Source organism: Bradyrhizobium sp. USDA 4449 (assembly GCF_054056275.1).
Window position 1 is genome coordinate 3,586,779 of the sequence record NZ_JBSRYD010000001.1, and the last position, 57,671, is coordinate 3,644,449.

Sequence of the window (57,671 nt, forward strand, 5' to 3'; positions counted from 1 at the left end):
GGTGCTCGCAAAGACAGCAAGCGCCGGCCTCACAGCTCTGCACTGGTCGGTCGATCCGAGAGATTGGTCCCGCCCTGGGGTCGAGACAATCGTGAATTCAGTCCTAGCGAACGTTCGCCCGGGTGCAATTGTGCTCCTGCATGACGGATATCCTCCCACTGACGAGCGTCTGGGCGCGGATACCACGCTGCGCGATCAGACCACGATGGCGCTGGCTTTTCTAATTCCGGCACTACAACGGCGCGGGTTTGCAATCCGTCCACTCCCTCAACTCCACTGAAAAAACGACACCCAATGGACCTGCTTGCGACGACCAGTGCTGCCGCCGTTTCATCATATGCGCTACTCTCGACTGTCTATAAGAGTCTACAAGCGCTTTATGCCCAACCGGCGATGAGCTCATCGCAACGAGACAACTTGAGACAAGCCGAGGTGTTCCTTCCTACTGTTGACGTCATCGTGCCGTGCTTCAACGAGGATCCAGACACCCTCGCCGAATGTCTGGACTCGATCGCCTGTCAAGACTACGCCGGAAAGATGCAGGTCTATGTGGTCGATGACGGGTCTGCAAACCGCGACGCTGTCGGGCCCGTGCACCAGATGTATGCCAACGATCCGAGATTCAGTATCATTTTGCTGCCAAACAACGTAGGAAAGCGCAAGGCGCAGATAGCTGCAATACGTAGCTCATCCGGTGATCTGGTTCTCAACGTCGACTCCGATACGATCCTTGCTGCTGACGTCGTCACAAAGCTCGTATTGAAGATGCATGATCCGGACATTGGTGCGGCCATGGGTCAGCTGATCGCCAGCAATCGCAACCAGACCTGGCTGACCAAGCTGATCGATATGGAATATTGGCTCGCGTGCAACGAAGAGCGTGCGGCGCAGGCGCGCTTCGGTGCCGTCATGTGCTGCTGCGGCCCATGTGCCATGTATCGGCGATCCGCACTCAACTTGCTACTTGACCAATACGAAGCGCAATTCTTTCGTGGGAAGCCGAGCGACTTCGGCGAGGACCGCCATCTAACGATACTCATGCTGAAGGCGGGGTTTCGCACCGAATACACCCCGGACGCAATAGCAGCTACGGTCGTCCCCCACAGTCTTCGGCCGTATCTACGACAGCAACTGCGCTGGGCGCGCAGTACCTTTCGGGACACGTTTCTTGCGCTGCGCTTGCTGCCAGAGCTCGATGGCTATTTGACGCTAGACGTTGTCGGGCAAAATATCGGCCCAATCCTCCTCGCCATTTCATCACTTGCGGCGCTCGCACAGCTTCTGATCGGCGGCTCGATACCCTGGTGGACGGGATTGACGATTGCAGCGATGACCATGGTCCGGTGCAGCGTCGCAGCGCTGCGTGCGCGCGAATTGCGGTTTATCGCATTCTCTCTTCACACACCCATCAACATCTTTCTCTTACTTCCCTTGAAGGCCTATGCGCTTTGTACATTGAGCAATAGCGATTGGCTATCGCGGAAAGTAAGCAATGTGCCGGTGGATGACGAAACGCAGCGTGTCCTTCACCCGAACGTCGGAAGAGGTGCGGCCAATGCGGGGGGGAGCCCCGCGCCCCTCCATAAGGCGGGTTTGCCGCATCGTCCATCGAGCGTGGTGGCGACGGAGAGTGTTTCCTGTCGCGATCATTCGACGGCCTTCAAATAGGTGCCCGGCTCATGACTCTGGACGCATACCATCACTTGTTAGAGCGAGAGTTTGCCGCCGACGACCCATGGAGCCTCGACAGTAGTTCGTTCGAACAAGCGCGATACGCAGAAATGCTCCGGATGTTGCGTTGCAATGGAGCAGGTGCTTCGTCTGCTCTCGAAGTAGGATGTGCGGCCGGCGCATTCACAGAGATGCTGGCACCGTTATGCGTGCGGCTTACCGTGTTGGATGTCATGCCGCAGGCGATTGAAAGAGCCCGACTGCGGACCAGTAAGTGGTCACATATAACTTGGGTGACCTGCGGCATTCAGCGGTTCTCGACCAATGAGCAGTTTGATCTAATCGTGGTAGCCGAGGTTCTTTATTATCTCAAGGACGTGGCCGAGATGCAGGCGGCGATTCGCAACATGGTGAGAATGCTTGCGCCAGGTGGCACTCTGATTTTCGGGTCTGCACGTGATGAAATATGTCAACGTTGGGGGCATGCTGCTGGTGCGGAAACAGTGATTGCTCTCTTCAACGAGAGCCTATCAGAGCTCGACCGTCTAAACTGCCATAGCGGGTCGGCCAACGAAGACTGCTTGATTGTCCGGTTTCGGAAGCCGGACGGCTCGTCAGAACAATCACACGTCGGTCATTAGGCCAGGAGAGCGTATGCGCATTTGCGGAATCAAGTTGACACATGATGGGGCAATTGCCGTCATCGAGAATGGTCGCCTTCTTTTTTGCATGGAGCAAGAGAAGCGCGGCAACAGTCCACGCTATCAGTCCGTCGACAATCTCGACGCAGTTCTGCACGCGTTGGCGGAGCATGGCCTGGACCCGTGCGATATTGATCAGTTCGTCATTGACGGCTGGGACGGCGAGAAAGAATCGCAGTTCCAAGTCCTAAGCGGAGCGGTGCCGGTCGCGCTGAAAGGGGCGCCATATGTCGAGCGTCATGCTGAGGGCCTTCTCGATTCTGTCGACGGCTTTGGCCTCATGCTCGGAGGCAAAGAGTTTCCATATAAAAGCTACCCGCATGTCACGGGCCATGTCGCGTCAGCATATAGCACCAGTCTCTTTGCAGTCGCGGGAAAGCCTGCGTTCTGTCTGGTTTGGGATGGCTGTATCTTTCCACGTCTTTACTATGTCGAACCTGGCGGGGCGCGGCTCATCGCAGCGTTGTTTCCGATGATTGGACACGCCTATGCTGCCGCGGGCCTTCACTTCGGGCCATACCGGCAGCCGAACCGCTCCAGTTGGGATCTAGGTATTGCCGGCAAGCTGATGGCCTACATCGCGCTTGGCTCGGTCGACGAGAGCATCGTGGACGTGTTTCAGGAGCTTTATGAAACATGCTTGGCTGGCAACACGGAGCAGGCTCGCCGCTACCGTGAAGACATCAACAATGCGGAATCGTCTCTTGCTGCTATGCACGAGTTCTTCGAGGCAAGCGCATTGCGCCTGACGGCTAAGCGAGCGGAGGATGTCCTTGCCTCGTTTCATGTTTTTCTGGAGCGTCTTCTTGTTAGGGAAATGTCGCTGGTTTTGCTCAGATATTCGTCACTCCCCGGAGCGCGAAATCTATGTATCGCCGGAGGTTGCGGTCTCAATATCAAATGGAACAGCGCGCTTCGCGCGAGCGGATTGTTCGATGATGTCTGGGTGCCGCCATTTCCGAATGACAGCGGCTCGGCAATCGGCGCGGCGTGCGGCGCTATGGCAGCGCAAGATGGCTTCGGGCCGTTGGAATGGTCTGTTTACAGTGGTCCGGCGCTGCGGGAGAGCGAGATTCCACCGGACTGGGAAGCGGCGCCCTGCAGCTTGCGTGAACTTGCGTCGATTCTTGCAGACAATAAGCCCGTCATCTTTCTTACCGGGTGTGCCGAGCTTGGACCGCGGGCCCTGGGTGGTAGAAGCATTGTAGCAGCTCCGACGTGCCCGGAAATGAAGGATCATCTCAACGACATAAAACTTCGCGAGCACTTCCGACCGGTGGCGCCGATCTGTCTGGAAGATCGCGCGGCGGAGATCTTTAACCCGGGTACGCCAGATCCTTACATGCTGTTTGATCACCAGACCCGGGCAAATTGGCGCGACAGGATCCCCGCCGTGGTCCATCTTGACGGTTCGGCGCGGCTGCAGACGATCTCGCGCAACTCACCTCATAAAGTTGCCGCGCTTCTCGTCGAGTTTGAGCAGCTCACGGGCATTCCGCTGCTCTGCAACACGAGCGCCAACCTCCACGGACGGGGCTTCTTTCCGGACGCTGCAGCGGCCTGCAAATGGGGGCGTGTCGAGCATGTTTGGTGCGAGGGCATGCTCTGGAGCAAAACGGTCGTCAAGAAGCCATCGTGCACGGAACGGCTTCTGCCAGCCTAAGATGAACATGTCCACTGTGGCAATCGACCTTGCCGGCCTGAAAAAGTCATTTGGCGACAAGCTCATCGTCAATGACCTGTCATTCTCGGTCGCGCGCGGAGAGTGCTTCGGACTGCTTGGGCCAAATGGAGCTGGCAAGAGTACGATCGTACGAATGCTCCTCGGCATGATTTCGCCCGACGTTGGCACGATTACGCTCCTCGATGAGCCTGTGCCTTCGCGCGCTCGTGCGGCGCGTGTGCGGGTCGGCGTAGTGCCGCAGTTCGATAACCTTGAATCGGAATTCACAGTCCGAGAGAATTTGCTGGTGTTTGGCCGCTATTTCGGCATGAGCACTCGCAAGATCGCGGCGGTCGTGCCCTCTCTGCTCGAGTTCGCGCGCCTTGAAACCAAAGCAGACGTGCGCGTCTCCGAGTTGTCTGGCGGCATGAAGCGGCGGCTGACGCTGGCGCGTGCTCTGATTAATGATCCGCATCTACTCGTCATGGACGAGCCGACAACTGGTCTGGACCCCCATGCGCGCCACCTGATCTGGGAGCGCCTACGTGTCCTGCTTGCGCGCGGCAAGACCATCCTCCTGACCACCCACTTCATGGAAGAAGCCGAACGGCTATGCGATCGACTATGCGTGCTTGAGAGTGGCTGCAAAATAGCCGAAGGCAAACCACACGCTTTGATCGACGAGCATATTGGCTGCAACGTGATCGAGATTTATGGCGGTGACGTACATCAACTTCGAGAGCTGATCAGGCCTTATGCGAAACACATCGAAGTCAGCGGCGAGACACTTTTTTGTTACGTGCGCTATCCGGAGCAAGTCCGTGCGCATCTGAGCGGGCGGTCGGACCTTCGCGTTCTGCAGCGCCCCCCGAATCTGGAAGACGTGTTTTTGCGGTTGACCGGGCGCGAGATGGAGAAATAAGCAATGGATGATGCTTATGCGTCGGTAATGCCGGCTAACGCGTACAACTGGATCGCGGTATGGCGTCGAAATTTTTTGGCATGGAGGAAAGTAGCGCTTGCATCGCTGCTCGGCAATCTCGCTGACCCAATAACCAATCTGCTTGGTCTCGGCTTTGGTCTCGGCCTCATCGTGGGACGAGTTGAGGGGACTTCGTACATTGCGTTTTTGGCGGCGGGTATGGTCGCAATCAGCGCGATGACATCCGCAACCTTTGAAACCCTATATGCGGCCTTTGCTCGCATGGATGCCAAGCGTACCTGGGAGGCAATCCTGTTCACGCAGCTCACGCTTGGCGATATCGTTTTAGGAGAGTTGGTGTGGGCGGCAACTAAGTCCGTACTAGCGGGGACAGCAATCGGGATTGTCGCTGCCACGCTTGGCTATGCATCCTGGTCGTCGATTCTCTTTACGATACCAACAATTGCCCTTACGGGCCTCGTCTTCGGCAGCCTTGCAATGGTCGTCATATCTCTTGCCCCAACTTACGACTACTTCGTATTTTACCACTCGCTCCTCCTCACGCCCATGGTGTTTCTGTGTGGCGCGGTCTTTCCGACGAGCCAGCTGCCCGATTCATTTCGTAACTTCGCCGGCGTCTTGCCGCTCTCACATTCGATCGGCCTCATTCGCCCAATGATGCTGGAGCACAGCGTTGGCGACGTTCTGCTGCATGTCAGCGCGCTTTGCTTGTATGCGGTATTGCCCTTCCTCGTATCGACACTATTGTTTCGGCGGCGCCTGCTGCGATGATGTGGGAGCATCGAAATTGATGCCGCGTCACGGTGGGTTCTCCAACAACCCGCGAGACGATGAACATGGCCATGCCCATGCGTACAGGTAGCCGCCAAAGCCATCGAATGCGCAGGTGAGCCAGGTATTCCGACGAAATGGCCGTCGGTGAAGAGAACACGCAAATGTTTAGAGACGCAGTACATCAGGGACAGCGCCGCTATGAAGTTCTACCAACGCAGCTCGCCGGTATCGCGATCACAGGAGCTGACCTTGGGAGAGAAGATGGTCGACCTGTCTGTATCGATATCTGCTGTCCAACCAAGAGGGCAGGAAAAGGCAATCAAGATGGCTAGTGGTTCGATCAATGATCGGTTCGTAGTGTCCCGACGACGCACTGGGCTCGGTGACTGTCTGTGGTCACTGGCGGCGGCCTGGCGGTTTGCAAAGCAGACAAGACGTACCCTGGTAATCGATTGGCGGGGGTCTTGTTATCTTGACGAACCATTCGCCAATGCCTTTCCAGTCTTCTTCGAACCGGTTGAAGACATCGCCGGCGTGCGCGTCATTTGCGACGACGACCTCAATCGACGTTCGTTTCCGGGGCCATTCTTTCCGGCATGGTGGAATAAGCCATCTATCGATTGCGTCTATCGCCCGGACGAGCAGATCTTTCGAGAACGTGACGAACTCGATCAACTGTTCCAAAGCAAGAGAGATAGTGACGCTACCACGGTGGTGTGTGACGCCTGTCTCATGTGGCGTTGCGATCAGGAGGCGGAGCGAGAGATCTTTCGCAGTATCAAGCCGCGACCTGAAATCCGGGCCCGGATTGATGCGATCTACCGCGAGCACTTCGAGCCATACAGCGTAATCGGTATTCATGTCCGTCATGGCAATGGCGAGGATATTATGGGGCATGCTCCTTACTGGGCAGACACGGAGCGCGCGCTGCGGCAGGTTTGCATTGCCATCGATAAGGCCAAGGCTTTACCGCACGCAAAACCTGTGAGAGCGTTCCTGTGTACGGATAGCGCGATCGTCCTTGAGCAGATTTCAAAGGCATTTCCGGATGTTTTTGCGATCCCAAAACAGTTCCAGGCACCCCAGGCCGGCCCATTGCACAACGCCGCACTCGGAGCCGAGGGTGGCTTTTCTGCCCTGACTGAGATGTATCTCCTGGCGCGCTGCGACACAGTGATCAGGTTTCCCCCAACGAGCGCCTTCACGCGCTATGCCCGTCTCTTTGCTCCGCGCGTTATAGAATTCGATTTGAACGATCGGAGCGAGTTGATCCTGATTGAAGACAACGCGCAAGAGCTCGCGGCGCCATGAAGGGCATAACCCGCCTCATAGACCTGATCGCTGCTCTTTGTATCCAGAAGTACTGGCAGTTCTTGTACGTACGGAAATCGTCTGGCCAACGTGATGCTGTTGCCGCGAAATGGGCGCACAGAGCAAAACGGACGGGGGGCCAGACGCCGTTCACTGAGACGTAACATCGCAATAGCGGTCCCAGCTTGTTGCGCAGCGCAAAATAGACGGAACAGTTTGCTTCGCTTCGAGCGGAAAATCCATACGTTGCTCATGGCGGATCAACACATAGGACGCCATTTCGGGGGAACGAGCGCGTATAGGATAACACAGTTGGCTCAGAGCAGGGCCCGACAATTCAAAATTGATCGCCGATAATCTAACGTGCGAGGCTGGTGCGTCAGCTTTGGAGGTGTTCCGAAAGACCCTGCCCCGATATCCGGTGCGATCTTGAGGTCGGAGAGAGGCATCGGCCCGCCGCTTTCGATTGCGCGATCACGAAGGCAAACGCGGCTCGCTGCCTTGTCATGAAGCAGCGAGCGGCCCCGCAAGCTTACGTGCCGGATTGGACATTGCTGTCACAAAGCGTACCCGCCGCTGTCTTGCATCTGCCAAGTATTCCATGCGCGCGACATTAGGACGCAAAACAGGGGGGATTTACGTGCACCGCAATGGCGCAAATCCTGCTACCCGTTCGCTGGCGTAACAGTAGAGGGCGCGCTTGTGAGTCTCGATCTGCCAAATGAAAATCTGATCAGAGACCTGCCGTCCGGAACACAACTGGGTTGCCCCGTTCGGGCCGACAAAGCGCATCCTGATGGCAGACAACAGAAGACGATGTTGCTCACCGGCTCGTCGCGCGGAATTGGGCATGCCACCGCCAAGCTCTTCTCGGACGCGGGCTGGCGCATCATTTCTTGCGCGCGTCAACCTTTTGATGGTGAGCGATGCCCCTGGGAGGCGGGGAACGACGATCATCTTCAGATCGACCTTAGCGATCATCGAATGCTTCCGCGCGCGATCACCGAGATCAGGGGACGCTTGGCCGGTGCGCCTTTGCACGCGTTGGTGAATAACGCCGGTGTCTCGCCGAAAACGCCAACTGGCGATCGGATGACCTCATTGAGTACGTCAACCGAAACATGGATGAGGGTATTTCATCTTAATCTGGTGGCTCCGATCCTGCTGGCGCAGGGTTTGTTTGACGAGCTAAGAGCCGCGTCAGGATCAATCGTGAATGTGACTTCAATCGCAGGCTCGCGCGTGCACCCGTTCGCCGGAAGTGCCTATGCGACGTCGAAAGCGGCGCTTGCGAGCCTCACGCGCGAGCTGGCTCATGATTACGCGCCGTATGGTATCCGCGTGAATGCGATCGCTCCCGGCGAAATCAAGACCAACATGCTGTCCCCAGACACGGAAGCTCGTCTCGTGCCAAGTATCCCGCTGCGCAGAGTGGGGACGCCCGATGAAGTTGCAAAGGTCATCTTCTTTCTGTGCTCGGATGCGGCGAGTTATGTCACGGGGGCCGAGGTGCCGATAAATGGCGGGCAGCACCTGTGAAGCGGCCACCTTGGTGATGTGGCTGAATTAAGCTGCGGCGCGCTCATGTTCTCCGCACCCACAAATCCGCAAAAAGTGAAACGAAGGCGCACCGGAAGTTTACCGTCGTGCCACGAAAAGATGTCACTGTTCTATGTCATCTCGTCAACACTTGGCGCTAGATCGAGAGTGACATGCAAAACTTAGCTCGCCAATCCGAACATGGCTCCATGGAGGATAATCAAAACAACGGAGACCGGCTCATGCTGCATATCCCTGCCTCAAGCGAAAGACCCGCCTCGCAAGCGGAGCCGGTGCGTAACGCCCCAGGGGAGCTGTCGCACGAGAGCGCGTTGAGCGGCCTCTTTGAAATATCCAAAATACTCAACGCTACCTGTCGCCTCGAAGTCACGTTAGCCAACGTCGTTGGCTTACTGCAATCGTTTGTGCAGATGCGGCACGGCATCGTCTCGCTATTTAGCGATGAAGGGCCGGAAATTCGAGTTGGTACCGGCTGGAGCGACGGCGACCAACCTTACCGGGCTTGCCTGCCGCGGAATGCATTGAACCAGATCGTAGCGACAGACAGACCTCTTATCGTCGAGAACGTAGCCGCCGCGCCAGCCTTCAGCGCCGCCGACCGGGAGGTTCTCGGTGCCTCAGACAATATGCCCATCTCGTTCATCGGGGTTCCCATTCACATTGGTGCGAGAGTTGTTGGTACGTTGACGATAGATCGTATCCAGAACGATGGCTCAAGGCTTCGTCTGGAGTACGATGCCTGGCTGCTCGCAATGGTCGCCAACCTGGTGGGGCAAGCAGTGAAGCTACATCGCTTCTTGGCCAGGGATCGCGAAGCGCCGTTAGTGGAGAAAGACCAGGGCGAGAAGCAGAGAGTTGAGCTTGGGTCGCCCAGTCGCGAGCGCAAGAAGCTTCACGCTCACGGGATCATTGGCGACAGCGCCGCGCTAAGCGGACTGCTCGAGAAGATCGCGGTTGTGGCCAAATCGAACAGCACGGTTTTGCTACGTGGCGAATCCGGCACTGGCAAGGAGCTCGTTGCCAAGGCCATTCACGAGTCATCGTCTCGCGCTAAGCGACCGTTCGTTAAACTGAATTGCGCGGCGCTTCCGGAGACGGTCCTCGAATCGGAATTGTTTGGCCATGAGAAAGGTGCCTTTACCGGTGCGATCAGTTCGCGCAAGGGGCGCTTCGAGCTGGCTGATAAAGGGACACTGTTTCTTGACGAGATCGGCGAGATCTCGGCGTCGTTCCAGGCGAAGCTGCTGCGAGTTCTGCAAGAACAGGAGTTCGAGCGCGTCGGCAGCAATCATACGATTAAGGTCGACGTTCGAGTTATCGCCGCGACCAACAAGAACCTGGAAGAAGCCGTGGCAAGGAGCGAGTTCCGTGCTGACCTCTACTATCGCATTAGCGTGGTTCCCTTGTTGTTGCCGCCGCTGCGCGAAAGACGCAGCGATATTCCGCTGCTCGCTAGAGAGTTCCTCAGAAAATTCAATAGCGAGAACGGCCGTACGCTCACCCTCGAGGCCGGTGCGATTGACGTACTGATGAACTGCGCCTTTCCGGGAAATGTCCGCGAGCTCGAAAACTGCATTGAGCGAACGGCGACACTGTGTGACGGATCATCGATTGTGGGAAGTGACTTTGCATGTCGCCGAGGGGAGTGTCTTTCCACCATGCTCTGGAAAAGTACATCCAATGACAAGACGGGACAACTGGCACCCATTCAAGCGATGCCTGCGAAGCCCGTCATTCCGCTAGATCAAACGACCGTTCCGCCGCAATCGGTTAGCGAGCCGACCGCGCTCGCTCCAGCCGGCACAGCTCTCGTTGGTGGTGCGAGGATGGCGGATCGGGAGCGAGTCATTGCGGCGATGGAAAAATCTGGCTGGGTGCAGGCCAAGGCAGCGCGCCTACTCGGACTAACCCCGCGGCAAATCGGCTATGCGCTGAGGAAATACGGGATCGAGATAAAGCGGTTCTGAACGCCCACATCGGCTGAAACTGCGACTACCAAAGCAGATGGGTAAAAACAGCCCAGGTTGGGAAATACACGGCTTCTGAAGAAAGCTGGCAGGCCCGAGGAAGGCGTTGCGCGCCGTGCACACTGGGGGCCTAGCGGCAGTGGTTGTCGGTCCCCTTTTCGCGTCCCCTGGCTGGCGACTCGTACGAAAAAGGACTGTCCGAACCTGACTTGTCTCGGTAGCGGTTTAGAGCGGGCACCACCCAGCTTAAAGCATTGCGACCGCGTGCCGATTTAAAAGAGGCGGTGATGGTACAACACTTGCTGCTCTCGTCGCGGCTATCGCCACTTTGGGAGTACACCGTGCACAATGTCGTCTGCATCAAGCAGGTTCCGGACTCGGCGCAAATCCGTGTTCACCCCGTAACCAATACAATCATGCGTCAGGGAGTACCGACCATCATCAATCCTTATGATCTTTTCGCGCTCGAGGCAGCGCTCGAGCTGCGCGACAGGTCCGGCGGCGAAATAACCGTGCTCGCCATGGGACCACCATCGGCAGAAGAGTCCTTGCGAAAGGCGCTGACTTTTGGTGCCGATCGCGCCATCCTACTCACCGATCGCTGGTTTGCCGGCTCCGACACGCTGGCCACAACGTATGCACTTGCAACCGCAATCCGGAAGATTGGCAAGGAATATGGCCCGACAAACCTCATCTTCACGGGAAAGCAAACCATCGACGGCGATACTGCGCAGGTTGGGCCCGGCATTGCAAAGCGACTGGGCGTAGTGCAGCTGACGTACGTTGCCAAGATCAAATCGTTGGACCTCGCCGCTGGAACAATTGAAGCCGAACGACGCGCCGAGGGCGGTGTTCAGATATTGCAGACCAAATTGCCGTGTCTCGTCACTATGCTCGAGGCGACGAATCAGATTCGGCGCGGCGCGATGACGGATGCATTGCGTGCCGCGCGTGCCCAGATTGTAAAATGGAGCGCGCAAGATGCCGGTATCGAAGACATCTCTAAATGCGGCCTCAAGGGCTCGCCGACGGTCGTCAAGCGTGTGTTCGCCCCCTCCGCCCGGGGTGAGAGGGCGGCGCTGGTTGAGGCTGCCGAGCAACCGGCGCAGGCGTTGATAGAGGCGATTTTCACGCATCAACCGAAGCTCGAAACCGATCTGGCGACACTTGCTCGCGAAGCTCGATCAGTAGCTTCCATGTGAGGAGAGTTAAAGACGATCGAAAGCATCTATCAACGACGCACATGTGTCGAGCGGCGCGCGCGACATGTAGCGGCGCATTCTACCAGTATGCGCAGGCCGAGTTACCGCCAAGATCCAGTTGCTTGGATTGCCGCACTCGTGCACGCGACATCAGCTGCAAGAAGGAGCGCGCAGTAAAATGTCCATGACAAGCGGCGAGCATTTGCGACACTGGTCCGCAGGTGGACCAGAATCAGCCATGATTCTCATTGTTTCACTGCTGACAGCTTTTACTTCGATGCGCAGGAGCAGGGTTAAGCATGCCAGATCTACCATCGCGAACGCCACCACGAAGCGGTTAAGCTCTAGGCAACGCATTGCCAGGCCCTAAACAGTCGGCCGGGACGAACTTGTTTCGTCAAAGGACCGTTCGCTTCTCATCCGCAGAGGTCAAATGACAACTCAAGAATCTCGATCTGTACCGGCGCAGGCTCCGAGGATATCCTGCGAGTATTTGACTGAGCGCGCGCGAGCCGTCTTCGGCCCACATCCATTCGCTGCGCAGATGTCGGAGGATCAGGTCGCCGGACTGCTGCCTGAATACCTTGCGATGTCACAGGCATTCCCGTACCTGCAGGCGGGATCGCAAAGGGAGCTCATATTCGATGCAATGCGTCACAATCGAGATATCACGAGGGATGTCGAACTGACCAGCGTGGTCGGGAATTTCATCTGTTGGGACGAGACCGGCGGCCATGGAAGAATTCTTCAGGGCGGTAAATCAGCGCTACCAGATATTCTGCTGACCGAAAAGTTTCACTCCAACCTATTGAGAAAGGATGCCTCGCAGCTACTCGGCAGAGCAATAGTGCCAAACTACAGTTTCAGGACGAGAAAGTACTTGCATTCTCTCTATGACGGATTGTCCTCGAACGACCCCCTGGTTCGTTGCGCCTACATGGTCGCTTTTGAACTGCATGCTGCGGACATGATCCAGTCGCTATGGACCAGTCTCGTCAGTACCTTTAGAGCGCGGCCGGACGATCTTCAGTATTTTAGCGACCATGTCGGCGGAGAAGATCCCGCTGAGAAGTACCATGGAGAAATGACAGGCCGGCTGATTGCCGAACTCGTGCAGCCTAACCGGAGCGATCGCTTTCTGAATGAATTCGATCAAGCCTATCGGCTCAGCGTCCGGTGGTGCTGCGATCTTCTGGGGATTGTCACACGCACGGGAGATGATCACTTTGAAATCTTGCATCATGGCAGCTGCCATTGCGGCTCTGTCAAGTTTCACGTGAGTGCGCCGCGCGAGCTCTCGGCAGTTCGATGCAATTGCTCAATTTGTCAGATGTCTGGATTTGTCCACTTGCTCGTAACTGGCGACAAGCTCCACATCGAGTGTGGTGAGGAATGCCTCACTATGTATCAGTTCAACAAGAACATCGCCCGCCACACGTTTTGCCGAGTTTGTGGCGTAAAGCCGTTCTATAGGCCTAGATCGAACCCATCCGGGTTCAGCATAAACATCCGATGTTTGGATAGAAAGACGATCGAGCACATCAGAATAACTGAGTTCGACGGCGAGCGTTGGGAGCAAGCATTCACGTCGGTGCACCTGGAGCCCCAATCATGCGTCGAAGACCAAAGGAGTGAGCTTGAATGGCACGCGCGATGACCGATAAATCCCGTCTGCTTTCAGAAGAAGCACTGACAAAGTACCGCATAGAGCTGTTGGTAAAAGGAACGGTCGTAATCGCCCCGCAGATATTGTTTACTCAGGAGGACTTGATCAAGATCGATCAGCTTCAGGCTGAGATTCCGGAAGAGGAAGTGCGGGAGGGAGATGCGGGCGACTTGCACAGCGTCTTTGTCAAGCGCGTTCGGGTAGACCCGCCCGGCCACACGCCGACAAACGTGAGTGGTACAGCTTCAACCCAGATCATGGAGCTACTTGAAAGTAAAGACCGCAGCTTCGCGCTAAGAAAGATCTTCGGAGCATCCTCAGATTACGTGGTTCGCCGATGCCAAATGCATCGCCTGCCGCCGGGTTCATTCGTCGGCGTCCATTTGGATGCGGCGAGTGACCCGGATTTCGAGTACGCGGTGATTGTGCAGTTAGCGAGAGACTTCGACGGCGGTGAATTTGTAGTATATCCAACGGGCTACGAGCAGCACGTATTCCGCCCTCCATTTGGTGCCGTGCTTGTCACAACATGTAGGGTCCGGCACGAGGTAAAGCCGGTCTCAGGCGGGGAACGCAGATCCCTCGTGTACTTCTGTTCAAAACGCGCTGGCGCGAACCGCCGGATCATCGAAAGGTCCACCGCGCGCGTATGAAGTGGCGCGCCAGATATGTTCCTCTGAGAGGGTGGCGAGCGAGCTCTCAGGGGAATTGAAAGATTGCATCTTGTGGTCAGACAGGTCGCCGTAAAGTCTGAGAGACCTCTGGTCGGACGGCGTGGCTGGCAGCGATCTGTAAAAGGACCACCACGCATCATTGGAGCAAGCGCGAGCTCTGCGATCGTGGCGATCTTTTTCGCTGTGCGAAACCAGGGGAGACGTGGGCCTGCGGGAGAACTACCCGGCAGCCAGGCGAAAAATTGAGCGGGTCTCGACGTGAGTTTTATGACCCCAATAGTCGGTGCTGCTGATCGTGCGCGGCCGGCCTGTCAGGTGCAATCACGACGCACTCCACGGTGCCAGCCTCTTCGTCGGCGGCAAGCGGGATCACGCCCTCCTTACGTGTGCGGTCGAATAGAATTCCATCTTTGATAAAACGAGCATGCGCCGCTTGGAAGGACGGTGATCGCACATTTCTTACGGACAAGATAACGTTGCGATGGGAATAGTCGAAGCCTAGTAGTCGGATGGCTATGTTGTGTAACACCGAGCCGCCACCCCAGCGGCCATTCGCTTCATTGAACAGCAACCGGCCATCTTTTGCAAAAATCGCGTCAATGTTGATCAATCCACGATATCCCAGGTCTCTCGCCAGTGCCACAAATCGGTAAGCATGCGCTTGGGCGGTCAACCATTGCTTGTTCTCCAAGTCACTTGGCAGCTCAAGCCCTGTCCAAATCAGAGCTCTCTCGGAGCGATCTGTGCTTTTACGCAGACGAATGTTTCCACTGTTAACAAAGACGATTGATGCATCATCCTGGATTGCATACTCGAGATAGAATAAAGAGCGAGCTAGGTGGTACGATTCCACGACCAGCGTCTTACACGATTCTGTCGTCATCTCGGACCAAAGTGCCTTGGGATCAAAAGATCGCCACGAAATCCACCGGGTATCTCTGGCTCCAGGTAAGGGATCGCTCTTATTGCTGGTCAAGATAACGTTTCCTACTCCACCAGCACCATTATCCAACTTTACGATGACCCTGCCGGTCTCGGATCTTAGGGAGGTGACCGCGTTTGACAGTCCGTTTGGGTCTGTGGCGACTGATCCGTGAGGAAGCGGAAGTGCGACGCTTGTTGCCAATTGACGGAAGTGGCTCTTGCGATTCAACAGATCAGGCCCGCGCTGCAAAGCGAAGTCGTCGCCGGTATTCGGTATGCCTAACCTGGCCGCGAGGCGCGCGACACCTTCGGTAAAGTAGCAGGGAGATAGTCGCCAGCCGGATTGCTGACAAACATGTCTTTTAATCTGCTCGACAACAGCCCTAGACAGCAATGTACAATCATCGAGGATGGTCGGTTGGCGGCTCTCACGTATAACCAGGCGAAGACTCGATGCATCGAAATCAAGCGTCGCTCCGATGAAGGATAGTAGATTTGCCGGGATCTCTACCGGTGAGACTATCAAGTCGCCCTCCTGAGCAAACCACGCTGAACGGTACGCCGAATTGGCCGCCAACGAGAGTTGGGCTTCTGTTAGATGGCCGCCCGACATCTGAGGCGTACCGGCATTCATAATTAGGATCCTCGGCATTCGCGACCTCCGGGCATCTGGACGTGATCAGGATGGGATCGTCATGGCAGTCACCATCAACTGGCCGTGCTGTTGTGAGGCGCTGAGATCAAGGAGCCCCCGCTGTCGCGCTGTCGCCCTAATGGAACGGGAGAGAACGGTGGGTCTGCGATCTGCCGATTGTGTGGCCTGGCAGCTCGCTTCATCAAAAGCGCTGGCCATTGCCTGGCGCGGTGTTCGGAATCCGTCGTGTGAAATGCTACCCCTTTGGCAGAACCTGTTCTCGATGGATGTGATGGGGTGCGAACGGCGGATATTGAAAGAGGGGAAGTTGCCGAGCGATCGCCCACTTCGCTCTACTCGGCGGCGGCCTTGTGCATCTGTCGGTAGTGATAGGCGCACCACGATGAGTTTGTCTTGCCACTCTTTGATGCACGGGCTCCCCACACATATATGGCCACTCCCACATCTCCATCTCTGAAGCCGATGATGCAGCGGCACCGACCTTCCATATGATCAATTAACAGAACCTTCTTGAGGCCGTCCGGGTCTTTCAACTTGTCGTCCCAGCATGCCAGGTAATGTCTTCTGATGCCGCGGGTCAGGCAGGGGCACGCGCGCGGGGCAACCCCGAAGGCTTGTGCCCCATCTGCCGGGCGTTGCGACCGAAGTGGCTCGCCACGTCCGGCATGCGGGCCTAGCGACGCAATCGGAACTCGTTGTCTAGCTCTCCCGACCGCTGGTCCATTGTGGCTGAGGAGCAAGACCGGCGATCGGTCCGCGGATCTAACCAGCTGAGGCATTCGAAGTCGTTCACACCCCAGATTAGGTGCCACCCTCAAAAGCCTACGAGCTAACGTTGCGTCAGATTCAAGCCCGTTTTTTGTCAACCTGTGAGAACGGGGGAGCTCATGCTGGCACCCAAGAGTGCTGCCAGGAGGTCTCGCATGTCGCAAGTATTCAGCGCTGCCTTGAGGAAGTGCTGCCCCGCTATTCAGTCTTGGCAGCACCCCGGCGAATGCGCCGGTGGCGTGACCAACTTACATGGGGCGCTGATTTCTAGCAGAATGAAGAGTTGCTCAGGGGGCGTATGCGGGACTGCCAACGCTCGGTCTGAGGACAAGCGGCGCGAAACGATCGTCGCAGGCGGCACCGCTGAACGAAGGAGCAGCTCGTCGAGACGGCAAATGTTTCTGCGGTGTGCGTAAAGCGCGACGCAGCGTGCCAGAGTTTCTCTGCGTGTATAGAAGGCATCACGGATCTAATCGGCTCTCAGGAAGACACGCCGTTTTGCTTCCAGAAGATGCTCATCCAGCGTCTCGTGCAGCGTACGCCGCAGCTCCGGCGCGATCGAACTGTCTGTGTCGATCAATTGCCGAAACTTTCGAATGATGTGTTCTATCGTTGCAATAGTTCCGAGTGCTTCCATCCTCTGCCAGGGCATCATCAATTGATCTCCTTTGGCGCGTCGCGCGCTTCGTCGCGGGACCTAACCTCGGCAACTGGGGCTCCAACAGCCTCCAGCTCGACCAAGACTTGGCTATCGGGCCGCGCCCCTCGGTGGGAATTGTTTTGACCATTACTTGCCACGACGATGGTCCCTCGAAGTACGGCACAAGGGCCACTCATTCGCCGGCTGCACTATCCCTTGCGTGTCTAAGCGGCACTGTTGGCCACAACGATGCAGCATCACCAGCTCGGTTGTCAGGCGTTTGAAACCGCGATCAAGCGATTGAGACGAGCGGCTGCAGCGCCGCGATCAAGCGATTCTTGTCCAAGCGCCACGCCCTCCCGCAGGCTCGAGGCTCGCCCGGCCACCACCAGTGCCGCCGCCGCGTTCAAAAGTGCAGCATCACGAAAACGACCAGGCATGCCATTAAGCACGTTTTGTAACCCAACGGCGTAAGCCTCGACATCGCGGCTCTCCAGCGCATCGGCGCGGTAGCGGGGGAGCCCGGCGTCTTCGGGCGTCACGTCGAACGTGCGGACCGTACCCGCCTCAAGCGCCGCAACAAAGCTTGTGCTGGTAAGGGATATTTCATCGAGCCCATCCGAGCCGTGTACAACCCACACCGAATCGGCACCAAGGTTCTTCAGGACGTACGCCAAAGGCTGCACCCATTCCGGAGTGAATAGTCCAAGGACCTGCCGCTTGACCCCGGCCGGGTTGGACAGGGCCTCGATCAGATTGAACATCGTGTGGGTTCCAAGAACGCCGCGGATCTGGCTGACGCGCTGCATCGCCGGATACTCGGCTGACGCAAACATAAAGCCGATGTCGGCTTCGCGCACACAACGTGCAATTGCGTCGGGCCCGAGGTCGACCTTTACGCCGAGGCGTGCCAACAGGTCGGCGGTGCCTGATCGCAACGATGCCGTGCGGCTGACATTCTTCGCAACGGGAACGCCGAGGCCGGCGATGATAAAGGAAGCGCACGTCGATACATTGAGCGAACACTTAGCGGTATCGCTCGTGCCACCGATATCGACAGCGTCGCACCGGGTTTCCACCTTGGGCATCAGATTTCGCATTGCGGATGCGGCGCCGGTGACTTCTTCGACCGTCTCGCCGCGGACCCTCATCCCAACTAACAAGCCACCGATTTGGGAGGGAGTTGCGTCACCCGACATCATGCTGTCGAACGCTGAGGTAGCCTCCTCACGCGTCAGGGTAGCGCCGGTGACGACTTTGGCGATGATTGACTTGAGCGGTTCCATCGAACTTTATACGTTCCTTTGTCCAATCTAGGCCCGACCGCCAGCCAAGCGTCTCTGCAAGCGGAGTGCCTTGATGCAGCCGGCGGTCTGTCCGCACTCGCTTTGCCACACTGGTCCTCGAGACGGCCGTCGGATGAACGTGGGCATAGGTGGCGACGCTACAACCTGACGCTACGTGAGGGTCAAGTTCTCTCCCGATGGTGCGTCCATAGGATATCGTGGCGGATCAGAGCACTGCCGCTATGTGTTGCCAGAACAATAGCGTTTGTCTCCGCCCGCTTGCCCGAGACGTTCGATCCGCATCACAAGGCGTCTGGCTTTCGGGGGCGCCGTGGCGGCACCGCTGAGTGGCTTTTGGCGCACTATTCCCGATGCTGAGTAGATTTTGAGGCCGAGGTCAGTTGCTCTGCGAAATCGAGTGACCAACTGTAATCAACCTACGCCGTGCGGCCTTGCCGGAGCGCTAGACGCATGCCTTTGCCGGTGCTGCACGAAGGATTAATTGCGCGCGAAGTGGGACGACCTTTAAGCGCGATTCGAAGGGATCTGCATTTTTCACTTCGATCCGCTCCTTTTCTCGCCGCCATCTCGCCTGGAGATTTCGTAGCGGCAAAAGGGTGTCTTGCTTCGATCTCAGGCAGGCGGTGATAGCGGTGCGATTTGGTATGAGACTACTACAAAGGCGGAGCACGTCCTCCATGCAAGCGTCTTTCTCCTCTGAGGTCGGCGGCCGATCATCCGCGTTGACCGGGGCGAGCATTGCAGCTGTCATTGCAATGCCAACAGCGATGGCGCGGTAGCAGAGGCGGAGGCGCGAAGCCAAGTAAGTTCGTCGTATCTGAATCATGACGTCCCTTCGGGTAAGTTGATCTTCTTCTTGTTCTTGGTGGGTGCCATCACCCGCAAACCGGGAAGGCGGATCTGCTTAGCTAGGTGGTGTCGGTAAGCCTCGACGCTCTAGCATTGCCGTTCTCACTGCATGGAGCTTGGCTGCTGACCGGTCCGGGAGGCGACACCTTCCGACAGAGGCCAAGGAAAGACGGGAAGGACCAGGCGGGTCCCGATGGAACGGGTGATGATTTGAAGCTGCTGGGGGTTGGGCGGGCGGTGCATCCGACGGCGTTAGCAAGACGCATCGCTTGGGTCTGCCTGACATGATCTGAGATACTATGGCGTAGTCTAGTCGCCAGTCCCATAGGTACCGATACGTGCGATCCGGTCCAAAAGTGACTGGAGCAGCAACGGCCTTGGGTAACCTTCGTAGGATGAGGTTGCGCTCTCTAATAAGTGGTCCCAGGCGAGGGTAGGTAATTGAGACGTTCGCTCTCCTGCCATGTCAGCTGTCTTCCGATTGTTAGAGGTGATCCCCACCTGTCCAGGACCGTACAATCTAACGCCACGTTCGATTCAAGTCTCTCTGCGTCGCTGGTTTGAAGCTCTCTGCGCCTGTGCACGATAGGTTTCGTCTGCGATACGCACTCGGCGGCATCTGATTAATAGTTGTGGACTAGCACTGGCTGCTTCGGTAGCCAGACACACGAGCGTCGCCGCTACGTGATGATACGGAGCCTCGGTGTCGCAATTCTTTGATCTACGAATTGCATGCTCTCGGCATGAATCCTAAAAGTAAGCACCAGCCAGGTCATTGGCGAAGCCGCGCGGAAGCAACGCGAAAGAAAGCGGCAGCCCTCGCCGACGGAAAGGCCAAGGACCGGCTGCTGAAGATTGCCTTGGAATACGACAAGTTGGCGCGCCGGGCACAGGTGTGGCAGACGCGCAAGAATGAGGACGATACGCGGCCTGAGCAAGAGCTGTAGAGCGTTGCTACGATCAGAAGGCCCCATCCTGCTGGCGTATCCCGACGCTACCGCTGGGCACATATCGCTCAGCAAGCAAGTCAATACACCTGCACGAGGCGTTCTGGGATGAGCGCGGTGGCCTGATCGTCGCATGCCACACGCTCGTGAGAGCAAGCCAGCCGCCTGCCCAATTCCTGTTTCAGGTCACCTTCGTTCGTCTGGTTACCGAAGCGATCTTCACAAAAAAAGACTACTGAGAATTAATTCTCTCGTCGCATCAGACGAATTGTCCAGAACGCCACCTCTGGGCGACGGTGACCTTCTATCTACTAGGTTTGGCATTTCGTCGCAGCTGGAACGAGGTCTCTGTGTCGCCGATTTGAGGCATCTGGGTTGTCGACATCTCGTTTGCGGCCGCTGGAGCAGCGCAGTCACTATCAAGGCGCAGCGCGGAGTGCGCGGCCGGCGTCAGCTTGCGGCCCTAGCAAGGAGTGGTGCTTGTAGCCGCTCGCTGCTATGGCCGGATTGTCTCAGAAGAAGGCGACGATGACCCAGTAGATACCCGCCCAGAGCAGCGCATTTATGAGCAACGCGGCCAAAAGCCCCCAGTTCCAGCTCTTTCCCACTTGCCGGGAGCGACGATCGGCGCCCAAATGCGTGATCGTTGGGAGTTTTGTTGAGCGCCAATGTGGCATGTCATCTCGCTGACCGCTGTCTAAACCGTAGATGCCAAGCTTTGCATGCCTCCTGTCATCCATAGGTTTGCAGTCCTCTTTCATAGGGAAGTATCAGAAATAATGTTCGTTGCGCGGGGGCATTTGGCCGATCGATTGCCCGTACATCGTCGGTACAAGTCGCGTCTGTGAGCACAGCAAGTGACATGCCACGAGCCAGAACTGTCGTCAGCGCTTTTGATGAGGTGGGTTGGTCACGCGGACCGCTGTGCGATGTCGGACACGCGACACTCCTGTCGGGGACAACACCCGCATTAGCAGCAAATAGTGAGCGCTTCGCGAGCGACATACCGTGGACAACTCGCTAGGAGCTGCATCTTGTCCTGTAAAATCCGTTGATATCCAGTTGCGAACGACGAGATCGACTAAACATTGTTCCTGACGGCTAGCTTACGACGGAGATAGCAGCCGAACGCTGGTTCGGAGAATAGAGATGCGGACGTCTGCGGTTGTCCGCGAGGCGATTTGGCCGCGATAAGGCTGAATCATTTTCACATAAATGGCGCATTGGGACTGTTCAGCCTTGGCGAGGACGTCGCGGAGGATCAAGTACCTTCTCGAGAAGCAGCAATGTTGCGCCGAGCGATCTGCAGCCACTACTGGTGTTGCGAGCATCGTGCGATCTAGATGTCGCAGGCCACAGTAGGGCATGCCATGATGAAGGCTAATTCACTGAAGACGAGGTTAGGCCAAGAGTCGCTGATTTCGTGTGGGCAAGCGGGGCACTGGGTGAACAGTCAACGATTCAATGCTCGCATCGGATGGGCCAATCGCGGATTACATAGGAGCGCGAAATGCAATCGGCCGTTCGACTCGCCGAACGCGCAGATCGCGGGGCGCCCGTCCGCAGGCAACCAGTGGGGACGAGGGCGTCGGTTCGAGCATTAGAGGATTAGTAGGAGGAGAAGGAGTGATGATAGACATCTACGGCTTCTGGGGCTGGTACCCTATACAGTGGTTTTGGAACGTTGGACCGACAATCGAGCAGCTTGACATATTGCGAGACAACGTCATCTACGTTGACTTCAGAGCTATTCGAAAGGCAAAGGAGCAGGCGTGCGAGCCCAGATGATAGACAAGCTGGAGGCGGGCCGCGTGAGACACGGCCCCTTAGCTACTGCTCCAGGATCAGGCCCTGGCGGTCTTTTCTTCGTGCAGGGGCCTTGCGGGTGTGAACTCAAGATCAGTGCATTTGTCCGTCCCGGCTGGGAACATGTCGCAGTTTCAACCCCGCGGCGTTGTCCGAACTGGGACGAGATGTGCTTTGTCAAAGACCTGTTTTGGCATGAAGAAGAGTGCGTTATGCAACTGCATCCTCCACATTCGCAGTATGTGAATAACAGCCGATATTGCCTTCACTTGTGGAGACCCACCTATAGAGACATTCCGATGCCGTCTCCGAGCTATGTAGGCGTCGTTGGGCTAAGTCCTGGGGACGCGGCAGCGTTATTCGCGCGGATGAGCGCGACAGCGTGATGGGAGCGCAAGGTGAGACCGGGGTGGTGCGGAAGCACCGATTTGGTGCCCATGAGTAAGCCGGACATCCGGGTTATATGTCTGTACCGATCGCCTTGTGCAGTGAGCACGGGGCTGTGGCCGCAGAATTAACTTCTACGGTGCAGGAGCAGCTAACAACAAGTTCCGACAGAATGACTGCCGTTGCGCAGACGGTGATGAACTTGGCCAACAGCAACGCCCACGCTTAGTCGGGCCGACCGGCGCGCAACTGGCCGATCCTACGGCAAGAGTGTGGCCGCGCCGCAACGCGGCAGTGGTGAGATCGCGAATTGATAGGCGTCATTGGCGAAGGCCGCTGCCCAGGAAGTGCGCCCGCATTCCACAACTAGGGGTGTCGTAGCTGTGAAAGGTTGTTAACTCGTCGGCCGCAAGCCTGCGGCTGCATCCGAGCTCATGTCGGAGGTGTTGAATCACGGACTCGCTGTTGGAGAGGCCAGCTTCTCCGGTGGTCAGCTCGCCGTCAGCTTGCAGCAATATCATTTGTACGTGGGCTGCAAGCAGCGCGCGTTCTCTCTGAGAAGCAGGCGAACCGGCATGTACAATCGGGTTAGTGGCCAATATACGCAGCTCAATCAAGCTGAGGAACCGAGTAGGTCCGCCAACGGTAGTGAATTCACGCAAACGCTCACCGATTTGGCTCGTCAGGAGAGTCTGTCATCTGGGGAATTGTCTGACCGAATGGGACTCTGCTGCAGCAAGCCGCATAGCTTGGATGCAATCACTGAGAGTCCAGGCACTTCGCCCCGTAGCCTATCCTCTCTGTCCTCCCGATCCGATTCATCCCCTGCAACGGGCTCTGTCCGTCCTCTGTTCGAATACAGGACTGCTGAATTGCCCGGGGCCAATGTCAGCGGAATCTGCGTTGGATTGGCAGCGGAGTGGCTCCTCAATCTCCCAAGCAGTCCCTCATCCCGCATGAGGGCTCTGCGTCCGGGTGCTGAAAATCATCGCTCAGCGGCGATGCGGCAGCAGCGGTATGAAGAGCTAAAGACACTTGTGCGAAGGGAGAATGCTGAAGGGTCAAATGACTTCCGGGCGAAGAGTTCAATGTTGCGGGAAGCAGGTCTAGAACCCTCCACCGCAGAGACGCGATATAGGTTTGGTACATCCTCGCAGATTGCCCCGATCGTCGACGAGCTCGCCCACGAAGCGTCAGTCTACTTCGTGACCTTACGTTTCGCCGCAGGTGGCGGACACACAATTGCAACCTCGACGTCCAATGGAACGACGACGCTCTTTGATCCTAACTATGGGGAATTTACTATTCGGTCAGAGCAGATGCGCGCGCTCTTCAAAAGCCTGGCCGATCGTTACAGCAGCTTGAACGGACATGATATATCCACCGTGGTAACACAGAGAATAACGTGAGCGGGCGCAGGTTGCAACGGAGCTTGCAGGATACCGCGCGCGGAGCCTAGTCGGTCAATGCGAGACACACCGCCTACTAGGTGCACTCGTCACTATTTTTGGGATGCTCGGTCGTGCTCTCGACTGAAGCTCTCAAGTAGGGCGAAGGACGACGAATGTTCAGCGATATAGGTTGGACGATCATTCAGGTTTGCGAGCCCGACATCTTACGTCAAAAAGCCTGGATGGCATGCGCTTGCACTCAGGAAGGACATTTCTGGCAGGATTACCGATACCCTGCGCTCAATCGCGCTACAGCATACGGTCAGCGACTAGGCATCCACGGTGGCGCAGAAGCTGCAGTTCGTGCGATTTGGAGTCATTGTCGGCCGTTGCTATGCTGATTTCCCAACCAAATAGCTGCTGCTTATGGCGTTGGCATGCCGTCGAACAAAAATCAATCCTCGATCGCTGCGTGCTTCGCAGTAGTCCGCGCCGTGCCCTCGTTGCCGCTCTTGATGTCGCCCTCGGTGAACAGGTCATCCGCGGGCTGGCCTGTGACAATCATGTGCGTTCCAAACTGCTCAATTGAGGTGGCGCGGAGCTGGACGACAAAGTCGTTTTAGAAGTTAAACGCCGAAGAATGCGACGAGATCTGCTGAGTTAAGGAGCCGGAATTCTCTTCGCGCGATCGAGCGTAAGCGGGTTATTAAGCTGATCCGGAAGACCGTCGCCCACCAGGGTGGATTTGGTCCTGGTCTAACGCTGGAAGCAGCGCGGGCGGACTCGACGATGGTCGGGCTGGATGGATTAGACGCTGTCTCTGCCACGCCCGCACTACTGGTGAAGTTAGCAGAAACGTGACTCGGCGCTGAAATCCCCACGCATACTCGGGGCTAGCGCTGTCCCTACCACGCGCCGCTAACTTCAACATTGATTTACACCGACAAGCTTTCGAAAAGCTGACGAACTGACGCAGTGCATTAAGCCAGAGCGGCTTGTGGAGGTCCGTGCCCACCTGTCTTGAAAGCAGACATGGCCTAACGTACGACTGTTGTTTCCTTTGAGAGCTTCTGGCCACGTATATGCCACGTGACAGCGAGAAGGGGCAGCAGGATGCAAATATACCCAGCCCGTCGATGATGCGAGCGCGCGGTCAAGTGTCGCCTTGCGGGGGGACCACCACACGAAAGGACGTCCGACACGCGCTAGTCGTCAGACATACTGCACCAACTTGAGGTAATCGTCTGTGAGTACGGGAGAGCGAATAGAGCAAGCCGCTTCGTCAAGAAAAGCAGCTAGTCTCCGATTGGCCCGACTGCAGGCTTCGACAGTTTGTCGTGCCGGCGCGCGAGTGCGGAGAGATGCTAGTTCAGAACCGACCATGTCGGATGCAGCCGCGGCACAATCTGAGGCTGAGAAGCAGCCAGCGGACATGACGGCTTTTGCCAGTCCCAATGTGGTGAGCCAACCTGCATAAATCAGGACGGCACCGTCAGTCTCATTGAGGCCAGAGAGCTCGTCGATCGCAGCAGCATGGATCGATGCCGCCCCAACCGACCGAAACAGGTCCGCTATTTCGTGGCGCGTGGCCTTGGAGAGGAGGCAGCGGCCGAGATGTGATAGGAGCGCCTCAGTCGGGCCTTCGAAGATGCGGAGGATGCGAGCGTCCCGGTAGATTTTAGCCAAAGGCGTTCCCTCATCATAACCGCGGCCGCCCAGCAGTTGAACGCATTGATCGGCGACAAGGCCGCACCACTCTGAGGCCAAAACCTTCGTTGCCGACGCAAGGTGGACGTTCGGCGCGCCGTGCAGTGAAAGAAGCTGGCAGGATGCTGCCAGCATCGCCTTCACCACTTCCCGCCGCAGCACCATCTGTCCAAATAGCTGCTCGATGTAACTGTTCTCGATCATGCGCACTTTACCAAGCCGGCGATGGGTTGCATAAGAGGCCGCAATCTGGATGGCACGCTCTAGGGCCCCAAGACCCATAGCAGCTACACCGATACGGCCGCGGTTCATACTCGATGTCGCCGCTCCCCAGCCGTCTTGATCGCCGGAAAGCACGTAGGAGCGCGGCAATTCAACATCCTGGAACTCCAGTGTATTCTGAATGATGCCACGTAGACCGAGGGTTCTATGCTCGTGGGTCACCTTGAGGCCTGGAGCCTGCCTGTCAACGAGTACAGCAACCAACCGACCTCTGGCATCGTTCTGTCCTGACGCGCGCGCAAAGCAAACGATCCAGCGAGCCCAATCAGCGAGGCCGATCCAGATTTTGCGGCCAGAGATACGAACTGTATCGTCCTGGACGAAAGCCGAAGCCTTTATATGTCTCGGGGCAGACCCAGCTCCAGGTTCCGTCAAAGCGAAAGCGCAGAGATCGCCGCGTGTTGCTCCCCGAATGATAGCGCCTCGTTCGGGGATGTGCGGGGCCGCTTCGATGCAAGGCAAGGCTAGAAAATTATGGATAACGAGGGTCGATGCAGCGGAGACATCGAACGATGCCGTGACGGAGATGAGATCGATGGCCTCGTGCAAGGGGAGAGCTAATCCACCCAGCTCTCTTGGTGCGGTGAGCCCGAACAGTCCATGCCTTGCCAAAATGCTGTGTAGGGTCGGAGGGAATGCTCGGCGGTCATCCGCGTCTGCGAAATTCAACTGACTGAGGTCAGCAGCCAAACTGGAGTATAGTGCGGTTGCACGACTCTCAGCTGAGCGTTCCTGCTTCGCCTCGAATTGAGCGTAAACTTGGTTGTACATGGGCATAAAGCCACGATGATCCCAATCATGTTTCGTGCCAATTCATCCCAGCGGCTAGCTCCGCTACACATTGGTATAGTGTGGATGCAAGCAAGTATAGGCTTGTTGGCCGAGGCCACAATTCCTGACTGCCGTCGTAGCCGGCGAGCTCCTATGCGGAGTACCATGCCGTTCCCATCATCACATGGAAACCCAAGAAATTGAATGCGAAGCAAGCAGCACGAACTTTAGTGGGCGTTTAAGTCTAAGCGCGTCGTGACCCGACCTTCGCAGCAGGGAAGCTGAGGGGGAGCCGGTCCGAGATGACTACATGAATAGCGTCAATCATCACTCCTCCGGGATACTTTGGTGACTATGAGAACGAGCATTGTCAGGGTTCAGACAACCGCGTTGGCCACAAGATTTAGGTGCGAAACGTCACGACGGAATTTTATCGCTTTCGGCTACGTGACACGGAAAAGGTTGGTAGGTCGGTCGAAAGCTGACGGCCGAGCCTGGTCCTGCCGCCGAGCACTTGGAAAAACCGATGGGCAGCGGATGACAAGGGCCTAAGGATAATCCATGCAAAAACCCTGGCATTTGCCAGGGTTTCGCGAGTCATGGAGAAATTGAGAACCTGGATCAAAAATCCATGCCGCCCATACCGGGGCCAGCAGGAATTGCTGGACCAGGCGTAGCCCTCTTCGGCAACTCGGCAACCATCGCTTCCGTCGTGATCAGCAGCCCCGCCACGGAGGAGGCGTTCTGAACTGCGATGCGCACGACCTTGGCGGGGTCAATGATACCTTTGGAGAGGAGATTGCTGTACTCTCCTGTCTGTGCATCGAAGCCGAAGGAGTACTGCTCATTATCGAGCACCTTGCCGACCACGATCGATCCGTCTTCGCCGGCATTAATTGCGATCTGGCGTGCCGGCCAGGACAGTGCTTTGCGTACGATCTCAACGCCGGTCTTCTGGTCGTCGTTCTGGGTTTGCAGGCCCTTCAGCTGCTCGGAGGCACGGAGCAGGGCGACGCCGCCGCCGGGGACGATACCTTCCTCGACAGCCGCGCGGGTCGCATGCATCGCGTCATCAACGCGATCCTTGCGCTCCTTCACCTCGACCTCGCTCGCACCGCCGACGCGGATCACCGCGACGCCGCCAGCGAGCTTGGCGAGACGCTCCTGGAGCTTCTCACGGTCGTAGTCCGAGGTGGTTTCCTCGATCTGCGCCTTGATCTGGGCCACGCGCGCCTCGATGTCGGCCTTCTTGCCGGCGCCGTTGACGATCGTGGTGTTCTCCTTGTCGATCATCACCTTCTTGGCGCGACCGAGCATGTTGAGCGTGACGTTCTCGAGCTTGATGCCGAGATCTTCCGAGATCGCCTGGCCGCCGGTCAGGATCGCGATGTCCTGCAGCATGGCCTTGCGGCGATCGCCGAAGCCCGGAGCCTTGACGGCCGCGACCTTGAGGCCGCCGCGCAGGCGGTTCACGACCAGGGTCGCGAGCGCCTCGCCTTCGACGTCCTCGGCGACGATGACCAGCGGCTTGCCGGTCTGCACCACGGCCTCGAGCAGCGGCAGCAGCTCGTTGAGCGAGGAGAGCTTCTTCTCGTTGATGAGGATGTAGGCGTCGTCCATCTCAACGCGCATCTTGTCGGCGTTGGTGACGAAGTAGGGCGAGATGTAGCCGCGGTCGAACTGCATGCCCTCGACGACGTCGAGCTCGGTCTCGAGCGACTTGGCTTCCTCGACAGTGATGACACCCTCGTTGCCCACCTTCTTCACGGCGTCGGCGAGAAACTTGCCGATCTCGACATCACCATTGGCAGAAATCGTTCCGACCTGGGCGATCTCGTCGTTCGAGGTCACGTTCTTGGAGTTCTTCTGGAGGTCCGCCACCACAGCCTCGACCGCGAGATCGATACCACGCTTGAGGTCCATCGGGTTCATGCCGGCGGCAACCGACTTGGCGCCTTCACGCACGATTGCGGCGGCAAGGACGGTCGCGGTAGTGGTGCCGTCGCCGGCAGCATCCGCAGCTTTCGAAGCGACTTCGCGCACCATCTGCGCGCCCATGTTCTCGAACTTGTCCTCGAGTTCGATGTCTTTTGCAACCGCAACGCCGTCCTTGGTAATACGCGGCGCGCCGAACGACTTGTCGAGTACGACATTGCGCCCCTTTGGACCAAGTGTGACCTGCACGGCATTGGCGAGAATGTCGACGCCGCGCAGCATACGATCTCGCGCATCTACTCCGAACTTGATTTCTTTCGCTGTCATAGAGAATTCCCTCGATTCCAATTGGTTCAGCGCCCCCAGGGGCCTCCTCAGAAGGAGGTGAGCTGCGCAAGTCCAGAATTAGGCGGCCTTCTGCTTGGAGAACACTTCGGTGAGGACGCCCATCACGTCGCTCTCCTTCATGATCAGTAGATCCTGGCCGTCGATCTTGACTTCAGTGCCTGCCCATTTGCCAAACAGCACCCGGTCACCGACTTCGATATCGATCGGAATTAGCTTGCCGCTCTCATCTCGGCCGCCTGGGCCAACTGCAATAACTTTGCCTTGCGACGGCTTTTCTTTGGCTGTGTCCGGAATGATGATACCGCCAGCGGTTTTCTCATCGGCGTCGATGCGTTTAAGCACGACGCGATCGTGAAGTGGTCGAAAATTCATTGAAGTCTCCTGAACGTTTGAACAAGTTGAAGTTGGACACAATGTGACCAGCCTCACTACAGCAAGAGTCGGACCATAATCAGTGTGGCGATCTAGCCTTCCAATTCTGCTGGATCACTGCGGGGCTGCGGGTGACTTTGTCGAGAAGCAAACGCGCTGACCGGCACAGTCCGCTCGGCCGTTGCGAAAGTGACATCGCGCTTCTTCCAAAATCCGTATTCTGGCCCGGCCTGTCGCGCGCCATGGAAAACTGCCCCCTCATATTGCCTCAGATGACAATGTTACCGAAGCGCACCCTGGTGTTTTTCTGGATCGGCTGCCGCGAGTCGGAGCAAGCTGCTCGCGAAGCGCGCCCTACAGAGCGCCGTAGCGAGCGAGCGGCTTGCGGTGCTTCGGCGAAAGAACCTGTCAGGATTTAAATACTAAGGCACGAAGCTTGGCCCGATAGTGTGATCTCTGTGCTGCTGATGAGCTGTCGAGCGGCCTTTGATCGCCAATTCTTGACCAATCGCTGCACCGTGCGCCGCTGATGGCCGCTGAACCGACCGGGCGCATGCGCTTCCAGCCGGGAGAGAAGATCGACCGCGGACAAGTGCGGAGCCGCGGCGAGCCATTCCTCGATGATGGGAATGTAGGGGTCGAGCATCGATGGCCGACGTGGCACAGGCTTGCGCCGCACATAGCGACGACGATGAATGCCCCGCTGCTCACCCTGTTTCCAACCGTCGCCGAGCTCTCGGGCAAAGGCCGCTAAGTCGCTATGCCCCTGCGCGACAGTCATCGCTGGCTTTCCAGCCCGTTGATCGACGCGCTTACCCAGCTCATTCTGAGCGTCCCGCATTTGTGCCAGCAATGCCACCGGATCAAGCGTCCGGTAAATCTCCCGCAGCCGACCTTTGAATGCCTCATTGAGCCTCGGGTGGACCAATGCTCTTTCGTACGGCGTAGCGGGAGGAAGATAGCGCTTGATCATCTTGGCACCTTCGCGGTGCTTCTCCTTCAGCTTAAACGAGGGCTGGAAGAAATTGATGTGCAGCCGTGCCGCAGCAAACAGGCGAGCTAATGAGCGAGCGGCATCAATGCCTTCAAACCGCCCGTAGCCCACCAGGCGGCGAACGATAGCTCCGTTCTTTTGTTCAACGAATGCCTGATCGTTCTTCTTGTAGGCCCTGGAACGAGTGACTTCGACATCGTGAGAACGGCACCACGACACGACCGTGTCGTTCATGAAGGCGCTGTCGTTATCAAAATCTAGCCCCCGAATGGGCCAGGGAAATAGGTTCTGCGCCCGCTCGAGAGCTTCGATCACAAGAGCTGCTTCACGCACGACGAGCGGAAAGCATTCGGTCCACCCCGTTGCGATATCCACCATTGTTAGCGTCTGAATGAACGCGCCAGATACGGACATGCCGCCGTGCGCAACCAGATCCGCTTCGCAGTACCCCGGCGGAGGTGATCCCCAGTCATTGAATGTACGCACCGGGACTTGCCGCCGTACGGCACTAGAAAAGCCCGCCCGCCGTCGGCGCCCTCCGGCTGCTGCGATCTTTACGTCGCTCAGCAGGCGATCGATCGTCGCCGCGCTCACCTTCAAAACCTTCGACCTCTCATCGGCAGAAAGCTTCAATCTGCCGTGCCGTTCAAGTGCCGGAAGCAAAAACGGGATCATCGCGACGAGCCGCTTACTGCAGAGCCGGTCAGAGGCGTCCCAGAGCACAATCAGTGCAACGCGAATGGAAGCTCCGTAACTGCGGCCCCGTCGCCGCGGCACGGCCGATCCCGATGCCCCGTCCACCGACAGTGCTCGGATCGCGTGCTTACGATGCCATCCCGTAAGGGCACACAGCTCGTCCAGGATCCGTGCCTTCTCGAGCCGTCCGCTCGCCCGATAACGCTCCACCAGCGCTGATGTGATCTCGCGCTTTGCGCGCATGCTGATCTTCCCTGCCATACCCGCCACCGAACTGATTCGGCAGCTCCGCCCCAGACACGACAGGAAAGTTGTCCGGTAACATTTTTAGTGAGGCAATGCGCCCCTCGGCGTCATGAGGAATTGCCCCCTCCTTGGATAGCCGAGGAGAGAGTGAATGAAAGAGGAACGAATCGCGGAAAGCTCGTCGTGGATTGATCCACGGGGGCAGGTGATGAAGACGCCGGATGACGTGGCGGAGATGTTGCGCCTGAGGGCGTGCGGGTGGGGTCTGAAGCGGATTGCGCGGCAGCTGGGCTGCAGTCATCACACGGTGAAGGACTACGTGGCGGCGGGCGGGGTGAAGCCGTTCAAGTCGCCTGAGCGGCCGAAGCGTCTCGACGGCCTTGAGGGTTGGCTGCGCGAGAGGCTCATTCGGCATCGCGGCAATGCCGACGTGGTGCGCCAGGACTTGTTGGCCGAGCAAGGCGTGGCAGTCAGCCGGCGGACGCTGCAACGCGCCGTGCAGCCCTATCGTCAGGCGCTGAAGGCGGAGGCGTTGGCGACGACGCGGTTCGAGACGCCGCCAGGCCGGCAGCTGCAGATCGACTTCGGCGAGCGTCTGGTCGAGATCGGAGGGGCGAGAGTCAAGGCATTCGTGTTCGTGGCAACGCTTGGGCATTCGCGGCGGCTGCATGTGCGTGCGTTCCGGGCCGAGAGGCAAGAGCATTGGTTCGCCGGCTCGAGAGCACATTCACGACCTTCAGCGGTGTGCCGGAGGAAGTGCTGATGGATAATCCCCGGGCGCTTGTCGTGCGCCACGACGCCGTGAGCCGGTCGGTCCAATTTAACGACAAGCTCATCGCGTTCGCGAAGCATTGGGGCTTCCGTCCTCGCGCCTGCGCGCCGTATCGGGCGCGGACGAAGGGCAAGACGGAGAATGGCGTCGGTTACGTGAAGAAGAACGCGATCGCGGGGCATTCCTTCGCGAGCTGGGAGGCATTCGAGGCGCATCTGGCCGGATGGGAGCGTGAGGTGGCGAACGTGCGTATCCACGGCACGACCGGGGAGGCGCCGATTGCTCGCTTTGCGCGTGACGAGGCACATCGGTTGAAGCCGCTTAGCGGGCAACCGTCGTTCGGATCGTTGCGTGAACTGACCCGCGTCGTCGGGCACGATTGCGCCGTCGAGATCGACACGAACAGCTACTCAGTGCCGTGGCGCCTGATTGGCGAGCCCGTGGCGGTAACGATCGCGGCCGGGGAAGTGCGGATCCGCCATGGATTGCACCAAGTTGCGATCCACAAGCAATCGGATGGACGCCGGCTGCGGATCATCGACACCGCTCATCTCGATGGTGTTGCTGGTCGCAATGGCGCGGTCCGCCGGGCTGAGATCGCGGCGGCGGTGCTGGCGCCGTCCTCACCCCCCTCGTTGTTGCGCCCTCTTGCCGAATACGAAGCCGTGGTCGGAGGAAGCTTCTGATGGCACGGGCAAAGAAGATAATGGAAGCAACGGCCGATCCGCTCGATGCCATGCTGGCGCGACTGCAGCTCTCCGGTATCCGCGATCAGCTCGACACCCTGCTCGACGAGGCGGCGCGCGCGAACCTGTCGGCGCGTGAGACGCTGATCCTGCTGTGCGAGCGCGAGATCGCACGCAAGGACCATCGCCGCATAGAGATGGCGCTGAAGCTCGCACACTTCCCGGCGGTGAAGGAGCTTGCTGGCTTCGACTTCGAGGCGCAGCCATCAATCGATCCAAAGCAGATCCGTGATCTTGCCGCATCACGTTGGATAGCCAACGGAGAAAACGTGCTGCTGCTCGGGCCGCCCGAGTCCGATTCATACTGCCCACCTCGCTATGCCATTATAGTTCAAGCTCTCTTTGGCGGAGATCGCCAGACGACGGGCGCCGGAAGCGCCGCGCCTGCGCGGCGTTCCTGACCTCGGGGTGCTCCAGATCAGGCGCCTTGATCACCCAGGGTGCGCCCTTGCACAGCTGGTGCGCGGGCAAGCTTCGCTCCGCGATCAGGCGGCGAACCGTCGATGGGCTGACCTTCAACGCAGCGGCGGCTTCGTCCAGAGTGATTTCTCCTCTCTCCATGCGTTCGCCTTCCCGGTAGGGTGCAATAGCTTGCTGGTTGCGCAAGTGACGAACGCGGGCGCGGGTCCAGCTGTTACCGTGCCCCGTCGACTTGCCCGCTCGGTTGAGGACCGCCGCGATCGTGCCGTCGGGCATCTGGCGTGCCAGAACACGCACGAGATCAATGACATCTGCGGATGTGCTCCAGCGGTGTTGGCCCGTGCGGTTCTTTCTGGTCTCTAGCGCTGTGTGATCGCCGCCCTGCCAGTGGATCACAAGCTCAATTGCCGCATCGCCGACGCGTACAACGATTTCGTGGATTAAGGTTCGGATGATCCGCTTGCGCGTGGCAGGCGTCGCCCCAGGACTGTTCCAGGCCCGCTCCAAATCGGAGCCAAGCGCAAGCAACCGGTCGCGATCCGCCTCGCTCAGAGGACTCTCCGGCTTGGCCAACAGTGCACCGCGCTCTTCCTCGAGCGCGCGGACGGCCAGCAGGCGTTCATTCCAACGTCGCTCCAGCTCGCCGGCGACCAGGCGATTGTCGGGATCGACAGCCTCATATCGCCGACGAGCCCGAGTGGCCTCATAGCGCGCTTGCTCAAGAGAAAGTTCAAGTTGATGCAGCTTCTCGGCGTGCTCCCGGCCGCGGTCCTCCATGGCAGACAACGCAGCCTGGACTCCGAGCGGTTGCAGGCGCGCGATGACTTCGACGCTGATTGCGGCATCCACACGCAGGTCGCCGAATGAGATGCATGGCTCTCCGCCATGATTGATCTGGCTACCGCGGCAATGATAGCGCCCGACGTTACTGTGCGTGCCGCTGTAGGCAACGTGAAGTTTACGACCGCAGTGACCGCAACGAAGGAGCCCTGCAAGAAGGGCCTCACCGCAGCGGACCGAGCCACGACTCATGAAGCTCTTCCCATTGGCGTTATCGGTGATCAAGCGCTGATTCCTCTCGAACTCCGCCCATGTAATGTAGCCCTCATGGTGGTCCTTGATCAAAACCTCCCAGTTGCTGCGCTCCCGGCGGAAACCCCGCACGATTCTCTTGCGGCCGGCCTCGATCGTCACCCGACTGCCAGAACGCCCGAAGGTGTAGGCGCCAGCATAGATCGGATTGGTAAGGATGTGGCGGATCGTGTTGTAGACGGGTAACTTCCACTCGACGTGACGTCCCTCGGGGCCACTGCTGACTGCAGGCAAGGCGATTCGCTCTTGCCGTAACCATAGGTGAACCTGGCGCAGCGTCTGCATCTCGGCGAACTTGGCGAACACGAGTGCGAGCGCCTCCTGAATGCGTCGATCAGGATCCTTCTCGATCTGATCGTGGGAGACTTTGATATAGCCGATGGCAACGTTGAGGAAGAGCTCACCCCTGCGCGCCTTTTGCTTCAAGGCCTCAAGCGAGCGCTGCCGAAAGATCGACAGCTCCATCTCGCTCATTGTGCCCTTCATGCCGAGCAGAAGGCGATCATTGGGATGGCGCGGATCGTAGACGCCATCCTCATCGACGATCAGCGTTCCAACGAGCCCGCAGAACTCCAGGAGCGTATGCCAATCCCTGCCGTTGCGGGCCAGCCGAGAGGCCTCAATCGAGACCACAGCGCCAACTCGCCCTTCGCAAATCGCAGCGAGCAGCTTCTCGAACCCAGGACGCGCGGTGCCGCTACCAGAGCGACCGAGATCATCATCGATCACGATCACCTCGCTCCAGCCCAGCTGGCGCGCACGGTCGGCCAAGCCGTACTGGCGGCGCTGGCTCTCTTTGTTGTTGATAACCTGGTCGGCCGTCGACTGACGAATGTAGATGACGGCCTGGCGAGCAAGGTGCTCAGGCGTGATCTTGCTCACCGCTGTCCTCCCCGCTCACGTTGCATGTCTCGGCCGCGCTGTCGGTGAACGCTTCGGCCAGAAGCTCCTTTAAGAGCTCCAGCATCTGCTGGTGGGCTTCGATCGGAATGCTGCTGTATGTTGGAGGGCTCTCGAAAAGATCCCCCTGACGACGTGATGCGTCCGCCATGTCCGCCTCCTCGCGAATGGGATGATTCCCTGGAAGAGGAGGCTAAGACCGCATCGACGAGAACGCGCACCTCCAGCAGACGATCCACCGGAAGCCGCGGATCAGCTATCAGTCGGAAGGAAGCGGCGGCGGGAGCCGCCATCCATGCCGGCAGAAGCGTTAACGTGGCATCAGGCTGTCTGATAACAAGATGCGTCTCATCGCCAAGCCGCTTGCAGGCGACAACAACGACTGACGCTCCGCATCGCGGATGAAACGGGTAGAGGATCTCAATCTCGGATCCTAGACACCCGGCATTATGACGCTGGTTCGCCAGGCGTAGGTAAGACGCACTTGTCGATCGCGCTCGGGCGAGAGGCGATCCTGGCCGGATACACGGTGCAGTTCACCACGGCGACGACGCTGGTCGCTGGCCTTGCCAAGGCGCACGGCGAGCGACGCCTGGACGAGAAACTTCTCGCGCTGTCGAAGCCAAAGCTGCTCATCGTCGACGAACTCGGCTACTTGCCTCTTGAACCTGACGCGGCCCATCTGTTCTTCCAACTGGTCAGCCGGCGATACGAAACTGGCGCGATGCTGATCACGTCGAACCGCAGCGTTGCCGAATGGGGTACGGTGTTCGCCGATCCCGTGGTCGCCACCGCGATCCTTGACCGGCTCCTGCATCACAGCCACGTGCTGACGATCCGCGGCGACAGCTACCGACTTCGCGCCAAGCGCAAAAGCGGCCTCATCAAGACGCCGACCGCCGGTGACGGCCCTCCGGTCGGCTCCGCCTCCCTCCGGCCCGTCACCGGCGGAAACAACCTTCAACCGAGATCATAATCCGATGGTGGGGGCAGTTCTTCGTGACGCAAAGGGGCGCATTGCCTCACTAAAAATGTTACCGGACAACTTTCCTGTCGTGTCTGGGGCGGAGCTGCCGAATCAGTTCGGTGGCGGGTATGGCAGGGAAGATCAGCATGCGCGCAAAGCGCGAGATCACATCAGCGCTGGTGGAGCGTTATCGGGCGAGCGGACGGCTCGAGAAGGCACGGATCCTGGACGAGCTGTGTGCCCTTACGGGATGGCATCGTAAGCACGCGATCCGAGCACTGTCGGTGGACGGGGCATCGGGATCGGCCGTGCCGCGGCGACGGGGCCGCAGTTACGGAGCTTCCATTCGCGTTGCACTGATTGTGCTCTGGGACGCCTCTGACCGGCTCTGCAGTAAGCGGCTCGTCGCGATGATCCCGTTTTTGCTTCCGGCACTTGAACGGCACGGCAGATTGAAGCTTTCTGCCGATGAGAGGTCGAAGGTTTTGAAGGTGAGCGCGGCGACGATCGATCGCCTGCTGAGCGACGTAAAGATCGCAGCAGCCGGAGGGCGCCGACGGCGGGCGGGCTTTTCTAGTGCCGTACGGCGGCAAGTCCCGGTGCGTACATTCAATGACTGGGGATCACCTCCGCCGGGGTACTGCGAAGCGGATCTGGTTGCGCACGGCGGCATGTCCGTATCTGGCGCGTTCATTCAGACGCTAACAATGGTGGATATCGCAACGGGGTGGACCGAATGCTTTCCGCTCGTCGTGCGTGAAGCAGCTCTTGTGATCGAAGCTCTCGAGCGGGCGCAGAACCTATTTCCCTGGCCCATTCGGGGGCTAGATTTTGATAACGACAGCGCCTTCATGAACGACACGGTCGTGTCGTGGTGCCGTTCTCACGATGTCGAAGTCACTCGTTCCAGGGCCTACAAGAAGAACGATCAGGCATTCGTTGAACAAAAGAACGGAGCTATCGTTCGCCGCCTGGTGGGCTACGGGCGGTTTGAAGGCATTGATGCCGCTCGCTCATTAGCTCGCCTGTTTGCTGCGGCACGGCTGCACATCAATTTCTTCCAGCCCTCGTTTAAGCTGAAGGAGAAGCACCGCGAAGGTGCCAAGATGATCAAGCGCTATCTTCCTCCCGCTACGCCGTACGAAAGAGCATTGGTCCACCCGAGGCTCAATGAGGCATTCAAAGGTCGGCTGCGGGAGATTTACCGGACGCTTGATCCGGTGGCATTGCTGGCACAAATGCGGGACGCTCAGAATGAGCTGGGTAAGCGCGTCGATCAACGGGCTGGAAAGCCAGCGATGACTGTCGCGCAGGGGCATAGCGACTTAGCGGCCTTTGCCCGAGAGCTCGGCGACGGTTGGAAACAGGGTGAGCAGCGGGGCATTCATCGTCGTCGCTATGTGCGGCGCAAGCCTGTGCCACGTCGGCCATCGATGCTCGACCCCTACATTCCCATCATCGAGGAATGGCTCGCCGCGGCTCCGCACTTGTCCGCGGTCGATCTTCTCTCCCGGCTGGAAGCGCATGCGCCCGGTCGGTTCAGCGGCCATCAGCGGCGCACGGTGCAGCGATTGGTCAAGAATTGGCGATCAAAGGCCGCTCGACAGCTCATCAGCAGCACAGAGATCACACTATCGGGCCAAGCTTCGTGCCTTAGTATTTAAATCCTGACAGGTTCTTTCGCCGAAGCACCGCAAGCCGCTCGCTCGCTACGGCGCTCTGTAGGGCGCGCTTCGCGAGCAGCTTGCTCCGACTCGCGGCAGCCGATCCAGAAAAACACCAGGGTGCGCTTCGGTAACATTGTCATCTGAGGCAATATGAGGGGGCAGTTCCGGAAGGCGTTTGACACGGCCACTTCAACATTCCCCGGACGCGCATTGACCGATCAAAACGCCGCGGGTTTCGATGCCCGTTTCAGGGGTGAACTCGGCTATCTGGCGACCCCATTTAGCCGCGGTGGCCCCGCGAAGCCTGCGGTACAGAAGCCTTATCAAAGAGGGGGCTCGCCGAATCTGCGCGGTTCATCGATTGCGAAATAAGCATGTAACGATCTCGAACAATAGGACGCGAGTTCCTGTAGAGAGTGGCTGGCTGATGAGCACGTTGCAATCAACTAAGTGCGTGTGGCGATGTAGCCGTGTCGCGAGCCTGTTCAGTTGATTCCTGCGCATTCGTGATCGACCGCTCGTGAGGAAACTTGTAGGATCGCTTGCGTACCGCAACGCGTGCCTCGGTTTTAACAGGGTGCGTTCCTGGCAAATCAGTGCGAGCAAAGGCCGCCGGACAATTGCAAAAAGCTAAGGCGACGATATGCCCCGCTGGGCCGCGTTTTACGGGATGGCTTCGAGAGCGGCTTCGCTAGGCGCACGATATGCTTCCGATATGATGTCGATGGCACGCAAACAGCTGCCGTGCAGCAGGGAGATCGGCGGACATATGAAGCTTATACCTTGATATACGTTGTGCAGCGGCTTTTGGCGTGTGATGGCAAGCTTCAAAGTCGAACTTCGCCTGATCTCCGCGCACCATGGAAAAGCAGCTGTGTCGTCCGTAGAAGTACATCAGCACATCGTCTCCCTTCTGGAAAAGCCGAATCCCATCATTCTGGATATCGGCTGCAACGATGGGACTGACACGCAAAAGTTTCTCGAGTTGTGTCCGCAACCCGAGCTCTACTGCTTTGAGCCGGATCCCCGAGCGATCGCTCGCTTCAAGACGAAGCTGGGATCCTCCCTTGGTAGGGTGAAGCTGTTTGAAATAGCGATTAGTGATCGAAACGGGACAATCGACTTCCACCCAAGCAATGCCGATGGGGATGCGAGGGATTGGGACCTATCCGGCTCAATACGCCGTCCAAAGAACCATCTTACTGAGTATGAATGGGTGCGCTTTGATCATCCTGTATCGGTTGAAACGCGTCGGCTGGATGACTGGTGCAGCGAAGCAAAGCTGGACGAAGTTGACTTCATCTGGATGGACGTTCAAGGAGCCGAGGCCGACGTTATCGCAGGCGGCATGCGGACCTTGAGCAAGACGCGCTTCATTTACACCGAATATAGTGACCGCGAGCTCTACGAAGGGCAGTTGACCCTGCAAGCCATTCTCAACTTGTTGCCATCATTTGAAGTGGCGGCTCACTACCCTCGCGCTGTGGAAGGTGATGTACTGCTCAAGAATGTGCGTGCGTAGCAGCTGCTCAGATCTGCTCTCGTGTTGTGTGGCTTGCCTTACGTGACGCGCTTCATGGGTAGCCCGGTTGTATTTCACTTCCGAGCAGGGCGCGGCCAGCGCTCTGGAGCGTTCCTTCATTCAACGCTGCGTGCTGGGCAACGACGAAGCTGTCGCACATGGCGCGCGCGAGAGTTCCTGCGGTATAGAGCGCCTCAGTTCCAGCAAGACCGCTTGCAAGCCTGCAGACCTCAGCCCCCTGCCGCGCAGCGTTCGTCGCGGCGAGCCGCATTAGCATTGTGGCGCCCAGAGTTACCTCACCCGTAAGCGCTTGCTTCCACAGCTCCTCCGTGGCCTTGTAAAAAAAACGAACGAGCGGAGCGTAGCATCGCTTCGGCTTTGGCGATTTCAAGCTGGACGTAGCCACGCTCAGCCATCACGGGCGCTCCAGTGATCGAGACGCGGCTTCCTGCCATGGTGGTCACCTCGTCCAAGGCAGAGCGCGCAATGCCGATTCCCACAATCGCGTGCGCCTGGGCAGCGAAAGCCACAGAGGGATAGCGATAAATCGGGCCATCAAGTGTCGGTGGACCGCCGCGGATCAACGTCCATTCCTCTGGCACTATGACATTGCTGACAACAATGTCGTGGCTTCCCGTGCCTTGCAACCCGATGACATCCCAATTGGGCCGGATTGTTACCTTCTCGGCCGGCATCACGGCTACGCGCGGGAGGTCACCAGTCGGATCGTCATCTACAGTGATACCAAGTCCTATCAGATCCGCTCCCGGCGAGCCGCTCGCGAATGGCCACACGCCGTTCACGACAAATCCACCGGTGCATCGCTTGGCTTGCTGGAGCGGGAAAAGCGCACCCGCCAATGCGACGTCGGGTCCATTGGCGTACACATTTCGAAGCGTGTCGTCCGGAAGAGCAGCGAGGTAGCGAGCTCCATCCCCAAAGCTGGCGACCCAGCCCGCAGATCCGTCGACTTCGGAGATCCGCTCGATCAGGCGGCTAAAGTCCGCGGGCGTCCGCTCCTCGCCGCCGAAACGCTTGGCGACCATGGCCCGGTAGACGCCGATACGTCTGAAGCCGTCGATGCTCTCTTTTGGAATATCTTCTGAGCGCGGCCAAACTCGTTGCGACGCTCACGGATCTCAACGAGTAGGGAGGACAGATCAGCCCAGGTCGAAGCGGTGGCATGGGTTTCGGCAGGCATCGTTTCTGTTGGAGCGTTCATAAATTGTCCTCCGTGTCTTGAGCGGATCACCATTGCGCGTTACTCATGTGGCTTGTGCGTGTGGCGAGGCCAGGTGGATGATAGCGGCTACACGGTAATCCGAAGCTGTCGCAGTTGATCTGGAATGCAGGGGATTGCACCCGGTGGCTTCCCAACCTAAGGGACCGGGGAGTTTCACAAGGATGTAGCTGTTGCAGCTGGCCTTGACGCTGGGTTGCCGAGCAATCGATAAGCGGCGGTGACAAGAGCCGTCCTTGCCGTCCTGGGGCCTGCGCCATTCAATGGGGGCATGCGGTGTCATGTCTGCTCCAATGGACGCGTCGTCACATTCGGGACATGCCGAGCCGTACCAGGTGCGGAACTTCTGATTTGCGTTCGGGACGGCGTCCGAGCCTACGGCTTCTTTTCCATTTTCCCACCAATCGACGTGCCATTAAGCATGTCTGCCGCCCTCGTCTTAGTCATGCGAGATCACTGCGCCGTGCCGGCGCAATGCGCGTGGTTCGTGTTTGCTTTCAGACGAAAATGTCATTCAGTCAACAATCCGCAAGAAAAGACGACCTTGGCGGATCTCGACCGCTGACCGGCTGGATTCAACGTTCATGATAAACGCGAAGGCGTGCTCCGATCTCCCGGCGCTACCGACAGCCTCATTTGCTTTCGAGCAACTGCCAGTAAGTGAGGTAGAGGCGGACCTTCGCACGGCAGGTGTTAAACAAGTGTACGAGGGCAGCCTCGGTAGTTCGAGCTGGCTCCAAAACTGCCCGCCCATGCGAGCGAAGACGAAGCGCTTCGAACAGGTTTAGGCTGTTGGAGGTCCGCTTCGCCTTTCTGCGTTCTATGGTAGCTAAATTTATGACTTGCGTGGCCCATTGCGGCCTGTCGCTGCCTGATGCTGAGCATCCGTGGCTACTACCTCAAACGAGCAGTCATGCTGCTCGCTGTAGGCGGTCTTCAGTCCCTGATTGAGCCTGTTGATAAAGTATGTGAGCCGCTGACCCAATAGAGACGTTTGTGCGGCAAGTCGCAATAGAAATCGTGTCGGCTCGGAAGTCCAGAGCTCGCGACTGCTCCGAAGCTTATCGCTTTCAATCGGGCAACCAAGAGTAATGCTGCCGCGCGCGCTATGTGCGTGTGTTGATGCTGGCCACCCGCTGCCGACATGAGTACGTACAACGGGAGGATAGCTAAGAGGCCACGCATACCGCGGGGCTTTTCCGAGGCGATGACAATTGTGAATTGGACAGCATCCGACGCATTTGTTCAAGACAATGGACCATCAAACAGCGCCTTCCCGAAATGCAAAACCGGACTGCGGATGATTTGCCGCGGGTGTGAAGATGCTAGCCCTAGCTCACAATATCCACTTTTCCGGTTTCGAACCGATAGAGGCCCCCCACGACCTTCAGCCGGTTCTGCTCGACCGCATCGTTCAGAATCGGGCCCGTCGCTCTGAGTTTGTTGACGTTGTCGATCACATTCTGTCCAATTGCTTTGGCGAATATGTCGCCGTCTTGCTCTAGAGATGCCTTGACTGAAGGAGCAAGTGCTTTGACCAGGGATGAGATGTGCCCCGGCGGCGGCCTATTCTGATGCAGCGACTTGATTGTCGCGTCTATCGCACCGCAATGATCGTGGCCAAGTACGAGAATCAGTGGCGTGTTGAGCACTGAGACCGCATATTCCATACTGGCGATCGTATCATCGTTAGCGAAGTTGCCGGCAACGCGGCAGACAAACAGATCACCAAGTCCGCTGTCGAAGACAAGTTCGGGCGGGACGCGGGAGTCGGCGCAGGTTAGAACCGCCGCATAGGGATTTTGGCCTTCGACCAAGACCGGGCGCTCGCGCCTGAAATCATCGGCTCGTGGTTCGCCCTGCACATACCGATCGTTTCCCTTCAGCAGCCGCTGCAGAGCAGCATCCGGCGCGAGCACGTTGTCTGGCTTTGGCTGTCCCCTTGCGTCCTCCACATCGACAATGTTGCTGCCGAGTCCGAGAAATACTGTCGAAACACCGAACAACAACAGCGCCCGGCGCGAACGCGCGAACTTGGTTAGGGAGTCCATGTTTAGAGAATGGTCTTCGTGCATGTGTCGCCTCATCGCGCGGCCTTATGCCAGCCGGTGGCTCGGGCTTCCGCTTCGCTACAGAGCCAGCGTTCGCCTCGCTTGTTCGTCATGTCGATTTGTTCATATCCAGGTTGCAGCGGCATGAGATAAATGCGCTCGCCGCTGCGATGGGTTCCCTTTATCAGGCACTCGGGGGACGGCGGTTCAGACAGCAGGATGGATCCTAGCAAAAGTTCCTGAGCGTCTACCGGAACCGAGTTTCCACCCACGATAATTGTGGCCCTGTTGCGGTTACGCCAGTCCCAGGGCGCGATGAACGCCCCGGACCAGAGCCCTGCATAATTTGTGCTCGCCACCAACTCATAGATCACGTAGCTATGTTGAGCTGCACCAGCCGATAGCGCCCAGCCTGAGCGCACCATCCAAGCATTCACATCCTCGCCTTCGATCAAGCAATTGCCTAGGGCGCGCCGTTGCTCATCAAGTCGTTGAGTCTGACAATCCCACGTTCGCCCATTCGCGTGCTTGATAAGCTCGTCGCGAGCGGCTACGCCACAGGCCCACTTTCGGCCTCGGGCGTCGAGGCAAATCTGATCGGTCTCAGGAGCTTCGATTCCAGACAGCCGAATGGTGGTTTGCTCGATCTCAATCGTGTTCCCGTCGAGGATGCGCGGAACACCGCTGAGCGTCGCCGCGCACACCGGAGATGTAATGAGTGCGAGTAATGCGAACATTGTTCCGCGGCGCATCATCCCGACAATATCCTTTCGCTCCTGATCCATGCTCACTGCCGATAGATTAGGCTGTTTGATCGCGTTATATCCGGCGTTCCGCCACAAGCGGTAGAAGTGTGCTCTATGACAGCTTGTCGTGAGTTCGAACCTACGACCTGACGCCACGTAAGGATCAAGTGATTTCATCCGCTGCGCGCGCAGCGAATACGAGCATCGACGTCTTCCTCACTGAAAGCGTACGATACTTCTCGACTTGAGCTGGAGATCCTCGCCTCTAAGCGGCGAACTCGCGATGTTGAACAATCCCGAGCCTCGGAATGCTGCGCTTAGTCTTGCAAATGGTGAGCGAGTCTGGACCTCCGGCGCCAGCGGTTGGGTACGGAGGAGCAGCAACGTCGCTATCGTTGATGACGAAGTCATCAGAAAACAGTACGTGGACGACGGTTTCGACGAGGGCTCGGGGATGAGCCGTCGCAGGCCACGGCTAACAGGGCCGACCCCGGGTGACGTTCTCCCAGGTATCGTCTCAGCCACCGCTGAGTGTCGCTCCACCTCGCTGTGCGGACGCTACTGCGTGGGCACTCAATTGGCGATGCGCGGAGTACGCCGGACCGGCCTTGGACGGAAGCTTATCCACCGGCGCACGCATTGAAAAATGCATGACAGCTGGTTCGCCGGGAAGCAGGCATCTCGCAAACTACGACGGGCCCTCGCGCTCTGCGCCTGTCAGAAAGATCGCGAAATCATGCTGCCCAAAGTACGACGAGCCGAAAGCTCCGGGAGAGGCGACTGAGCTGTCGCAGTTGCAGGGCGCGGGACCGTTCAATGAGGGGCTCGCCTACTCTTCCTCTTTCTCTTCCTCTGGTTCGGTGCGCTGAAACCAGGACCCAGGAGGGAATTTCGCGATATGCTTGGCAAAGCTGGACTGTGGCTCCCCAATCTTTTACTTCGCTCTTCTCGAAAGTGATGACCCCGTTGTGTGTAAAATAACGTGGTCCTTGGATATTACAGTTTACTAATAGGAGAACGCGCCACAGATCACCTTTCTGGGTCGGCTTGTGATTGGGCTTCGGTAAGTAATCTACCACAGCTTCAACGATAGTGCATCGGCCTTTCCGAAGAACATCGCCGAGCCGACCTTGGGGGGTAGTCACAAAATTGAAGTTCGACAGATCGTGTAGAAAGCGAAGGTTTGCGTTCCTTTCGCCATCTGCGACTTCACTGGCGATCAACGAGAGTGCGAGCGCGTGCCAGCCTAATTCCATCGGCTGCGCGTAGGTTGACGCAAGTTCAATTGTACCATCGAGCCCGACTTTCCAGGTGATAACGTAGTGTTCGTCCGATTTGTTGTGTTGGTGCCTGGTCCACGAAACGAAAACAAAGTCGTCTCCGCCAAGTTCAGCGACGCCCCACATTTGGGGGACGAACTGTGCCACCTTCGAGACATTGGAGATGATTTGTTCTACCGTTTCACCATCTTGCGCCCGCCAAGCCGACTTGAATCTCTCGATAAGGGGGCTGTCGACCGACCGGATACGGCTGCTCGTGGCGGCCGGCCAGGCGAGGCAGATTAGAGATGCACCTAGCCACAGATATAGCAGGGGTCTTGCAAACAGTCTCTTCATAACCTCGGCGTCTCCCATCCAGAGACTTAGGCAGCAGGTGACTTGAACTTGCTCTGAGCGAGAGGCAAGAAGTTAGCGACGACGCGATAAGGCTGTTCGACGCCGTTGCCTATGTCACGCGGCGCTAACTTCCCTGTCAGCGACAGCATTCCAATTGGCTGAGCTGGCATGCCCAGCAGCAGCAGTCTGGGCATGCCGACGGATTGCATTCTTCGTGCCAGGCAATGGGCGAAAATACGCATCGATTTTGTGTGTTCTTGTCGCCTTTCCGACGTGCGCATGTTTCGATGCTTCCATTCGGCGCATCGGCCGCAGCTTGGACCCCCTTGTCCCGCAGTAGAAGAAGCGAGCGCCTCGGATGGAAATCTGATCCCGGCTTGGAGTGCCGCTGCCACCATTGAACGGTGTGCTTCACGATCGCCTTCTTCGTTGACCTACATGCCGGCCAGCGACACGAAGCCGAGTTAGCCGCCGACGTTGAAGTCTGGCTGGCAGGCGATCAATCGGCGCGCCGCGTGTGGTGCCCGAGTGCGCCGAAAAAACCTCCGCTATCGATGCGGATCCTTTAGCAAAGAAGCCGCTGCCCGGTGCAGCTGCTGGGCGAACGCTGAAACGAAGCCGCGTCGAACGCTGCATCTGCTCGAAATGGCGGTAGTCCTCGCCGCGAACGCTGCCTTTGTCCCTGCCATCGCCATAGCGTGCAGAGGCATCCCATGGCAGCTACCGATGCTCACTCGAGACTTTCTGACACGCGATCTCTGACCAGCCAATGTTTCCGGGTGGCGGTTAATCGTTGAGACGCACAGTCATTCGCCGGTCAACGGTCATTCGCTTACCAGATGTCGCAGACTAGCTTGGTACACAATCTGAGAGGTTGACGGGAAAGGTCTCCTACCGATAATCCAGGTCGTCGAGGTTCTCCGGGGCGTGTTCGATCCGGAGCTAAGAGGGAAGCCGGTGCAATGCCGGCGCTGCCCCCGCAACTGTGAGCGGCGAGCCACTGTCCAACGATGTCACTGAAGCCTCCACGGCTTCGGGAAGGCCGGACAGCAGCGACGACCTGCAAGCCAGGAGACCTGCCCCGGCAAAATATTGGTCCACGGGCGGGGTGTCTCGGTGGTGCGCCAAGCAGCTGTCGCATGCGCGACTTCGACTGCCTGCGTCCGCCATGGCCTTGTCCCCAACAGGGGTTAAGCTATGTCTCTTCTCTCTCTTCCCGTTGCTACGCTCGGAACGCCACGCATCGGTCCACGCCGTGAACTGAAATTCGCTCTCGAAAGGTATTGGGCCGGTAGGATAAGCGAACAGCAGTTGCAAGAGGACGCATCCGGCCTGCGCGCAGCGAACTGGGCTCGTCAGAGCTCTATCGGCGTCACTATCATTCCGTCGAATGACTTCTCGCTGTATGATCAAGTGCTCGATACAAGTGTCATGGTTGGCGCGATCCCGGAGATCTACGATTCGAAGGGAGAATCCGTTTCCCTTGCGACGTACTTCGCCATGGCCCGCGGATCGCAATGCGACGACCTCGACCCGAGTGTCGGTCACGGCCTACGAGGATCTGGCGCGCCAGCGCAGGAGATGACCAAGTGGTTCGACACCAATTACCACTACATGGTTCCAGAGTTTCACAAGGGACAGGCGTTCAGGCTGTGCTCTCGCAAACCCATTGAAGAATATGAGGAAGCAAAGGGTCTGGGCTTTCAAACCCGCCCCGTTCTTATCGGACCGGTCACATTCCTAAAGCTCGGCAAGAGTGCCGATAACTCGTTCCAGCCCCTCTCCCTGTTGGATGATCTGATTCCGGTCTATATCGAGGTTCTTCATGAATTGGCCAAACGAGGGGCAAGATGGGTTCAGTTTGACGAGCCCAGCCTGGTCCTTGATCTGGACGAGGCGGCGCGAAAATCCTTGCTACATGCCTATAACCGGTTGGCAAAGGAGGGACCGGCTATCAAAATCTTGGTTGCCAGCTATTTCGGCGCACTAGGCGACAATCTGGATACTGCCTTGAGCCTGCCAGTGTCCGGCCTGCACGTCGATCTGGTTCGATCGCCGGAGTTATTGGAGCAGATCATTGCTGACGGGCGAGCTGATCTCGTCTTGTCGCTCGGTGTCATCGACGGCAGGAATGTATGGAGGTCGAACTTGTCGTCGCTACGCCAGAGGCTAGAGCCCGCGATCGCGAAGCTCGGTAAACACCGTGTACAGCTAGCTCCATCCTGCTCGTTGCTTCACGTACCAGTCGATGCTGAACTAGAGACCGGGCTCACTTCCGACGTCAAGAGCTGGCTCGCCTTCTCGGTTCAGAAGATGCGTGAGCTTGCGATCCTGGCGCGGGCACTCGCTGGCGACCGGAATGTCGGGCAAGCTCTTGCCGAGTCGGAATGCGCTGTGACTGCCCGCCGGAGTTCGCCGAAGATCCATGATGCGAATGTTGCTGCCCGGATGAGGGCGATCGACCAGAAGATGCGCCGGCGAACGAGCCCATTTGCCCGTCGTTCCGAGATTCAAAGGGTGCGCTTCGGACTACCAGCGTTCCCTACGACGACGATCGGATCATTTCCACAGACGGCTGAGGTCCGAGGTGCTCGTGCGGCGCATGCGAAAGGCACGATGAGCGACGAACAATATGACAGGTTTCTTAAGGAGGAGATAGCCCGCGCTGTACGTTGGCAGGAAGACATTGGGCTTGATGTCCTTGTGCACGGCGAATTTGAGCGCAATGACATGGTGCAGTACTTTAGCGAAAAACTCGCAGGCTTCGCATCGACCAGCAATGGATGGGTGCAGTCCTATGGCTCGCGCTGCGTTCGTCCCCCGATCCTGTTTGGCGATGTAGTGCGGCCGAAGCCGATCACCGTAGAATGGTGGCGCTACGCGCAGTCACTAACGAGCAAGCCAATGAAGGCGATGTTGACCGGACCGGTGACAATCCTGAATTGGTCGTTTGTTCGCGATGATCTTCCTAGAAGTGAGGTCTGCCGTCAGCTTGGGCTCGCAATCCGAGACGAAGTCCGCGATCTCGAGGATGCCGGTGCAGCCATGATCCAGATCGACGAACCCGCACTCCGCGAAGGATTGCCATTGCGCCGATCGGAGTGGAACGAATATCTCGATTGGACGGGAGATTGTTTCCGCATCTGCTCGTCCGGCGTTAGCGATCAAACGCAAATCCATACACATATGTGCTACTCGGAGTTTAACGACATCATCGGCGCAATCGCCGCAATGGATGCGGATGTAATATCGATTGAGACGTCGCGCTCTAAAATGGAGCTACTGAACGTATTCACAGAGTACAGGTATCCAAATCAAATTGGACCGGGTGTGTACGACATCCACTCTCCACGCGTTCCCGGGACGAGCGAAATGAAGGAACTGATGGTGTTGGCTCAGGCGCGTTTGCAGAAATCGCAGCTCTGGGTCAATCCGGACTGCGGCCTAAAAACGCGCAAATGGGAGCAAGTGCGGCCCGCGTTGGTCAACATGGTCGCTGCCGCCCGCGAGCTGCGCGCTGCATCCGATCCGCAAAACCATTGATCCCGAGCTTAGTCTGTTGTCGACGAGGTTAATTCGCTAGTGGTGATTTGCGTGCTCCACAATGTCGAACCAAAGTACCCGGCCCTTGATGGGCCGGGGATGGAGCGGCGTCCGATGAGACGGTGACGCGTCGCGCTACTTTGTCGCGGTCCGAGGGAGAATCGCCTACGGTTCGAATCAAGAGTCCGGACAGGCAGTTCTTTCTCAAGCGCACGCCGATGCTTGCGGAGATGGAAGCTGCTATCCAAGCCAGATGCGCCAATGTGCGCGTAGACAGATTCACGCTCGATAGGGCCGAAGACGGTACGCGGTCTCGATGGCGCCGGCCGCGACATAAGGCTATCGGCCGTGCCGCCGGCTGGATCAGGTCACAACCTCCGCCGTTGGCATTTGTCGCTTTCCGCAAAGCTAGACCGGCGGCCGGTATTTCCAGCAATCCCACCGGCGGCGGTGCTATGGTCCAACATGCTGTCATGTCACATCCTTTGTTGGTGAGAGACTTTCTTGCCTGCGCGTCACCATCGTTGGCTTGTCGGTGACGTCAAACGCGCCCTCGCGAGCGCGGCAGATCGCTCAGCGAGAGGGGGAAAGACGTCGGAGCCAGTGGACACCATTACGACTCGCATAGTCGCGCTCGGACACGTCATCGGGCTGATTCGCAGGTCAATGATGTAGAGGTCATCGCAAGCGGCGCAGCTTATCATGTTCAGGTAATTTTGGTGCGGCTCTGGTGCGCTTGGCAGCTGTCTTAACAACCGCTCACTGCTGTCGGACGGAAAAGCATAACGGCAAACCAAGTATTTCGGACAGCCATGCGGCGGTTACGGGGGAGCAACTTCTAGCGGAAGTCAGCTGCTGCCGCAGCATTGATAGGGGTCAAAAGCAATTGCGCTTCCGAGAATAGCGGAGCTCGACGGGCCGCTACGAGCCGGACACGCCCGGGCGAGACATTTCTCGGTCAAAGCCCCGTTTTTGCATGAGGAGCCTACGAGGCCCCGGTCACCGGCCTAAAGTAGCGGGCGATATGACAGGTTCGACAGGGGCGATCGCGCTTCCTCGAGGCAACAGGACCCTCAGCCGCGCGGTCTGTTCCTGAGGGAGCGGGACAAACCCATTTAGAAGCTGATTGAGGCAGATCAAAAACTCTCGCCCGAAGTGGGAGTAATGGTCGGGCGAAACCACATCAAGACAAGACCATGCCTTCATTTACCGTTCGGTTTATCAAGACATGTTTGTGACGATACCGGCGGCGGACATCGTGCGCGCCAGGCAGCGTTCCAGGTCGATGCGGCCTCCCTGGGTGCTGCCGCTCAGCAGGCGGAGATCGATTTCTGCAAGCAAAAGAGTGTCCGTGATTGGACAATCTTCGCTGATGTGCTCGTGCTTCGAGCACCACTTGCATGAGGTTAATCCGTTCACGTGGTCCTTTCGAGCTGAAGCCTCAGCTCTCCTGAACCCTGAGGCAACGGCCGCGTAGCCGAGGCGATCTTCACGTGCGTCAGAACGATTGCTGGAGTATCATTTGGCCGTCCAGCGACTTTAGAGAAGACTGTTGCTTCGATGTCACCAAATGAATGCATGACCGATCTACGCTCGCGTCAAAAGAGGGACGATATGTTCGATATATATCTGAATCGAAGACATCTCTTGGTCGTCCCGAAAGGCTTTGCGATCCCCGCGGGATTGGGCTTGAATTGGAAGCGAAGGAAGCGGGCGGTTCGTTCCGTGAGCGACGTCATTCGACATGATGTGCAACAGCGAGGCTACCACCGACGTCGCTTGATCCCAAATCGGGGGAAGGCGGTAGTTGAGACCGTGACACAGTCTTAGGCGGCACAGCCATGCTGCATCATTCTTCGGAACACTCTGGGGAGGGCGTCGCAGATGCCGCCCAAAGCGTTGGTTTTCGCACCCGAAGCGAAGTGGTTATCGTGCATTAAGGGCTTGAGGAGGACGGCTTCTTTTGAAAAGCTGCGCACGGCTGAAGAGCTTACCTCAAGATCATTGATATGGAGAGTTTATTTGCCTCGATGGCGAGCGCGTGAGTTTTCAGCTGTCCATTCTGAAAATACTTGCCGGTCAGCCACACGGTCGGGCGAGCATCGAAGTCGTTAAGCAGCATTTGGCTATCTATTATAGCAGCGGCCCGGAGTGGCCGGCTCGGATGAAGCGCATCGCAAGCCGCGCACCCCAACTCGATATTTTCGGCCAGAGCTTGATCGAGCGAGACGCAGGATGCTGGATCATCAGCGAGCAGGGAAGGAAATATCTCGAGACACTCGAGCAGTTAGATCGGACTGTCATGCAAGCTGAGGTGGAGCGGGAGAACGTGCAAGTGTCGACAGCTGAGCAGCCGCCACCTTTGACTTTGCAGCTAGGAATGAACGTAGGCAGGAAGCGCCCCGCAAGCGATTGAGCGTACGCAAGCCCCCAAAGCAATCATCGCCGGACGTTGGAACACAGCGACGTTCCGCTCGCTGTCCGAACGTCCCTGGTTGGAGCTGTTCAGCTTGATAGCTATTTTGGCTCATTATCCGGAACATGTCCTTCTACATGCGTAGATTCGAACGGTAAGAAGTTCATTGCGAGGCATTCAAAGAACGAATCCCTCTGCGCCGCGGCTGTACGAAATTTACAGTTCCAGAGCTTCATTAGATCCAGACGTTTCGCCTCGCGAGAGTCATATCGAATCTATATGTGGGCGGGACTGCCTATAACGTTGCCCTTTTTTTTATGGAAAACCGTGTTACAAGCCACCCCTCTTAAAAGGAGCATATATCGTGAAAAAAGCAACCAAGAAACGCGTTAAGCGACGCGAGTGGACGAGGGCAGATATCAGAGAGCTCAAAGTCCATTCAAAGGCCAGAACCCCGGTAATCAAAATAGCAAAGATGACCAAACGGAGCGTCGGTGCGCTCCGCCAGAAAGCGCTAAACCTCGGAATTGGGCTCGGACATCAGCGATAGTGTTGGATGCTGCCGGCAATGGCGCGGTAGGGCGGCTTGCAGGCCGCCCTCAGCGCCACAGAAATTTTGCGACGACTAGCTTCACCCATCCGCGCCGCGAGATTTTTTAATCGCGGTTCAATGTCGCGGTCGGGCTCACGCATCCTCTCGCCGTTGATTGTCTAAGATGGTCTCAACGGTTACGGCTATTGCGATCCTTATTGGCAGTGAAGAAATTGTCTTGGTCACAGCCCTGCGAAGGATTATGAATGCCCGAGCAATCTCGCCTCCTTCGGCAGGGGTTGGCGCTAGGCGCATGTCTCGGATAATCTAGTTGGATTTTGGATCAGGTCCGTTATTCCAACCCTTCTTCGCGTTGGTCAATTAACGAGCGACGTTGCACGATCCGCTAACCCAAAATGCACCGTACGGTTTGGGGAGTGGACTTGTGTAAGACAAACTGTCCGGTGCTATAATCCAGAGTGTTGAACGGCTAACGACGGGCTGACAGGAAAGTTGCGTCGGGATTGCTTCCCCGTTGAGAAGATTGCTCGGTCTTACCTTGTGATGTGTACGATATGAACTGCGCCTTTGCTACACTCTTCTCATATCCGTTCGGGTGTGCGTAGCATCAGCGAGAGAGATGCCGCATGTACCTTTCAAGGCCCCAGCATGCTGCTTTTGATGATAGCAAAAGCCCTATGTGTCGCGGGCGGTCTTCGGCAAAACTTCCGTATAGTGTCTTCCAACCTTTCCATAAGCGCGATCAATGTTCGTGCAATTGAGTGGTCGCTTGATTTCGTGTAGCTCCCGAGCAATTCGCAAAGCAATGGTAGTAAGCTCTTCCGCAGTCTGGCCCAATTAATCGAGCGGCGCCTAAGGCAGAGGATATGAATGGTTGTCGGTTTCAGAGTTTATACGGAAGAGCTGCTCTCAAGTGTTCTTGTGGCTGGCTTTGTTGTGCCCAATCGAGCTAACGCCGGCGGCGGGCTCTCTTCAAGCACGAATGTCTGAACCATGAGCGGACGTCTTTGGCCGTTCGTCTGCGGTGTGTTTTCTCCTCGGTCTTCCGCGATCCGGGACCACACTCCTTGGGCATTTACTCCAGCATCATCCAGACATTTTAGCTCCCCCTGAGCCCTGGTTGATGCTGGCGCTTGAAGCGTTTGGCGGGGTGGTTTCTTCCCATCCGGCGGGGGGCGCACTGATTGAGGCCGCGTCCTCTCAATTCTTGGGGCGGATCAATCGCACAGCGGCCAGCCGCGCTTTTGCCGATGCAGCATACGATCAGTATCTCGCAGAAGCAGGCAAGCGGGTCATCTTAGACAAGACACCACGATATTGGACGGCGCTTGATTTTCTCGATTCAGTCTACCCAGAAGCGCCACATATCCTCCTGATGCGCAATCCCTTTGCAATCGCTGCTTCCTTGAAATCTACGTGGGGCATCCCGCTCCGGGCAGAAAGCTCAGGTAGTGTCAGCGTCTCCAGTACCGTCGATCTCATGCTCCGTATGCCCGACGGGATCATATCCTCGCTTGCCGATTTAGTTCTGGACCTTCCTAGGTTAGCTGCGCACCGCACTCGCCCGCAAACACACTTGGTGCAATACGAAATGCTTGTGGCGCATCCTGAGAAGGAAATTCGGCGGCTGCTGGCGGCGCTCGAGTGTGATCCAGCGGCTTTCACATCGGCGGACAGGAAAAAGCAGATTATCTCCGAACCAGCAGCTTTGGAGACCGAAAAATACTAGAGCGAACGACCATCGACCAAGGTTCTGTTGAGGCGTGGCGATCTCAACTGAGCGTCGAAGAGATGCAAACAGTGACCAATCTCGTCGGCGCCGAGCTTCTTTTAGAACTCGGATATGAGGAGGAACTGCGACACGCCCGGAAAGCCGGAGTTATGGACACCGGAGAGGAGGTAACCGAACTCTATCGTCGGATATTTCGGACGTGGTGGCGTTTCCGAACTACAAAGAGGGGAGCGTTATCGGCCTCGTCTCACGCTGAAGCACCAGTCCACGTCGCCTCGAATGTCTCGGACAATCGCGACGCGGCTATCCAAATGTTGCGGGACGAAGTCGCGCGACTGGAGCAGATCCTCAATATCGCCTAATGTAGTTCGAGTGCTTGCAATCAAACAAGCTCATTAATTTGACCAATGTCGTTGGCCGCACGATCTGAGCACCCATGACGGATCACGGGGAGCGCGGCGGAATTCGATATGCTTGCCACGTCTTCAAGTCTTCTCATGAATAGATGCTAGTGGGTCGCACAAAGGGGATGCCGGCTGTGCGTAATAGTTATCGCGTTTTTCCTTGAAATAGATGCCCTTTTGCTTAAGCGACCGCTACTGCCGCCGATGTTGCCAATTTAAGGAGCGTGACCTCCATGGAGATCTTGATCCCACGTTCGTCAACGCGCCAGTGAAGGTCGCACTAGTGAATTCGCTGACCTGATCCATGTTGAGGATCTTCGGAGTGCCATACTTCGCCGCCGCCTCCAGAGCCGCCACGTCAAGACCGCACGGCTCTCAATCGATCATGTCACAAAGGTAAAGCAGCGCGGCCGATGGGAATACGTTATGTGCGCCGACCATAGTTGGTTCGGCTGGTCGATCATCATGTTGCACAAGAAATAGGGAAGATCTTGCCCGGCGTTGGCCTCGTCTTGTTCCGCCTTGCTCTCCGGGGCGATGCCCATCCTCCTCCGCATCAACCGGTGCGCGCGCGTGCAATTGACCTAACGTTCCTCAACTATCAGCATCACGATCACCGCCCTAGACCAGGAACGACCGGGGCGAGAACAGCTCTTCGAGACGCCGCATCGGCCAAGGTCGGCGTTATCGACCGGACGGGAGAGCCGAGCGCGCGATCCCAAGCAACATGCATTGCCGGCGGATTGACAGCGCCATCAATGGAAGCTTGTACGATCGAGCAGGTGCTTCAGAGGCGACAACGCCAGCACAGCGGCTCGGAAGTGAGGTTCACAGGACACACGCCTCACGCTAGGTGCTTGCGTCGGTGATGGTACTCGCTACTCACCTAGGAAGCCGCGCTTTGTGCCAGCCGAAAACACAGCGAGCTTGACGCAGCATGGATCGACTGATGAGACGTTACGCGCCGTAAAGCGGAGTAGAGCGCCGAGAGGTGCTGCCAAGGCGGTTCTTTTGCGAAAGCAATATCTCTGTTTCAGGCTCTCCGGCAGTTCAGTGCAGAAGGTACAGCAGTCAACGCGGAAGCAAGACAGGCGATACTGGATTGCTGGAGGTTTTTTACTGCCAGGGGGAGTCGTGAGGGCCGAACTCTCAAAATTTCTAGCTCGCTGCGAACCTCCGCTCGCCTCTGCGTAGGACGGGAGTGCAGTCAGAAAAAAATGCGCGAGAAGATCGTTGGAGAGGGTTGAAACGCCCCTAACGTCAAGTTGTACGATCTAAAAATGACAATGACCGTCAGCAGTGTCCGAAATCCTCAAACAGCGACAGAGCCCCGTTGCATCAAGACTCGAGCCATCAGAAATCTGAATGGGTTCGACGAAAGCTTTGTGAAGGATCGCTTTGCATCTGGGATGAAAAATTGGCTTGTCATCTTGCCGGCGGCTGAAGTCGACGGCAAGTGTTGCGTCGATCTATGGCGCTTCATTCGAGCTGTTTACCGAGGAATGCGGCGTGCCACAGAGAGGCCTCTGGTGGGATGGGCGTACTCCAAATCCAACGAAGAACACAACTTGAGGAGAACGGTTTGACAAGACAGCGCTCTTTGCTGACGCCTGGTCCATTGTCGTTATCGCTGGCGGTGAGGAGCCAGATGCAGCTTGACCTCGCATCCCGCGATGACGAGTTCAAGGAGGTGACCGCCAGCATGAGGCGGCTGATGCTCAGCCTATTGCGAAGTGCTGAGGATTATTCGGTAGTGCCTATTCAGGGAGGCGGCTCCTTTGCAATGGAGGCGGCTCTCTCTTCATTCGTGTCCCGTGTCCATAAGCCGCTTGTTTGCATAAACGGAATCTATGGCGAGCGCATTTTGCAAATTTTGCGGCTGTGGGGCGTCGAAGCGCTGAAGCTCGTCAAGCGAGCGACGGACCCTTTGGACCCTCGAGAAATCGGTGAGTATCTAACCAAGCATCCTGACGTTACGCACCTATGTTTCGTCCATTGCGAGACAACGACCGGCATCGTCAATCCCTTGCAAGAGTTAGTGGAGGAGGCAAAGCGACGTGGCGTAAAGACGATCATCGATGCGATGAGTTCTTTTGGCGCCCTCAACATCGACCTGAGCAATCGAGGACCCGACGTATTGGTCACATCGAGCAACAAGTGCATAGAAGGCCCGCCGGGGGTGGCGTTTGTCGTCACCTCGCGCCAACTGCTGGAGAATGCGGTTCAAGAACAGAGGTCGTTTGTGCTCGATGTGAGAGATCAGTGGCTCTCGCTCGAGCGCACCGGTGAGTGGCGGTCGACCCCTCCTACCCACATCGTTCAGGCCACTGCAATGGCCTTGAAGATTTTGCACGAGGAGGGCACCGATGCGAGGCGCCTTAGGTATGAAAAGGTTAGAGACGATATTGTCAAAGAACTCGAAGGCGTTGCGTCTCCGCTGCTGTCTCCGGACTTGCAGTCGCCGGTCTGCGTTGCTTTCAGTGCGCCGCCCGGAATTGTCGACCAGGCAAGCTTCGATGGACTTTATCGCCACCTGGCGGCCCACAATCTCTACGTCTACTCGAAGCTGCATCTTGCGACACGCAGCTTTCGCGTCGGTTGCATCGGGGAGATCCAACCCAGCTGGATTGAGCAGTTGGGGTGCGCTTTTCGTACCTATTTTCGGTCCGGTCAGGCCCGGTCAGAAAGGCCAGTGCCGGGGCAAGTAGCAGGGGCTCGTGTAAAGGTACCCGCTCGAGCGGCTGGAGACCGGCAGCCGTGTCTTCCTGCCGAGACTGCCGTTCTTCATGCGGGCTATCGACGCGACCCCGTGACGAAAGCTGTCGCAGTGCCGATTTACCAGAATACAGCTTATGAGCTCGATGGCGATTTAAGCCACATCGCCGACGTCTATAACGTCAAGGCCGATGGATTCACTTATACGAGGATCATCAATCCGACGACCCGCGCGCTGGAGAAGCGCTATGCCGCTGTCGACATGGGAAGGGACTCGCTCGCCGTTGCGTCAGGGCAAGCGGCGACGTTCCTTGCCATCGTGAACCTCTCAAGTGGCGAAGTGGGCGACAATATCGTCGCGTCACCGTACCTATACGGCAATACGTGGAATCTGCTCCATAACACACTAAAGCGGCTCGGAATTAGCGTCAGGACGGCAGATCCTCGGAGGCCCGAGACGTTCGAGCGCGCGATTGATGACCGCACAATATGCCTATTTGGAGAGGTGATTTCGAATCCCTGTCTGATTCCGCTCCCGGTCAAGCAGTTGGCGGAGATCGGCCGAAGGTACGGAGTGCCACTGGTCGTTGACAACACGACCACACCTCTGGCCTGCCGGCCCGCAGATCTCGGCGCGGCTATTACGACGTATTCCGCGACGAAATATATATCGGGCCATGGCACGACGCTTGGCGGGCTGATCGTTGATAACGGTGGGTTCAGCTACCGGGGAGCGTCCCGCTTTCCATTGTTTAACCGTCCCGACGAAGCGCACGGGGGAATTGTCTGGCATAACGCTGTGCGAGATGTCGGCGATCTCGGAAAGAGTGAATTCCTCCTCAAGGCTCGCATGACCTGGCTGCGCGATACCGGCGCGGCCATCGCCCCGTTTGCGAGTTTTCAGCTCATCCAAGGACTTGAGACGTTGCCTCTTCGCATGAAGCAGCACTGCGCGAATGCCAGCATCGTCGCCGGTGCTCTCAAGCAGCACCCTAAAGTGCGTCGCGTCTACTACCCGGGGCTCTTTGAAGGCGCCGATCGGGAAATCGTCGAGCAGACACTCAACACCGCATACGGATACGGTGCGATGGTCATGTTCGAAGTTGAGGATGAACAGGCTGGGCGCAAGTTCATCCAGAACGTTGAATTGATGTATCACGTTTCGAACGTGGGAGACGCCCGTACACTCGTAACCCATCCTGTCTCTACGACTCACACCACTGTCCCCCGAGAAAAGCGCGAAGCAGCCGGCATATTTGGCGGATCTATCCGACTTTGTGTCGGCATCGAAGATGTTAACGACATCCTGCGCGATCTGGACAAGGCGCTTTCCGCAATCTGACAACCTGCAAGGCGATCAGAAAAGAGGTTCTCATGAATCAGGCAGACGCTTGGAAACTGAGGTCATCACG

At 57.6% G+C, this 57,671-nt stretch carries 41 protein-coding genes, 3 pseudogenes and 1 riboswitch (2 of these 45 cut by a window edge); of the genes and pseudogenes, 27 read left to right on the forward strand and 17 right to left on the reverse strand.

Annotation, left to right across the window (positions count from 1 at the left end; all coding sequences use genetic code 11):
* The 12 genes from nodB to ACVIIW_RS16780 form a co-directional block, all read left to right on the forward strand.
* A protein-coding gene (gene nodB / locus ACVIIW_RS16725) for a chitooligosaccharide deacetylase NodB (protein ID WP_456701722.1) crosses the window boundary here: on the forward strand, positions 1-280 show its 3' end. Its footprint begins 380 nt before the window's first position; the window shows 280 of its 660 coding nt (coding positions 381-660); the start codon falls outside the window, past its left edge; its stop codon occupies positions 278-280.
* Positions 281-294: 14 nt separating this feature from the next.
* Positions 295-1,668, forward strand: a complete 1,374-nt coding sequence (gene nodC / locus ACVIIW_RS16730; RefSeq protein ID WP_456701723.1) for a chitooligosaccharide synthase NodC — start codon at positions 295-297, stop codon at positions 1,666-1,668.
* Between the two features lie 11 nt (positions 1,669-1,679).
* Positions 1,680-2,312, forward strand: a complete 633-nt coding sequence (nodS, locus tag ACVIIW_RS16735) for a nodulation methyltransferase NodS (RefSeq protein ID WP_456701724.1) — start codon at positions 1,680-1,682, stop codon at positions 2,310-2,312.
* A 13-nt stretch (positions 2,313-2,325) separates the two neighbouring features.
* On the forward strand, positions 2,326-4,035 hold the full coding sequence (nodU, locus tag ACVIIW_RS16740) for a nodulation protein NodU (RefSeq protein ID WP_456701725.1): 1,710 nt from the start codon (positions 2,326-2,328) through the stop codon (positions 4,033-4,035).
* Between the two features lies 1 nt (position 4,036).
* Positions 4,037-4,957, forward strand: a complete 921-nt coding sequence (gene nodI / locus ACVIIW_RS16745; protein WP_456701726.1) for a nodulation factor ABC transporter ATP-binding protein NodI — start codon at positions 4,037-4,039, stop codon at positions 4,955-4,957.
* Between the two features lie 3 nt (positions 4,958-4,960).
* Positions 4,961-5,749 carry an ABC transporter permease gene (locus tag ACVIIW_RS16750; protein WP_456701727.1) on the forward strand — a complete coding sequence of 263 codons (789 nt, stop codon included), beginning with the start codon at positions 4,961-4,963 and terminating at the stop codon, positions 5,747-5,749.
* Positions 5,750-5,950: 201 nt separating this feature from the next.
* On the forward strand, positions 5,951-7,063 hold the full coding sequence (locus tag ACVIIW_RS16755) for a nodulation protein NodZ (protein WP_456701728.1): 1,113 nt from the start codon (positions 5,951-5,953) through the stop codon (positions 7,061-7,063).
* A 759-nt stretch (positions 7,064-7,822) separates the two neighbouring features.
* Positions 7,823-8,602 carry an SDR family NAD(P)-dependent oxidoreductase gene (locus ACVIIW_RS16760; RefSeq protein ID WP_456705177.1) on the forward strand — a complete coding sequence of 260 codons (780 nt, stop codon included), beginning with the start codon at positions 7,823-7,825 and terminating at the stop codon, positions 8,600-8,602.
* A 242-nt stretch (positions 8,603-8,844) separates the two neighbouring features.
* Entirely contained in the window at positions 8,845-10,590 is a 1,746-nt protein-coding gene (nifA, locus tag ACVIIW_RS16765; RefSeq protein WP_456705178.1) for a nif-specific transcriptional activator NifA, read from the forward strand.
* Positions 10,591-10,931: 341 nt separating this feature from the next.
* On the forward strand, positions 10,932-11,792 hold the full coding sequence (locus ACVIIW_RS16770; RefSeq protein WP_456705179.1) for an electron transfer flavoprotein subunit beta/FixA family protein: 861 nt from the start codon (positions 10,932-10,934) through the stop codon (positions 11,790-11,792).
* Positions 11,793-12,225: 433 nt separating this feature from the next.
* Entirely contained in the window at positions 12,226-13,449 is a 1,224-nt protein-coding gene (locus tag ACVIIW_RS16775; protein WP_456701729.1) for a GFA family protein, read from the forward strand.
* On the forward strand, positions 13,434-14,111 hold the full coding sequence (locus tag ACVIIW_RS16780) for a 2OG-Fe(II) oxygenase (protein ID WP_456701730.1): 678 nt from the start codon (positions 13,434-13,436) through the stop codon (positions 14,109-14,111). Before ACVIIW_RS16775 ends, ACVIIW_RS16780 begins: the two co-directional genes overlap by 16 nt.
* A 286-nt stretch (positions 14,112-14,397) precedes the next feature.
* Here the strand turns inward: ACVIIW_RS16780 and ACVIIW_RS16785 are convergent, their stop codons facing one another.
* From ACVIIW_RS16785 to trpD, 3 genes are all read right to left on the reverse strand, one after another.
* Positions 14,398-15,690 (reverse strand): preATP grasp domain-containing protein, encoded by a 1,293-nt coding sequence (locus tag ACVIIW_RS16785; protein WP_456701731.1) that lies wholly within the window; start codon positions 15,688-15,690, stop codon positions 14,398-14,400.
* 1,258 nt (positions 15,691-16,948) lie between these two features.
* Positions 16,949-17,134 (reverse strand): hypothetical protein, encoded by a 186-nt coding sequence (locus ACVIIW_RS16790; RefSeq protein ID WP_456701732.1) that lies wholly within the window; start codon positions 17,132-17,134, stop codon positions 16,949-16,951.
* Positions 17,135-17,391: 257 nt separating this feature from the next.
* Positions 17,392-18,405 carry an anthranilate phosphoribosyltransferase gene (gene trpD, locus ACVIIW_RS16795; protein ID WP_456701733.1) on the reverse strand — a complete coding sequence of 338 codons (1,014 nt, stop codon included), beginning with the start codon at positions 18,403-18,405 and terminating at the stop codon, positions 17,392-17,394.
* Between the two features lie 1,586 nt (positions 18,406-19,991).
* Here trpD and ACVIIW_RS16800 point away from each other — a divergent pair.
* Complete coding sequence (locus ACVIIW_RS16800) at positions 19,992-20,222, forward strand: hypothetical protein (RefSeq protein ID WP_456701734.1); 231 nt, start codon at positions 19,992-19,994, stop codon at positions 20,220-20,222.
* A gap of 512 nt (positions 20,223-20,734) precedes the next feature.
* On the opposite strand, the gene ACVIIW_RS16805 is transcribed toward ACVIIW_RS16800, so the two are convergent.
* Positions 20,735-20,962 (reverse strand): hypothetical protein, encoded by a 228-nt coding sequence (locus ACVIIW_RS16805; RefSeq protein WP_456701735.1) that lies wholly within the window; start codon positions 20,960-20,962, stop codon positions 20,735-20,737.
* Positions 20,963-22,006: 1,044 nt separating this feature from the next.
* Between ACVIIW_RS16805 and ACVIIW_RS16810 the strand changes: the two genes are divergently transcribed.
* Together ACVIIW_RS16810 and ACVIIW_RS16815 are read left to right on the forward strand one after the other, a co-directional pair.
* Positions 22,007-22,414: a DUF7694 domain-containing protein gene (locus ACVIIW_RS16810; RefSeq protein ID WP_456701736.1), complete on the forward strand. Its 408-nt coding sequence runs from the start codon at positions 22,007-22,009 to the stop codon at positions 22,412-22,414.
* 720 nt (positions 22,415-23,134) lie between these two features.
* Positions 23,135-23,824: a YopT-type cysteine protease domain-containing protein gene (locus ACVIIW_RS16815; RefSeq protein ID WP_456705180.1), complete on the forward strand. Its 690-nt coding sequence runs from the start codon at positions 23,135-23,137 to the stop codon at positions 23,822-23,824.
* A 1,194-nt stretch (positions 23,825-25,018) separates the two neighbouring features.
* Here the strand turns inward: ACVIIW_RS16815 and ACVIIW_RS16820 are convergent.
* The 4 genes from ACVIIW_RS16820 to ACVIIW_RS16835 all read right to left on the reverse strand — a co-directional run bounded on the left by ACVIIW_RS16820 (position 25,019) and on the right by ACVIIW_RS16835 (position 31,172).
* On the reverse strand, positions 25,019-26,566 hold the full coding sequence (locus ACVIIW_RS16820) for an acyl-CoA dehydrogenase family protein (protein WP_456701737.1): 1,548 nt from the start codon (positions 26,564-26,566) through the stop codon (positions 25,019-25,021).
* Between the two features lie 621 nt (positions 26,567-27,187).
* The gene (gene groL / locus ACVIIW_RS16825; protein ID WP_456701738.1) at positions 27,188-28,828 is read right to left on the reverse strand and encodes a chaperonin GroEL; all 1,641 of its coding nucleotides are present in this window, start codon (positions 28,826-28,828) and stop codon (positions 27,188-27,190) included.
* 78 nt (positions 28,829-28,906) lie between these two features.
* Entirely contained in the window at positions 28,907-29,221 is a 315-nt protein-coding gene (locus ACVIIW_RS16830) for a co-chaperone GroES (protein ID WP_456701739.1), read from the reverse strand.
* Between the two features lie 415 nt (positions 29,222-29,636).
* Positions 29,637-31,172 carry a DDE-type integrase/transposase/recombinase gene (locus tag ACVIIW_RS16835; protein WP_456701696.1) on the reverse strand — a complete coding sequence of 512 codons (1,536 nt, stop codon included), beginning with the start codon at positions 31,170-31,172 and terminating at the stop codon, positions 29,637-29,639.
* Between the two features lie 136 nt (positions 31,173-31,308).
* On the opposite strand from ACVIIW_RS16835, the pseudogene istA reads away from it, so the two are divergent.
* A pseudogene (istA, locus tag ACVIIW_RS16840) lies at positions 31,309-32,615 on the forward strand (IS21 family transposase).
* A gap of 20 nt (positions 32,616-32,635) precedes the next feature.
* Positions 32,636-32,965 (forward strand): annotated as a pseudogene (locus ACVIIW_RS16845) (ATP-binding protein); the annotation flags it as partial.
* A gap of 34 nt (positions 32,966-32,999) precedes the next feature.
* Here the strand turns inward: ACVIIW_RS16845 and ACVIIW_RS16850 are convergent.
* On the reverse strand, positions 33,000-35,069 hold the full coding sequence (locus ACVIIW_RS16850) for a recombinase family protein (RefSeq protein WP_456701740.1): 2,070 nt from the start codon (positions 35,067-35,069) through the stop codon (positions 33,000-33,002).
* A complete protein-coding gene (locus tag ACVIIW_RS16855; RefSeq protein ID WP_271591124.1) occupies positions 35,050-35,238 on the reverse strand; it encodes a hypothetical protein in 189 nt (62 codons plus the stop codon). Before ACVIIW_RS16855 ends, ACVIIW_RS16850 begins: the two co-directional genes overlap by 20 nt.
* Before the next feature lie 306 nt (positions 35,239-35,544).
* Between ACVIIW_RS16855 and ACVIIW_RS16860 the strand changes: the two are divergent.
* From ACVIIW_RS16860 to ACVIIW_RS16870, 3 genes and pseudogenes are all read left to right on the forward strand, one after another.
* A pseudogene (locus ACVIIW_RS16860) lies at positions 35,545-36,063 on the forward strand (ATP-binding protein); the annotation flags it as partial.
* Positions 36,064-36,182: 119 nt separating this feature from the next.
* The gene (locus tag ACVIIW_RS16865) at positions 36,183-37,718 is read left to right on the forward strand and encodes a DDE-type integrase/transposase/recombinase (RefSeq protein WP_456701696.1); all 1,536 of its coding nucleotides are present in this window, start codon (positions 36,183-36,185) and stop codon (positions 37,716-37,718) included.
* 877 nt (positions 37,719-38,595) lie between these two features.
* Positions 38,596-39,243, forward strand: coding sequence for an FkbM family methyltransferase (locus ACVIIW_RS16870; protein ID WP_456705181.1), 648 nt, complete (start codon positions 38,596-38,598; stop codon positions 39,241-39,243).
* A 52-nt stretch (positions 39,244-39,295) separates the two neighbouring features.
* Here ACVIIW_RS16870 and ACVIIW_RS16875 read toward each other — a convergent pair whose 3' ends face one another.
* The 5 genes from ACVIIW_RS16875 to ACVIIW_RS16895 all read right to left on the reverse strand — a co-directional run bounded on the left by ACVIIW_RS16875 (position 39,296) and on the right by ACVIIW_RS16895 (position 45,177).
* Complete coding sequence (locus ACVIIW_RS16875) at positions 39,296-39,520, reverse strand: hypothetical protein (protein WP_456701741.1); 225 nt, start codon at positions 39,518-39,520, stop codon at positions 39,296-39,298.
* 19 nt (positions 39,521-39,539) lie between these two features.
* On the reverse strand, positions 39,540-40,289 hold the full coding sequence (locus ACVIIW_RS16880) for a hypothetical protein (protein ID WP_456701742.1): 750 nt from the start codon (positions 40,287-40,289) through the stop codon (positions 39,540-39,542).
* Between the two features lie 1,525 nt (positions 40,290-41,814).
* Complete coding sequence (locus ACVIIW_RS16885) at positions 41,815-42,558, reverse strand: carbonic anhydrase (protein WP_456701743.1); 744 nt, start codon at positions 42,556-42,558, stop codon at positions 41,815-41,817.
* 8 nt (positions 42,559-42,566) lie between these two features.
* On the reverse strand, positions 42,567-43,319 hold the full coding sequence (locus tag ACVIIW_RS16890) for a thermonuclease family protein (protein WP_456701744.1): 753 nt from the start codon (positions 43,317-43,319) through the stop codon (positions 42,567-42,569).
* Between the two features lie 1,603 nt (positions 43,320-44,922).
* Complete coding sequence (locus ACVIIW_RS16895; RefSeq protein WP_456701745.1) at positions 44,923-45,177, reverse strand: hypothetical protein; 255 nt, start codon at positions 45,175-45,177, stop codon at positions 44,923-44,925.
* A gap of 615 nt (positions 45,178-45,792) precedes the next feature.
* A riboswitch (cobalamin riboswitch) is annotated at positions 45,793-45,994 on the forward strand.
* Positions 45,995-46,093: 99 nt separating this feature from the next.
* On the opposite strand from ACVIIW_RS16895, the gene metE reads away from it, so the two are divergent.
* Positions 46,094-48,439: a 5-methyltetrahydropteroyltriglutamate--homocysteine S-methyltransferase gene (metE, locus tag ACVIIW_RS16900; protein ID WP_456701746.1), complete on the forward strand. Its 2,346-nt coding sequence runs from the start codon at positions 46,094-46,096 to the stop codon at positions 48,437-48,439.
* A gap of 1,221 nt (positions 48,440-49,660) precedes the next feature.
* On the opposite strand, the gene ACVIIW_RS16905 is transcribed toward metE, so the two are convergent.
* Complete coding sequence (locus tag ACVIIW_RS16905) at positions 49,661-49,858, reverse strand: hypothetical protein (protein ID WP_456701747.1); 198 nt, start codon at positions 49,856-49,858, stop codon at positions 49,661-49,663.
* 622 nt (positions 49,859-50,480) lie between these two features.
* Between ACVIIW_RS16905 and ACVIIW_RS16910 the strand changes: the two genes are divergently transcribed.
* Positions 50,481-50,855 carry a hypothetical protein gene (locus tag ACVIIW_RS16910; RefSeq protein WP_456701748.1) on the forward strand — a complete coding sequence of 125 codons (375 nt, stop codon included), beginning with the start codon at positions 50,481-50,483 and terminating at the stop codon, positions 50,853-50,855.
* 364 nt (positions 50,856-51,219) lie between these two features.
* Positions 51,220-51,405 (forward strand): hypothetical protein, encoded by a 186-nt coding sequence (locus ACVIIW_RS16915; protein ID WP_456701749.1) that lies wholly within the window; start codon positions 51,220-51,222, stop codon positions 51,403-51,405.
* On the opposite strand, the gene ACVIIW_RS16920 is transcribed toward ACVIIW_RS16915, so the two are convergent.
* Positions 51,396-51,548, reverse strand: coding sequence for a hypothetical protein (locus ACVIIW_RS16920; protein ID WP_456701750.1), 153 nt, complete (start codon positions 51,546-51,548; stop codon positions 51,396-51,398). The two genes, ACVIIW_RS16915 and ACVIIW_RS16920, sit on opposite strands and share 10 nt — an antisense overlap.
* Positions 51,549-52,432: 884 nt before the next feature.
* On the opposite strand from ACVIIW_RS16920, the gene ACVIIW_RS16925 reads away from it, so the two are divergent.
* The 4 genes from ACVIIW_RS16925 to rtxC form a co-directional block, all read left to right on the forward strand.
* Positions 52,433-53,137 (forward strand): sulfotransferase family protein, encoded by a 705-nt coding sequence (locus ACVIIW_RS16925; RefSeq protein WP_456701751.1) that lies wholly within the window; start codon positions 52,433-52,435, stop codon positions 53,135-53,137.
* Between the two features lie 71 nt (positions 53,138-53,208).
* Positions 53,209-53,502, forward strand: a complete 294-nt coding sequence (locus tag ACVIIW_RS16930; RefSeq protein ID WP_456701752.1) for a hypothetical protein — start codon at positions 53,209-53,211, stop codon at positions 53,500-53,502.
* A 1,576-nt stretch (positions 53,503-55,078) separates the two neighbouring features.
* Entirely contained in the window at positions 55,079-57,601 is a 2,523-nt protein-coding gene (locus tag ACVIIW_RS16935; protein ID WP_456701753.1) for a 2-aminoethylphosphonate--pyruvate transaminase, read from the forward strand.
* A gap of 32 nt (positions 57,602-57,633) precedes the next feature.
* On the forward strand, positions 57,634-57,671 hold the 5' portion of the coding sequence (gene rtxC / locus ACVIIW_RS16940) for a dhydrorhizobitoxine desaturase (RefSeq protein WP_456701754.1). The gene runs 1,021 nt beyond the window's last position; the window shows 38 of its 1,059 coding nt (coding positions 1-38); its start codon is at positions 57,634-57,636; its stop codon lies off the right edge, out of view.

Coding starts and splice junctions, on each gene's coding strand:
- nodC (WP_456701723.1), top strand. CDS start 295: ATGGACCTGCTTGCGACGACCAGTGCTGCCGCCGTTTCATCATATGCG.
- nodS (WP_456701724.1), top strand. CDS start 1,680: ATGACTCTGGACGCATACCATCACTTGTTAGAGCGAGAGTTTGCCGCC.
- nodU (WP_456701725.1), top strand. CDS start 2,326: ATGCGCATTTGCGGAATCAAGTTGACACATGATGGGGCAATTGCCGTC.
- nodI (WP_456701726.1), top strand. CDS start 4,037: ATGAACATGTCCACTGTGGCAATCGACCTTGCCGGCCTGAAAAAGTCA.
- ACVIIW_RS16750 (WP_456701727.1), top strand. CDS start 4,961: ATGGATGATGCTTATGCGTCGGTAATGCCGGCTAACGCGTACAACTGG.
- ACVIIW_RS16755 (WP_456701728.1), top strand. CDS start 5,951: ATGAAGTTCTACCAACGCAGCTCGCCGGTATCGCGATCACAGGAGCTG.
- nifA (WP_456705178.1), top strand. CDS start 8,845: ATGCTGCATATCCCTGCCTCAAGCGAAAGACCCGCCTCGCAAGCGGAG.
- ACVIIW_RS16775 (WP_456701729.1), top strand. CDS start 12,226: ATGACAACTCAAGAATCTCGATCTGTACCGGCGCAGGCTCCGAGGATA.
- ACVIIW_RS16780 (WP_456701730.1), top strand. CDS start 13,434: ATGGCACGCGCGATGACCGATAAATCCCGTCTGCTTTCAGAAGAAGCA.
- ACVIIW_RS16785 (WP_456701731.1), bottom strand. CDS start 15,690: ATGAATGCCGGTACGCCTCAGATGTCGGGCGGCCATCTAACAGAAGCC.
- ACVIIW_RS16790 (WP_456701732.1), bottom strand. CDS start 17,134: ATGATGCCCTGGCAGAGGATGGAAGCACTCGGAACTATTGCAACGATA.
- trpD (WP_456701733.1), bottom strand. CDS start 18,405: ATGGAACCGCTCAAGTCAATCATCGCCAAAGTCGTCACCGGCGCTACC.
- ACVIIW_RS16805 (WP_456701735.1), bottom strand. CDS start 20,962: ATGGATGACAGGAGGCATGCAAAGCTTGGCATCTACGGTTTAGACAGC.
- ACVIIW_RS16810 (WP_456701736.1), top strand. CDS start 22,007: ATGATAGACAAGCTGGAGGCGGGCCGCGTGAGACACGGCCCCTTAGCT.
- ACVIIW_RS16815 (WP_456705180.1), top strand. CDS start 23,135: ATGGGACTCTGCTGCAGCAAGCCGCATAGCTTGGATGCAATCACTGAG.
- ACVIIW_RS16820 (WP_456701737.1), bottom strand. CDS start 26,566: ATGTACAACCAAGTTTACGCTCAATTCGAGGCGAAGCAGGAACGCTCA.
- groL (WP_456701738.1), bottom strand. CDS start 28,828: ATGACAGCGAAAGAAATCAAGTTCGGAGTAGATGCGCGAGATCGTATG.
- ACVIIW_RS16830 (WP_456701739.1), bottom strand. CDS start 29,221: ATGAATTTTCGACCACTTCACGATCGCGTCGTGCTTAAACGCATCGAC.
- ACVIIW_RS16835 (WP_456701696.1), bottom strand. CDS start 31,172: ATGGCAGGGAAGATCAGCATGCGCGCAAAGCGCGAGATCACATCAGCG.
- ACVIIW_RS16855 (WP_271591124.1), bottom strand. CDS start 35,238: ATGGCGGACGCATCACGTCGTCAGGGGGATCTTTTCGAGAGCCCTCCA.
- ACVIIW_RS16865 (WP_456701696.1), top strand. CDS start 36,183: ATGGCAGGGAAGATCAGCATGCGCGCAAAGCGCGAGATCACATCAGCG.
- ACVIIW_RS16875 (WP_456701741.1), bottom strand. CDS start 39,520: ATGCTAATGCGGCTCGCCGCGACGAACGCTGCGCGGCAGGGGGCTGAG.
- ACVIIW_RS16880 (WP_456701742.1), bottom strand. CDS start 40,289: ATGGTCGCCAAGCGTTTCGGCGGCGAGGAGCGGACGCCCGCGGACTTT.
- ACVIIW_RS16885 (WP_456701743.1), bottom strand. CDS start 42,558: ATGCACGAAGACCATTCTCTAAACATGGACTCCCTAACCAAGTTCGCG.
- ACVIIW_RS16890 (WP_456701744.1), bottom strand. CDS start 43,319: ATGGATCAGGAGCGAAAGGATATTGTCGGGATGATGCGCCGCGGAACA.
- ACVIIW_RS16895 (WP_456701745.1), bottom strand. CDS start 45,177: ATGCGCACGTCGGAAAGGCGACAAGAACACACAAAATCGATGCGTATT.
- metE (WP_456701746.1), top strand. CDS start 46,094: ATGTCTCTTCTCTCTCTTCCCGTTGCTACGCTCGGAACGCCACGCATC.
- ACVIIW_RS16920 (WP_456701750.1), bottom strand. CDS start 51,548: ATGCGTGAGCCCGACCGCGACATTGAACCGCGATTAAAAAATCTCGCG.
- ACVIIW_RS16935 (WP_456701753.1), top strand. CDS start 55,079: ATGGGCGTACTCCAAATCCAACGAAGAACACAACTTGAGGAGAACGGT.